The organism is Streptomyces chumphonensis (assembly GCF_014779715.1).
In the GTDB taxonomy this organism is placed as follows: Bacteria; Actinomycetota; Actinomycetes; order Streptomycetales; family Streptomycetaceae; genus Streptomyces; species Streptomyces chumphonensis.
In genome coordinates this window covers 1-56,499 of sequence record NZ_JACXYU010000021.1, presented here as the reverse complement: position 1 = coordinate 56,499, position 56,499 = coordinate 1, and the positions used below count along the sequence as shown (strand labels likewise).

Below are 56,499 nucleotides of genomic sequence, written 5' to 3'. Positions count from 1 at the left end.
AGGTGAAGGCGCGGGAGGCGCGTACGCCGTAGCCGGACAGCAACCAGTACCCCCGCAGCAGGAGGCGTTCGCCCTTCGTGGTGCCGGTTGTGTCGTGACGGCGCATCTCGCATTCGCCGTAGTAGAAGTCGGCGGCGCCGGGTTCGTTCTTGCCGTCTTCGAACGCTTTGCGCAGCTGCCGGTACAGGGCGGCGACGTCTTCCGGATCGGGGGTACGGGCGGGGTCGGTGGGGTGCGGTCCACCATGCCATCCATGCGGACTGGGGCCAGTGGTGTGGGCGCGCCAGTGGTGTTCCTCGGCGAGGACACGCCGACGGGTGAAGCGGATGGGCCGCACGCCGCGGCGGTGCCACCCGGTGGGGGTGTTGGCGAAGGTGGTGCGGCCTTCCAGGCGGATCTGGTCGAGGTGGAAGGCCCCGGAGAACCGGCAGTCGGTCAGGTCGGTGTCGGTCAGGACCAGGTGCGCGGCGTCCACGCCCTGCACTGAGACGACCTGCACCCGGCCCGAGACACTCGGCGTCTGGCCAGAGCACACCAGTAGGTCCTCACGCACCGCGCTGTTGCCGTAGGTGAAGGGGGTGCGGTGGGTGGTGACCGCGACGGGGGCGGTCAGGACCGCGTGGCTGAGGTCCACGGCCGCGTACCGCACTCGCACGGTCGCCGTCGACTCCCACCTCGTTCGCTCACACACCACCTCCGCTGCGGCCAACTCCAACGTCACCGGCAGCACAAACACCGCCCCCGACAACTCCACCGTTCCCGCCACCAACGGCCCCAACGCCGACACACCCTCAAACCGCGCTCCGGTATACCCGGCACAGCCGGAGAAGCGCGCCCCGCCGAAATCGACGCTGTCGGAGAACCGAGCACCGCCAAACCAGGCGGTACTAGAGAACTGCGCCCCGACAAACCAGGCCGTACCAGAGAACTGCGCCCCGCTAAACCCGACGCGGTCGTAGAACCGCGCCTCGTCGAACCTGGTGAAGCTGGAGAAATGAGCACCGGCGAACGCGACTTCGCTGGAGAACTGCGCCCCGTCGAACCGGGCACGGCTGGAGAAATGAGCACCGACGAACCGGGCGGGGCCGGAGAACTTCGCCCCGCCGAACAGGGCTGGGCCGGAGAACTGCGCCCCGCCGAACTCGGCGGCGCCGATGTGGGGGGTGTTGGTGGTGGGGTCGCGGAGGGCGTTGAGGAGGGCTTGCAGTAGATCGTCGGTGAAGGGGGTGCCGCGGTGGTCGATGTCGATGCCGGGGGTCAGGCTGGTCAGGTAGGTGGTGCGGTCGGTGTCGGTGAGGTGGGCCAGGCATGTGGTGTGGCCGGGGACGCGGATACCGGTGCAGCCGTCCGGGTCGGTGGACGGGTCCGCACCGTGTCCGCAGCACGGCCAGGAGGGCGGAAAGGGCGTGCTCATAGTGCAGCGGCTCCGCGGGAGAGTGTCGAGCAGATACGAACAAGGACGTGCTGTCGGCCGGTGCCGGTTCAGACAAGGACCGTGGCGGAGACTCTGTCCGCCGAAGCCTCTGCCACTGCCGGGTGCGGCAGCTCGGCCGCGGGGCAGACAGCAACAGGAGGCCCCTGGAAAGCGGTGCCGCCGCGCTCCTGCTCCCGATGGGCTATGGCGTCTGCTGCGTGACCTCGTCCCGGTTGAACCGAAGCCAAAGGTCAGTGCCCACTTTCCAAACGTGCCGTACGTGCCTGCACAACCCGCAGATATCTGCAAGGCACGGGCGTTACGGGCTACTTGCCAGAACGTGCCAGACGCCTTCCGGCACGCCCAGATAACTACCGCCGCCGCGATGAGGATGATGACCTGTCAGGGCAACGCTGTCGGGGACGAACAGTTCGAACCCACCAACCAGTGGGCTCGAACCCTAAGGTGAAGGAGCGGTCCCCGGCCGGGACGGTTCCGCCGGGACGGTCGTAGGGTCAGCGCTTGGTGAGGTCTCGGAGGTCCCAGCCCGCGTCGATCATCGCCTCTGCGTACGGCTTGCCACGGTCGCGATGGGCGGCGAGCACCAGCAGGTGGGTGGGGCGCGACGCTCCGACGAAGATGATCTGCACAGCGGCCTGTACACTCTTCAGCTCCCGCTGGGGGTCGCCGCCCTCGGCGACCATGCGAAGCGCCTCGGTCACGTCGAACTTTCTACCGTTCTTCTCAAGGCATTCCAGAATCAGTGTCGCCGCATGGGTCTCGCCCTTGGCGCTCTGAATGGTCCCGGGTACGGCTCGCACCGCTGGCACTGCGGCGGGGCGCGTGGGGGCGCCGCCCGCTGCCGTGACCGCCTCAACCACGGGAGTGAACTCCAGGCCGACGACCTCCAGCGGCCCGTCGGCGAGCAGCTTCATCTCGATGGTCAACTGCTCGGTGAGCATGCCCCAGCCCGCCTCGTCGAGGGCGTCCCCATGGACGAGGAGTTCGCGCAGCAGGATGCGTACCCTGCCGCCTGGGCTTGCCGCAGACCGTTCCAGGCGCCCGAGCGCGGGCAGTCCCTCGCCGGTCAGGGGTATGAAGGACGAGCGGATGGCGTTCCACAACTCGGTGGTCGCTTGGTGGCTGTCCGCACCGGATCTCCATTGAGTCCCTGCCGCGCGGGCCGCGTCGATCAGGGCCCGCCGGGCCGTCGGGCGGCCGGCCGGGGTGTAGCCGGGCACGTAGCAGGAGATCGACTGCGGGTAGGCCGCAGAGCTTCCCCGGTCTTGCCGCGCGCCCAGCACGCGCGGCGGGCGCGTGAGGAGGATGTCCTCTGGGACGGTCGCGGCGGCCATGCGCTCGAAGGTCGGCACGACGTCGGTCACTGTGGTCTCGTCGAACAGCAGTACCGCCACCTGCCCGTCGGGGCCCCTTCCCTGGACCTGCTGGGGGCGACGGACAGCCAGACGGCTGGCCACTGCCGCGATCTGCGGTCCGAAGCGGCGACTGACCGGCAGCTCTGCGGCGCTGGCCAGCGGGAACGCCGAGGCGGTCCGGCTCACAACGCTGACGTCACTGTAGATGTCCTGGTTGGTGTCGCCTACCCGTTGCACGACGGTGGGTGAGAAGGCGAAGACGAGGTCCAGCAGTTCGTGCTGGGTGATGCTGGTGTCCTGCGTCTCGTCGAGGAGGACGAATGGGAAGCGCGCGGAGACGGCCGGGACGATGCCGGGGTGCTTGGCGAGGTACTGCTGGGCTATGGCGTACATGTCCTGGTATCGGAAGATGCCGCGGCGGGCCAGCGTCCTTTTGAGGTTGGACAGTTGCTTGCCGCTGGTCGTATCGGCTCGAAAGGGGAGTTCCCGGGTCGGGCCCGTGACCAGGAGTTCGCCGTTCTTGTGGCTGAACGTCGCCTGGGTGACGATGCCGGTGCCGGCGCGCTGGTGTTCTACGCGGCTGCGCAGGGTGGAGTAGCGGGGGTGCCGCAGGAGCCGGAGTGCTGCGGTTTCGAAGGCCGCGTCGTCGACGGACCGGACGTCGACACCTCTGGCTCGCACGGCCGGCAGCGCGAGGAAGGTATGCACGAAGGACTGGATGGTGCCGATGAAGTGCGGGTAGCGCAGCAGGCTCCGCCCGGCGGTGAGGGAGGCGACCCGGTCGGCGATCTCGTTCTTGGCCGTGTTGGTGTGGGACAGCACGCACACTCCGCAGGTCGCAGAGGTCCATGCGTCGGCCATCAGCGCGAGCTTGAGCCCGATCAAGGTGGTCTTGCCCGACCCCGGGGCAGCCTGGAGGTCCTGTGTGGTCTGGCTCTGCAGGAAGTCCCACTGTTCGGCATCGAGCGGGTCGAGTCCGAGGAGCTTCACCATCGCCTCCACCTTGTGTGTGGCGAAGGCATCGTCCCGGTAGGCGCTGGTCACCGGGTCACCTCGCCGCACAGGTACGTGAAGGCGTCGATCAGGTAGGGCGGGACGTCATGGTTCGTCAGCGAGGTGGAGGCGAGGAGTTGCGCGGCGAACTGAGCGGTGATCGACTTGCTGGCCCTGTTGAGCTTGAGTGGTTCGTAGATCTTCAGGGCAGCCTGTTCCAGAGTGAGGTTCTGGCGTTCCCACTCGTCGATGTCCTTGTCAGCGCGGGCGATGACCTGCACGGTCTTGGCGGGGTCCGGCCAGGACTGTTCGGCGACGGATGCGAGCTTGACCGCGCGGTGCATCAGCCTGGCCATGGTCCAGGAGGTGACGGCGAGGTCGTACTCCAGCGTCCACCAGTTCGACACGAAGGTCTTCACCGGCCCGTCGTCGTCGCTGGCAAGGTCCGCGACGTGCGCGGCGATCTGCTGCTCCGTCATCTCGTCCCAGCACTTCAATTTGCCGCTCATCTTCTCGGGGGTGCCGGCGGGGACGAGGTCGCGGTCGCGGATGCAGGCGACGGGAACGGGTATCTGCTCGCCGGAGCGCTGGAAGACGCGGCTGTACCGGAACAGGCCGACGTGGCCGACGTTGACCACGCTGACGCCGTGCTCGTTGAAGGGTATGCCCAGGGCGGCGGCGAGAGCGGGCAGGAAGATCGCTTCGGCGTCGCCCTCGACCATAGCCAGGCCGCGGGCGAAGAACATGTTGGCCTTGGTGACGTCCAGGAACCGGGTCAGGAACGCGTAGTCCTCGCCGGTCAGGCGCGTCATATTGCGCCGTAGCGGGAAGGTGCGGCCCCGGGCGACGAGGGTCAGGCATTCAACGGGCGTCGACGAGGCGAGGTTGGGACTGTGGGTGGTGAGGATGACCTGGACCGGGGCCGTGCCGCGCTCCTGCGGCCCTTGGGCCTTGTCGCGGAGCAGCTCCATGATCCGGGTCTGGAGCTGGGGATGGAGGTGCGCCTCGGGCTCTTCGATCAGCAGTAGGGGCGCCAGTTCGCTCTTGCCCAGCAGGAGGAGCTCCGCGGCCATGAACAAGGCGTTGTTGTAGCCGAGCCCGCGCCGGGTCCACTCGTCGGACTCAGAGAAGAGATTCAGCTCAAGCCGTTCGAGCGCGCGGGCCAGCGTCGCGTCGGTGGCGACGCCGATCTCGGCGCGCAGGACGTCGTCGCCGATGGCGAACTGCTGCAGGTAGGCCGAGTTGATGTCCTGGCTCACGGCGGAGACGGCACTGTTGCATCGGATGTCGTGCTCGGCGCGGCGCAGGATCCCCTTCAGAGTGGACGGAGGGTCGCCGCCCTCGGGGTCATAGTCATCGACGTCCTGGTCCTTCATCGCCGGATAACTCGCGAGGATCTGCGACAGCCGTGATCCGCGGCCCGAGCGTAGTTCCGCCTCCGCATCGCGCAGGGGGCGCAGATAGGTGGCGCGCAGGAGTTCGCGTGCGGCGCCGTCCAGGGCGGGGCCGTTGCCGTCCGGACCGGTCCGGGTGGTGACCGAGACCCGGTTTCGCACCGGGTCCATCCGCTGGGCCTTGAACGTCACGCAGAGCCAGGCGGCGCCGTCACGGTCGTGGGTGAGGAGTTCCAGGAAGACCGCCTGCTCCTCGGTCGACAGCCCGGTGAACCCGCACACAATGGTGAAGGTCTCCGCCCGCCCGTCCTTCGCCAGGTGAAAGTCGTCCCGGGAGACCCGGTAGTAGTCCGTCGCCGCGGTCTGCAGGCAGAGCCGGATCGCGTCGATGATCGCCGTCTTGCCGCTGTCGTTCTCGCCGACGAGCACGTTCGTCCCGGCCGTGAACGCCAGATCCAGCGACTCGTCCACCTCGTCTTCGCTCTGGGCCGCGGCTCCGAAGACCCGGAAGTTCTCGACCCGAAGATGCGCCAAGTACACAGATTCCCCCGCCGACGGAGCTGCGGCGCCCTCTCCTTTGAGAAGGAGTCCCCGGGCTGCGCGGCCCATGATCGATATTTCCGGAATCCTATGCTCTCTGCGGGCGCTGTTCAGGGAGATCCGGCAGATTGGGCAGGTTGCGAGGAACAAGGCTCTGGGCTCCTCGCCGGCCCGTACGCCCGTGGTCCCGCAGACCGGTGTAGTGCTCTTGACGGATCCGGCTGACCAGGGCGGTCGAGGGCGTCAGCGGCTGAGCTCACGCAGCGCGGCGGGCTGCCCTTCCGGCACTCCCGCGACGTCCGATTCCACCGGGTGTGGTCAGACGCTGATGATGGTCACTGCTGTGACCATCGCGACGGCCTGGGAGACGTAGTAGATGACGATGGCTCCGGCGATGACGATCTCGCGGCGGTCCTTCTCACCGCGGGCGGTCGAGCCGTGGCCGTAGGGGTCGGTGCCCAGGGTCGAGCGGATCTCGCGGTCGAACGTGGTGCGGCGGGCCGCGGGCATCGCTCGGCGGGCGGCGTCGGCGTCGGGGGCGAACTGGATGCGGTAGGCCACGGCGTCAGGCCGCCCCGGCCTGGTCGCTGCCGTCGTCGTCCAGGGGCACACCGTCGGTGAAGGTCCCCGTCTCCAGCTGGCGGAAGGCGTCCTCGGTGGCGGCCGCGGCGCCGGGGTGGGTGCGCAGCGCCCAGCGGCCGAGGACCTGCTGCAGTTGCGCGGCGGGGACCTGGCCGATTTCGGCGTCGAACTCGGCCCGCGACTCTTGGGGCAGGCTGGCGCGGATGCCGTCGATGGTGGCCGGTAGCTCCACCTCCTGGCCGTGGACGTAGGTCCTCCACGTCGCCTGCGTGATCTCTCCCATGTTGAGGTCTCCCTTCCTCCCCGAACCGTACGCCGTCCCAGGCCGCCGGTGTTGACGTTTCATGGCAGACGGTGCGGATATCGCCGACCCAAACCCGGCGGGGCCGGGTGGGTGCCGGGCTCCCGATCCAGGACGGAGGGGACTGTGCCGCTGGCAGCAGAAGTGACCGCGTCCGGCTCCGCGCGTGCGATGAGGGACTCGTCCGACCCGGCGGCCGAGAGGCCCATCGGCCCCGCCGGAAGTCGGGCGTTTGGGCCGGAGAGAGCGTGTGCGTCCCATGGGGGACGAAGTCGTCCTCGACCTGGTTGGGGCCTGAGCGCCGATGTCGCGGAGGTGAGTGCGCTGAGGAGGCTGAGCCGGCCGTGCGGTGACGCCTGGTTCGCCGCCAGCCGGTCCGCGAGCGTCGTGTTCGGGCAACGTTTCACTGATGCGGTGCGCGCCGACGGTGGTAGCCGACTGGGTCATGTCGAGATCGGTCGCCGGGCTGAGGACTGCAGCGGTGCTGCCCGGCGGCCGGGGTTGCGCTACTCCCTCAGCCTCTGCCCTGAGTCCGCTCCGGGCGCGGCGGGTTCGGCGCGAGGCGGTCGCCCTGCTCGTTCGTGAGGTGCTGGGCTGGTGACCTGCGCCGGGGCTTGTTCGAGCGCTTCAGGCCAGCTGGTGCGCCGGGGGTCTGGGTGTGGGGGAAGTGTGCTGATTGCGCATACCAAGATCATGTGGTGCGTGTGGGCGGTTTTGGTGAAATGCAGCCGGATTGCCCACGAAGGGCCTACGAAACTGTCCGTTCGACCCTGGATGTCCCATATAGGAACGCATTTGTCCGGCTCGTGTTCGGCAATGTGTATCAATAAGCTCACGGAGCGCGAACCCTCGTCCCTGGCAGGTTGCGGGTTCGCGCTCCGTTTTCGAGATACGACCTGGAGGTCGCTTTGTCTGCATCCCCCAGCCGTTCACGGCTCAAACATCTCTTGCGTCGAGCCCTTGGCCGAGACAGTAACAAGACGGTCTCGTCGCCGAACATGCCCAACTGCGAGCGGGCAACAGTGGGCAACAGTGGCGATGTTGCCATGCCTGCCCCCGCGATGACGTTTCCGCCCGTCGTCGTCATCACCGGCACCGACGGCCTCGCCGAACTCGCCGCGGTCCTCGCACCCGCCGCCGTCTGGGTCTTTACCGTCTGGACCACCCGCCGAAGGCGCCGCCGTAAGGCCTGAACCGGTCAGGCACCGGCCCTTCGGTGCCTTCCCCCGGACGCTGATCCATCACGGTCCGTTCCCTACGGAACGGACTAATCCAGCACACCTTTCGTCACGATTCCCGGGCCACGAAACCCGTTTCGTCGCCCGGGAATCCCTCCCAACATGAGGAAGACTCATGATGAGGAACACCATTTCGCCACGGCGCTGCCTGTACTCCCCCTGCGGGAAGAAGCTGACACCCAGCGACACCGGCCGCCCGGGCGAGTACTGCAGCACCAAGTGCCGGCAAGCCGCCCACCGCGAACGCATCAAGGGCTCCCACCCCGACACCCAGCGCTACGACACCCAGCTGCGTGAAGGACTCGCGCACCTCACCAAAGCCTCCGAGAACCTCGGCCGCACCCTCAACGACCCCACCGCCGCGGCCGAGGAACCGCTGCGCCAGTTCACCGAGATCGTCAGGACCCTCGAGCAGCTCACCCCCGCCATGGTCGGCCGCACCCGCACGGCCAGGGCCTCATGGGAGACCATCGCCCCCCTGCTGGGCATGAGCAAGGACACCGCCCGCAGGAAGTACTCCTCCGACGCCGTAGACCGCGCCCTCAACCGCCCCCTGGGCAAGCAGCAACCCGGCTCCCACAGCGTGCGAGCTGCCTCTGCCCGCGCCCGCCGCGCCCCGGCACCTCCCACGCCCCAGCAGCAGCCCCTCACCGAGGACACCGGTGATCCCCCAGCGGCCGCCGCCCCCAGACCGGTGACCTCTGAGACCCCATCGCTGCACCAGCGCGACCTCGCGAGCGTCCTCAGCAGCCTCCAGCGCGCCTCCGGGCACAGCCTGCGCGCGCTCAGCCTGCGCACCGGCCTCTCCCCCAGCTACCTCTCCCGCCTGATGAACGGCGAACGCTTCCCCACCTGGCACAACGCCGCCGCCATCGCCCGCGCCTGCGGCGCCGACCCCGCCATCCTCGAACTCGTCTGGCGCCAAGCCCGCACCCACCGCACCGACACCGAACAGCAGAGCACCGACAACGCCTCGTCACTGGCCAGCGCGCTGCGCTACCTCCACCAACGCGCCGGCAGCCCCCCACCAGCCGTCCTCGCCCTCAAGAGCGGCGAAGGCAGCATGCGGATCTGCCAGAACACCATCGAAGAACTCCTCGCCGGCACCACCCCCGGCCGCTGGGAAGAAGTCCAACGCCTGATCCAGCTCCTGGACGGCGAGGACAGCTACTTCCGCCCCCGATGGGAGGAACACACCCACACCAGCGAGACCGACCCGTCCCCGCCCCCACGCCGCCCCGCCGCCCCGGGGACAGGAGGAAGGCTCGATGATCTCCTGACGGCTTTCGCCCACAGCTTCAGCGCCACCTCCGTTCAAGGAAGGAGAAAATCCCCACCATCCGCGGCCAGCGGCTGGGGGCTCCAGTGATCGGTGAGCCCACGGGAACGCTCCGTGGGCTCATCTCAACCCCCTCCCCCTACAAGGCTCGGTGCTGAAGACACGCGCCACGGGCTCGGGGCCTTGCCGTTGTGTCTCTGCCGGTGTGCCGCCCGAGTGAACCTTCGCCGATCTCGTCCCCGGCGGGCTGCTGGTTCGCTACGAAGCTCTGGTGATCAACTTTGCTCGCGGCCTGATCGCCGCATCCCTCACCGGCGCCCTCGCCGCCACTGCGCCGCCGGCCACCGCCGACCCCACCCCCGACCCGCTTCAGTCGGTGCCGCTGCGGCAGGCCATCGACGAACTGCCCGTCGCCCCGGAGGACCGGACCGGCTACCAGCGCAGCAGATTCCGCCACTGGACCGACGAAGACGGCGACTCCTGCTCCACCCGCGCCGAGGTCCTCATCGCCGAAGCCGTCCACGCCCCGCAGGTCGGGCCCGGCTGCGCTCTGACCGGAGGGCGCTGGCTCTCCTACTACGACGATGTCCACGTCGACAGCGCCCGCAAGCTCGACGTCGACCACATGGTCCCGTTGGCCGAGGCATGGGACTCCGGCGCCTCACAGTGGACGGCCGAACGCCGCGAGCAGTACGCCAACGACCTCGACTTCGAGCGCTCGCTCGTCGCCGTGACCGCGAGGTCCAACCGCTCCAAAGCCGATCGTGACCCCGCCCAGTGGTGGGTGCCCTCCCCGCAGGCGTCATGCACCTACCTGGCCGACTGGGTCGCCACCAAGACCCGCTGGAGGCTCTCTGTCGACCAGGCCGAGCTGGCCGCGCTCAACGAACGAGCCGCGACCTGCCCCGACGTGGTCCTGACCGTACCGATCGCCAACTGACACCGGTAGCGGGGCGTGCCACGAGGACGCCCCGCTACCTGCCCGGCGGGCGGGGAGGTTGCGGGGCCGCTGACATCCTCCATCTGGACTACCTCAACGACAATGGCTGCCTCGCCGCCCGCGCGGAGGGCGCCGAGGAGGCAGTGCCTCAGTGCGGCTGAGCGAACGCTACGCCGACCATCTAGCCGAGTTTCGTAACGAGGTCAGTCGGCAGATCGCCCATCAGGTGCACCGGAACTACGTGTTCCCCGCGCGAGCGGAGGTGGATCGCTCGTTCAGCGGTGCTGGGAGCGGCTGGTGGGCGGCAGGTCGTAGAAGGAGGCTGTGCTGAGGTCGACCTCGACGTGGAGGGTACCGGTGCGGCCTTGGCGATGGAGGGGGACGTGCAGTTCAGCGTGCTGGCGGACCGGGGCGGGCAGGCCCCAGCGGGGGAAGTACACCTCCGGGTAGACCCGGGGGTCGGGTGAGTGTGTGAAGTAGGGCTCCCTGCCTTTGGGGTGGATGTAGTAGGCGTCGCGGTGCAAGAGCACAACGGTCTCCGCGTGAGGGGCGAGCGCCTCGAGGTGCTGCATGTCGCGAAGTCGGGGCCGGTGGTCGGTTCGCAGTTCCGGGGCGCGTGTGAGCTGCTCAACGATGATCACGGCGGCGTTGAGCGACCGGGCGAGGCCGGTGAGTTCCTCCACGATGAGGGTGCACTCTCGGGTGCGGGAGACGCTGCGCGCGCCTCGCATGAGTCCCAGGTTGTCCACGATGAGGAGGTCGAGACTTCCAGCCTGGGAGGTCGCCTGTGCGCAGGTCTCCTGGATTTCGGCGACCGTAGGAGCGGAGCGGTCCCCGCCGAAGAGCAGGGGCGCGCCGTTGAGTTCGTCGGCGAGGGTCCGAATTCGGGCTCTCTGGTCGGGGGTCAGGTTCCGTCGTCGCAGGTGTTCGCTCAGGATGCCGGTCTCGGCGGCCGCGATCCGCATCATGTGTTCGTGTCGAGACATCTCCAGTGAGGCGATCAAGGCCGGCCGTCGCTCTCGAAAGGAGCAGTGCCGGGCGATGTGGAGGGCGAGCATGGACTTGCCCATGCCGGTGCGGGAGGCGAGCACGGTCAGTCGGCCAGGCTTCAGGCCGCCTTGCAGCAGGTCGTCCAGGGTGCTGAGCCCGGTGGGCACTCGTGGCTTCGAGCGGGTCAGGTGGAGAGCGGAGCGGTAGGTCCTGCCGTTCCGGGCGAGGCGGCGGGCGTCGGCTTTGCGGGCGTGGTTGGCCACCACGAGGGTCCTGTTCCGGTGCGTCGGTTCCGTGGCCCGCCGCACCACTTCTTGCTCAGGAGCATGTCGGGGGGATGGGGCGTGTGATGCGCGGGCACCTGGGGCTCATCGCTCCTGTGGGGCCACGGACCGTTCGGGAGCTCACCGGGCCGCACGTCCGCGGCCATCGAGGCTGAGCTTACCGGTTGCGGCAGTCACAGGGAGTGCATGTGTGCCCTGTGCCGCAGGGGAGGTCGTCAGTGGTCTTCGGCTGGGTGGGCTGTCTGCCACTTCCGCTGCGCGTTCTGTCGTCGCTTCGCCCGCGCTTCGCACTGGTAGCACCGCCAGTCGGGGGCGACATCCTTGATCACGGTGCCGTTCCGGCAGCCGTCGGTGGCGCACTCCTGTCGTGCGGGGCCACCGGGGCGCTCGGCGGGTTGCGGGGCCGGGTGGTCGTAGCCGGTGGGGCGGTGGGCGAGGATGAGGTCGGCGTGGCACACCGTGTGGAAGCGGACGAGCTCGTTGGGGCCTGCGTCGGGGGTGGCGTCGTAGGTGGTGTGGTGGGTGCAGCGCTGGCGGGACCAGCGGGCGCTGTCGGTGTAGCCGACCTCGTCCAGCGACCACACCCACATCAGGCCGCCAGTGTTGTTGAGGACGATCTGAACGGTCCGGCTCCCGTGCTCGGGAATCTCCACCTGGGCCCAGTGGCCCTCGTCGATCTCGAAGACGCTGTTGAGGCAGCGCTCGCCGGTGCTGGAGGCGAGGGCGATGCACTGCAGGTCCTCGATGAGACCGGGGGTGATCCACAGGGTGCCGCAGTAGGCGAGGATGTGCCGGATGCCTCCGGGACGGGCAGCGTTGGGAGGGTCGGGGGACTGAACCTCGGATTCGTGGCGTGGAGCAGGGGCCGGAACGAAGCCAGCCCTGATCAGCCTCTGCTGTGCTACGCCGAGCGCGGCGTGGATCTCCAGCATGATGGAGTCGTCGAGGTTCTCGTGCTCGACAGCGGGGCACACCGCGGAGTGCTTGATCCGGCAGCGGCCCAGGTCGTGGGTGTGGGCTCCCAGGTAGGCGACACCGCCGTCAACATGCCACTGGTAGCGGGCGGGGACCCGTCGGGCGGGGAACCACTGAGGCACGAGGGGAACGCGTCCTCCGTCGAAAGCGTCGCGCCACTCGACTGGGTTCCCGCACCAGCGGCACCGGTCACGGGTGTCGCGTACGAGGGTCCGGGAGGCATTGCCCGGACTGATCCGCATAGACATCGCGCCTCTCACGTGAGCCGGAAGCGGAGCAGGAGAATCAAGCTAGGGAGGATTTATGCAGCTTGGGAGAGTTTCTCCTTTTCGACCCTCGAACGGGTGACAAGGGTTCACTGGGCGGGCTGCACGGAGGCGTTCTCCTTCACCGTTCGGCAGCTCAGACACAGACCGCCAGCGAGCGACCGCCCCCACACGGAGTGCCGTCCAGTCCGGGGCACCGATCCTCAAGGGCAGTGACCGGGGCCTTGGACGGGCGTGTGGTCAGGGAACGCAGCTCGGCAAGGCGCGTGCTGAGCAGCTCGTGTGCGGCTCGGTCCCGGGCGTAGGCAGCTGCCTGGTCGGCCTCGGCCTGGGCGACGGCCAGGGACGGGTGGCGGCCGTTGAGGCAGGTGTCGGCGGCCCTGCGAGCCTCAGCTTCGGGAGCAGTGCTGTTCATCAACGTACGCACCGCCTCGCGGCAGGCGGCGGACTCGGCCGTCACATGGGCGGTGGTGGGCAGCATGAGGGTGGCCCTATCGGGGCGGGCCAGGGCTACGCATTCGGCGATGGTGGCCCGGACCTGCGCCTCGGCCTGCTTGTCCACCTGGGCGGGCTGGTGGGCGTCGCGGATGTCGGCGTGGGCGGCGACCGCGACCTCCCCCGGCCCGCCGACGCCCCCGCCCGCGCCCGCCTCTGCCATTGGCACCGCCACAGCCCACGGAGCCGCCTCGCCGCCGCACGCGTCGGCGGTGGTGGCCGTTCGGCCGACGGCGCTAAACCGCGCTGCGGGCCACGGCACGCCGGGCACGAACGCCGCTTCCACCCGGAGCCGGCCGGCCGGTATCCCCGATGATGGGACCGCCCCGCGGGGCGACGGATCAAGCGAGGCGGAGAGGTGCGCACATGGCGGTGCAGACCGGAACGCAGCAGGAGGAGCGCGTCGCGGGGCGGGTGTGGACGGTGCGCCTGGACCCTGACGGCCGGCCGTCGGCTGGCGCGGTGAAACTCTCCTGCTCCCGCCCGGCCTGCCCTGATCAGCGCATTCCCGCCGGCGCCGCCGCAGGCCGCAAGGCCGCGGTCGCCCATGTCAACCAGCACTTGGCCCACATCCGCGCCAGCGGCGGGCCGCGCGGGACGGCGTGGTGCGCCTGCCGCGCCGCCGACTGCGCGTGGCACACCCGAGACCCAGACACGTTCACCAAGCGCCCCGGCGGGGCGCGGCCGCCGACGGGCACGGGCATGCGGTGCGGCGGCCAGGTCGTTCTGGCGGTGTACGCGGACCGCGCGGGCAGGCTGTGGCGGATCGCGGAGATGTGCGCGCGCTGCGCGGCCGCCACTCCGGACTGCCGGGTCCTGGACACCGCCTTGCCCCCAGCCCGCGCCACCCCCGCCGTGCAGGGAAAGCCGACCGAACCGCAAGAACCCGCAGGCTGCATGGCGGGAGGCGGTGTGGCGGCGGTGTTCTCCGACCCCACCCCCGGTGCCGGCGCTTCGCTGTCCCCGGCGACCGGGCCGGCGCCGGTGCCCCGTTCCCGCGCCGCCTCACCGCCAGGGGCGCCCCGGCGGACGAAGCGGTGGGGGAAGATCGCGCAGCGGATCGTCCCCCACGATCTCGAACCCGACGCCCTGCGCAGGGAGCTCATCGAGCTCGGTGACGCGTTCCGCGCCTACCAGCAGCGCACCGAACCCGACCTCCTCCGCCTCGCAGACCTCCACGAGCGCAAGGCCCGCGCCTTCCGCCTGTGGGCCGACGTCACCGGCACCGGCGCCCTGCGCCACGAAGCCGACCGCGCCCACAAGGCCGCGCACGCCGCCCGGGCCCAGCACGAGCACCGCGGCCGCGCTGCCGCCGATGACCTTCAGGACGCGGACGGTCCCGCGGTGGAGCGGCTACTGACCCGCCAGCAGGCCCTGCACGCCCGCTCCGTACTGGACTACGTCACCACCCACGCCCCGCACCCGGAAGCCGAGGTACGCCTGGCCGTCCTCATGCTCACCCTGAGGGCCGCGCGCGCCGGAACCGGGAACATCACCGGGCAGGACCTCACCGGCTGGCTCGCAGCCGAAGCCGAACCGGTGCTCGAGCGGCTGATCACGGCGGGCTGGCTGCGTGTGCCCGGCACCGTGGCCGAGGTGATGGCCTCCCGGTCCGAGGACCCCACCGGCTTCACCGTCCCCACGCTGCTGCCCGAGCGGCCCCGGCCGTTCGCGTTCGGCAAGAACAACCGCTCCAGGATCTCCGGCTGGGCCCAGAAAGTCGTCGGCGACCGCAAGCTCCGCAAGAAGAAGGCCGACGCCCACACCCGGCTCCTGGCCCTGTACACCGCCGCCCACACCCGCCCCGACGGACGCCTCGGACTCGCCGAGGACGGCGGACTCCCCCTCGACCAGGCCACCGCGTTCTGCACCCTGCCTGCCGACGAGGTCGCCGAGCACGCCGAAATCCTCATCGCCGCCGACTGGCTCACCGAGGCCGACATCGCCGGAAACAGGCTGCGCGGACAGCTCACCGAGCGCGTCCTACCGCTGGGAGGGCTGCTGTAACCCGGCGGGGCACCGCTGCGGCGTCGATCCCGGCCGGGCCGGTCCAGGGTTGGCCGGTTCGTGCTGTCCCGTTCGAGTTTCACCCACTCGTAGTACAGCCAGACATCCCGTAACTACATTCCGTAGAGATGAGGATCGGTCTTGGCGCGGAAGAACAGCAACGGTGACGACTTCGCCCACTCTCTGGGCATGCTGCATAACACGCTGACGGACATGCGCGGTGAGCTGCGAACCTCGCTCAGGGAGGAGTTCGAGGGCACACGCAGCGCCGGCGAGCGGGCCGTGCGGAAGGCCGGCGAGGACGTCACGGCGGAACTGGGGCGGATGCGTACCGACGTGCGCAACACCCAGAAGGCAGCACTGACCAGGGAAGACCTCGCTGACGTACAGCGCACGCTGGATCTGCTGCGCGATGACGTGCAGCGGCTTCACCAGGCCATCGGCCAGTCGCGCACCGAGGAGCCGGAGGCACCCGAGCCGAGGCCGGCTGCCGGTGAGCCCACAGAGGCGGCCTCCGAGCCCTGGCCGCCACAGGTGACCGCTCTGGTCAGCGAAGCGGCTTCCGGCCCCTCGGAGGGTCAGGAGAGCCCAGCCGAGGCCGGTCCGGCGGGTGAGGTGATGCCGCAGGCCAGTCTCCCGCTCGCAAGCCAGATCGCCGAACTCCTCATGGAGAAGGTGACCGAGACCGTGGTGGCCGCACTGCGCGAAGAACTCCAGCCACTTCACGCCGGGCTGGCCGAACAGACGAAGCAGCAGGCCGCGCAGCAGGAGAGGGTCATTGCCGGGGCCCGGGAGCAGATCGCGGCCTGGAGCGAGGATGCCGCCGCGCAGGCCGAGGCCTGCCGGCAGGAGACGCGGGAAGGCCTGGCCGGACTGCGGGAGGAGATCGCCGCCCTGCGTCAGCCAGCCGAAGTGGACCACGACCAGGAGGAGACCGGAACGCAGCACGACCAGGCCGCGGCACGGGAGGAGCAGCGGGACCTGGGCGCGCACCGGGAACTGCTGCGCCGGGCCGCCCAGGTCTCCCACGCGGTGCTGGTATGCCACCGGGACACCTGGGAGTTTCTCACCGGCCGGGCGGCGCGTCACGACCACTTCCGGATGCCCGCCCAGATCAGCGACCACGGCCAGGACCGCATCGCCGCCGCAGTGTCGGGGCGATCCCTGATCGCCGTACTGATCAGCCTGTTCAACGCCCGCCACACTGCCGGGGAAGGTGACGGCGACTGGGCGCTGGCCGCCACCACCTACGACCGCATCGCCACCGAGCTCGCCGACCTCACCACCGAGGGCGGACCTGTCACCATCACCCTGGACGACCGCACCCCCACCACCGGCGCCCCCGCCCAGGAACAGGAGGCCACCCCGGCCTCCATCCCGGCCGGCGAGCCGGACGGCACCAGCGGGAACCCGAACGCAGGCGAGCAGCCCCAAGAGGAGGAAGCGGCAGAAGGCGGAGACCCCGGCCCGCAGACATAGCCCGCTGCTCATCGCGGGGAGGGGGCATCTGCACCCTCCCCGCGATGAGCAGCGGGGTCAGATCCGCCAGGATCGCAGGCGGTCGCCGGTGTCGTAGACGTCGGCCCGTGCGGCATCGATGTCGCGGGCGAGGTCGATGAGCGCACCGTAGGGAGGGTCGATGCCCTGGCCGGAGGCATCCATGTAGGCCACCGCGACGGCCGCGCCGAACAGGGCGTTGCGGGCCGGCAGCGGGCGCAGCCGGACCAGGGTGACCATCAGGGCCGCCGCCCGCCAGGCCGCGCCGGTGAGGGTGCCGATGCGGGGGGGGCGGGGCACGCGGTGCCGGGCGACGGCGGCAACCAGCGCGGAGAAGGCGTGGAGCACTTGGCCTGGTCGGGACGTTCGCGGGCGTGTGGGTAGGCATCCACTACGGGCGCCGCAGCACGAAGGCCGCGGATCAGGGCCCCAAGGTCACGGTCAAGGTGACTAACATGGTCCCCGCTTACGATCTGCCGGACGGAAGCCGGACGCTGGGGGACCACTTCGTCGAGGTGGAGGCCGCGAACACCGGGGGACGGCCCGCCACGATCACCGGATGGGGAGTGAGGCTTCCCGGTGACCGGCGGATGGTCCTGACCAGGCCGGTGAACTGGTCCACGTCTCTCCTCCATCAGCTCGCTCCTGGCGGCCCGCCCGCTCGCTTCGTCGTCCCGGCAGACGAGCTGCGGCGTCTGCACCGCACCGCCGGCATCCCGTACCAGGAGTTGTGCCCCTACATCACCCTCGCTGACGGCACGGAACTGCTTGGGAACCAGAGCGTGCCGTTCGCCTGACCGCCGTCGCGCCGTCAGCTGTTCCAGGCCCTGAGGGCTTGGGTGAGGTCGCGGTGCTGCGCGGCGCCGGCGGCGTCGTGGTGCGCTCTACCCAGGGCGACGACGGGGTCGGTGATCTGGTGGGTGATCCGGTAGACGAGGACGTCGACGGCGAGGTCGAGCCACTCCTGGGTGGCGTCGGCGGGCGGGGCCGGGCCGAGCACGGTCACGAACCAGACGGGCAGCACCGCGCGGTCGGCCAGTACGCGGGCCAGGCGGGTGCGCAGGGTCAGGGCGAGCTTGCGGCTGGCTTTCTTGCCGTCGGCGATGGCCGGCGCGGCCTCGCGGCGTCGGCGGTCGTCGGCCTGCAGGGCGAGGCGGGCGGTGTTCGCCTCGGCCGCCAAGGCGCCGAGGTTGGCACGGGCACTGTCCTCGGCAGTGAGCGCGGTGGTGAAGTCGCTGGCGGCCTTCTTGTGTGCCCGCTCCGTGTGGGTGGCGGTGGCCAGGGTCTTGGCGGCGGCGATGGCGCGCTGCTGGGCGTCGCGGCGCCGCTGCTCGGTCTCGCGGTGGCGGTTGATGGCGCCCTGGTGGACCTGGCGGGCGGCGTCGGTGAGAAGGCCGGCGGCGGCTTCGGCGCCGCGCTGGGCGGCGGCGGCCAGCTCCTTCCAGGCCGCGTCGATGGTGTCCAGGTCGGCGGTGGGCGCGCCCTCGGCGGGCTGGGCGAGGTTCTCCAGCAGCCGGACGCGGGCGGTCAGCTTCTTCAGAGCGCGCTCGGTGTCGCTGGTGTGGTCGTCGAGTTCGCTCTCGAGGCGTTCGGCCGTGGCCTCCAGGTCCTCGATGCTGTCCTTCAGGCTCCGCAGGGTGTAGTCGAGGTCGTCGGTGTCGCCGACCTTCGTTTGCAGGTCCTCGACGTCGCGGGCGAGGTCCTCGAGCTGGGAGCGCACGCTGGACACCGCGGCGTTCACGCGGCTCTCCAGGCCCCGCAGGGCGTTCGGGTCGGCGGCCGGGTAGGTCATCGCTTGTTGCCTGCCTTGTCGTCCATCGTGAGCCCGCCGACGACCAGCCAGCCGACGGCGGCCGCGAGGATCCACCACGCGGAGACTAGGCCGGTGACGATCGCGACGACCAGCGCGCACACCGGGTGCAGGGCGATCGCCGCCGCGCGCAGCTCCCTGTGGCCGTCGGCCGGTACGCGTATCCGGCTGCCGGCCAGCGCGGCCGCAGTGTGCGGGATGATCAGCAGTAGCCACCACGCCGACGGCGACCAGGCGGCCGGGACGGCGGTCACCACGGCCAGGGCGGCGCCGAGGGCGGCCTGGCTGCGCCAGGACCAGCGCACGATCCGCTCGCTGAGGTGCCGGCCGGGCTCGGCGAGCTTGGCCGGCAGCCCGCTGTGTGCGGCGACCAGCTGCCGGGTGGAGCGCACCAGCTGGTCGTACACGCGGTTGAACTCCAGCTCTCCTTGCTCCAGATCCTCGATCTCCTCGCAGTAGCCGGCGATCTGCTGTTGCAGCTCGCCGTACTCGCTGCGGATCTGCTCCACGCTGCCCATAAGCCCCGCCCCGGTCGCGATCAGAAGGTGACGTGTCTTCTCTCCCCGCCCCGGCCGGGTGCTGCACCTGCGGCCCGGGGCGGAAGAACGCTTCACGCCACCGTAGATTGCCCCAGGCCAACTCCGGTTCCTGTCAAGGTATTTCGCGTCCGGAACCCGCAGGAACGGGTCACAGGAGGTCCAGTTCGCAGTAGCCGACGTCGGGCAGCTCCACCTCCAGGCCGTCCGCGCGCCATCCGCGGTCGCGGCAGTAGGCGAACCCGAGGCCGCTGGCCCGGTGCGTCCTGTTCGACCAGGGCCGGTTCAGCCGATCACGGACCGTGCGAAGGCGACAGCGCTCGCGAAGGCGCCCCCGGCAGCCAGTACCCCGACAGCCCAAGCGTTCCCTGCCAGCACGGTCAGCACACCAGCGGCCACGGCGACCTGCGTGCCCAGCATCAGGATGACCGCGGCCCGCACCGTCATCAGCGGCTCCTGCGATCGGTCGGACGGCGCACTCACGACAGCTCCTGGAGGTTCTCGCGCCTGCGCCACTCCTTGCCGAGCCGGCGCAGTTTGCGTCGGGCCCGCTCTCGTTGCGCCTCATCCTGCTCAACCAGATTCGATGCTTTGAGCCACGTCATGGGAGGGTTCTCCGACCAGACACGGGCCAAGGCCTGTTCCTGCTCGTTGAGCCGGCCTGCCACGTAGCGCACCGGAGCCGTCTCGAACCGCTGGGCCCAGGGAACGAGGCGGGGGATCACCAGATCCTCCGGCCCGGGCCTGGTGTCCGGCTGCTCCCAGCCCTCCGGGATGTAACCGATCGAGGCACCGCGGATCTGGTGATCGCGTTCGAAGTCGCAGCCCTGGCGGGCGTACCGGACCAGGACCTTGCGCACCGACTGATCATCGGTGAGATCGGCCTCCTGCTCCCACGTGCCCTCGAACATCGCCACAGCCAGGGCCTGACAGTGGTCCTCAAGCACCGGCCACAGACGCAGACAGCGGCGCAGGAAGTCCTTCATCGGCTCCGTGTCGCCCTTGCTATACGCGGCGAAGGCGTAGCGAGCCTCGGCAAGAACGGACGGCCTCAGCCGCGTCGCCCAGTCGGCGACAGTCTGGACTCCGGTGAAGAGATCGGCCATATGGCCACCGATGAAGTCCGCCATCGACGGCAGGGTGCGCAGAATCTCCTGCATCATCCGCGGCACTTCCGCCCCAATGGCGAAGCATGGTGGAAGCGTCTCTGTCATCTTCGCCAGACTGGGCAGCGGGTCAAGCAGAGCCGGGATGCCTTCGAGTAGCGGCGCCAGGCCGAAGTGGGACTGACGAACGTATTCACCGAGACCGATCAGCGGCTGGAAGGCGTCGGCCAGTGATGTCTGACCGGCTGCTCCCACCACGCTCGCCAGGCGACTGACCTGCGGCTCGTATACGGAAAGAACCGACCTGGCCGAGTGGAGTCCGTCCAGCCGTCCCAGCGTGTTCGTGACGGAGGGCAGTACGGAGTTCACGGTCTCTGACAGCGAGAGCATCTGGGGCTGTACGTCGGCCAGCGCCGACAGTGCGGCATTGCGCGCCCCCAGCCCGTCCGGCAGCGACTGGCCGACGATCTCTTCGATGTTGGGTAGCCGAGGAGCTGCCAGCCCGATGCCGGCGAGAGCTGGGGCGAGGCCGAAGTTCGCCTGCGCGGTGAACTCGCTGAGCATCGTGCTGAGACCGACCAGCGGTTGGAAGGAGTCGCTGACGCCAGACCAGAAGGCCGCCGTGTCCACGACGTCAGCCAGGCCGCCCGCGTGCAGGTCGGCGTCGTCAAGCAGTGAGACGGCGCCATGTTCCAGATTGGACCCATCCATGGCCAGGCTGGCCCGGCCCGGTCCATCGGCGCTGCGGGTCCGGCGTCGCCCAGTTTGTCGCGCGTCGGAGTTCTCGGGCGAGCCGCATCCTTCCGCTGAGGGAACGAGCGGCGCTCCTGGTGCCTCGGACGGTGCTGCAGCGATCCGCTGAGCGGCATCCTCGGGTGCCGAGTCCGGCGTTGAAGCCGCAGGCATCTCGGGCCTCCTTTGTTGCTTGGGTTAAGTCTGTTCACCTACCTGCGGCGGGAGAGAGCTGATCCGGCACTCATTCTCCCGACATGTGTTGTGATTCACGCCACATGGCGCTGTCTGGCGGCGCCCCCTTCCGTCAGCCCAGCATTCGCCGCTTGAAGGGGCTGTCCGATCATCGGCCTGACGCCGCATCACTCCACGTGGCAGGGTCGCCTGTGATCACGAACAGTCGAGATGTGGGGGCTTCCGTGGACAAGCGGATGTGGAACGGTCTGGTTGGCGTCGCGCAGGAGACGTGCACCGCCTCGCTGGGTGAGGGGGCGTGCCGCGCCCGTTGATGATGCCGCTGGCGCGCAGCGAGCTGGTCGGGCTGGTCTGGGTCCGCCCACTCAAGGTCGGCGAGGACGCGCTCGCCGGAATCGCCGAACCCGCGAACATCGCCGCGGTGGCCGGCGCGGACGAAGGCTGGGGTTCGGTCGCCCCCGGCTGGAAGCCGGCCCCCGCGCCGCAGCCCGGCGGCGAACTGGTGCCGCCGTTCCAGGCTGCGGTGAACTTCTCCTTCACCCCCATCGAGCTGGATCGCCCCGACCCGTTCGGCGTCACCGTCGTGCTGATGGAAGAGGACGGCTACCGCATCAGTTTGACCGAAGCGTTCGCCCACTGAGCCTGAGCAGACGAGAGGAACCAAGCCGTGGCCCGCAGCCTTGACGACGATGCGCCCCACCGCATCAGCGACGCGGACGACCATCTGAGTGCCGAACAACGGCAGGCCGAAGCCGACGAACACGCCTCGCTGCGCGAACTTCGGCACGACGTGAGGCAGACGGAGCGGTACCTGGCGCGGCGAAGGAGGAGAATCCGCACGGTAGGCGTCGCCCTGGCCGTGGCCGGCGGTGCGATCCTGACGGGCCTGATCTGGACAGCGCTGACCTGGAGCTCTCCCTCCCAGTTCCTCCGGGTGGACATCACCTGCGGAATGCTGGCGCTGGTCTTCGGCGCGGCCGCCTGGATCGCCGCGCCTGCCCGAGGACAGCTGAGCCTGGCCCAGCTGGAGGACAAGCTCGCGACCAACCGCGAGGCCCTCCGGTTCCTCAGCGCGCTCACCCACCCGACGCTGAAAGAACGGCGCAGCCTCTACCGCGAGGACGTGGCCGGGGTGATCGAGCAGCACCGGACGGACAGCCGCAAGTACCGGTTCATCCACAACACGCTGCAGAACCTCATCATGACCGGGGCTGCCTCCACCACCACCGTCGCCGCCCTGGACACCCGCAACCAGTTCACCTGGCAAAACATCACGATCGTCGCCATCGGCTTCACCGTCACGCTGGCAGCAGCCTTCACCGGCTACTACAAGTACCGCGAGCGCAGCTACTTCCTGCTCCAGACCGCCGACGCCATCGAGGAGGAGACCAACGCCTTCACCCTTGGCGTCGGCCCTTACAGCGACTTCGACGCCGATCAGGAGCAACAGGCACTGAAGCTGTTCACCCAGCGGGTCGAAGAGCACCGCAACGAACAGCGCCGCCGCCAGCAGCAACTGGACCAGCCCGCCGACCATGCCGCGCCCACTGGCCAACCGCCAGCGGCCTGACGGAAGGCGGCTACCGGTCATGGGTATGGAGACCTTCACCGAGGCTTGCGGGGAGCGGCGCCCAACAGAGGCATAGCGTCCCGCTCTCACCCGCGCGCGATCACGTGCCCGGTCCCCTACGCGGCCTTCGACCTGATCGCCCTACCGGGCGCTGATACGCGGGGGTGGCCGCTGGATGCCGGTGGCATGCGCTGGCGATGACGACCGGGTTCGGCGATCCCACGCTCTGGGGCCCATCGCGACGTCGGCGGGCGGGGTGCTGCCTGCCCACGTGCAGAGAACAACCACCCGGAACGACCCGACGGGGGTCCGCCAGCAAGCTGACGGACCCCCGTGCAAGGTTGAGGCTAGACGCCGCAGTACCACGTCTGGGTCGGAGTGGTGAGCTTAGAGGCCCCGTCGGCGTAGCCGATGATGTCCACGTCGACGACTGACCGGAAGTAGTTCTTCTCGATCATGTTCTTACACGTATACGGAGCGGCTGTCCTGCGGCCCTTTCCTCCGCCCGGCCGGATATCTTTGGGCTTCACGTTCAAAGTCCTCCAGCTAGAACCCTCTTTGACCTGCAGCCAGACAGTCACCTTGGCCAAGGTCGCCGGGCCGCTGGTCTTCGTCCACCAGCCGTGTGCGTTGATGTCGCCGGGGGCGTGCTTCGACCAATGAACGTTATCCCCCCGGGTAACGAACACGTTGACGGCGCTGGCGTCCGACTCCGTCTGGTAGGTCTCTGTGGGGCCGATAGGCTTATCTGCGTGAGCCGGTATCGCCGACGCGGCAGCCAGCAGAATGGCTAACCCAGTCACTACGGCTCCATTACGTATATGCATGGAGTACCCCCTCCTTGAGAGCAATCTAGCTCTGGTCAAGTCAGCAGGCCGGGCCTCTACTCCTTGGGGCCCGGCGCACTGCAAGGCGACCGAAGAGTTCATCTATCTCCAGGCGCCGATTCCGCACACTGGCATGCATCTGCGTTCGCTGTCACACGATTTGCGCTACCGGATCTGAATCAAGACAGCGAGAAAATGTCTCACATGGCCCACAGCAGTAACGTTAAACCTGCACAAATCAGTCACAATCGGGTGTCTGAATAACACCGCCACGCTATCGCAACGTGACTGGTTTCCTTCGCTGCAGCAACCGTCATCCGCCTCGCTCACGGGCACTACGATGATGGAGACTCGATTCGGCATGCCGTAAGAAGAAGGTGACAGCCCTATGGAGACGGGATCAACTCATCTCAATGTGAACGGACAAGAATTCGTGGCAAGAGCGCGCCCGGACGAGCCTGGCGTCTACGATTTTGAGTGGGTAAATGGGCCTTACGGATTCAGCAGTGCAACTTCCGACTGTTCAGTCATGGACCACAAAGCGCTGGAAGACTCCGTCAGGGAATTTCTCAACTCTTTCGAGTCGGATGTCTAGCTGACCGCGGGAAACACCGTCGAGGTGAGCTGCGCCAGCTTCCTCAACCTGCGATTCATGGCCCAGCGCAGGTAACCGAGGCCCCGGCAGCCATGGCGGCGCCCTCGGGTTCAAGGGGGCATCGCAACACCACCTGGTTTGAGGTGGTGAGTAGATCACGCGAGGCGCTCGGCTGGGGTATCCCAGTCGAGCGCCTCGCGTGGGCGGCCGTTGTCGAGCGGGGCCCGGTGCAGTGGGACCGACTGCGGAAAGTTGATTGGCGTTCGCCGCGCGTGCCGACGAGGTTCGCCAGCAGTTCCACGGCGGGGGCGTTCGCCCCCCGCTGCTCGGTGGTTCGGCTGACGTGCGGTCAGTCCGGCGCGGGCGGCGTGGGACAGTGCAGCGCGAGACGCTGGATCCGAAACCACGTAGGGACGGCACTATGGGCATGAGAGCGGGAGCGTGACGGTCCCCGGACTCACCTCACCTCGGCGCCGCTGCCTTCTTCGCCGCCAGCGTCCGCTCGCGATGGGGGGGATGTTCGCCTCCGCGCTTGACCCGTCGCTGTACCGAAGGACGCAGCGTTGCCCCGGCGGGCGACACGGTGCGGCGGTGCGGTCCCGGGCGCACAGCGGGACAACTTCATGGATCGCCTCCCACTGCGCCCCTGCTGCGCCGTACGGTCGCTTCTACGGATGGCGACCCGGCAGTCACGCCCGGTCAGACAGGGAGGGGACACAAGGATGGTCAACGCCCGTACGTACCCGCTGTGGCGAGATCTCGCGATGAGCGAAGACCTCCCGAAGGAAGCACTCAAGACGGTGATCGACGCCCTGTGCGCCCCGGCGACGAGACAGGGTGGCTTCGACGATCAGGCCGACCGATGGCGGGAGGAAGCGCTCAAGGCCGCGCTGCCTGCGCTGCTGACCAGGACCTCTGGGAAGCGGCTGCGCGGACAGCTCCTGGTGCACGTCGACGAGAAGACGCTGGCTACCCTGGCGGCCGACGGCGCCGTGACTGCAGCCGACGTACCCGCCATCCTGCGGCACCGCCGGGTCTGGGCCGGGCTGATCGCCGCGCTGGCACGGCACCCCGGCCAGGTCGAGGCGGCCATCGCGCTCCTGCCCCGCCTCCCCGGCCACGAGGTCGAGCAGGTCGTCCGGGACTGGGATCTGGACCGCTACACCCGCGGCACGGGCGCCGCACCGGCCCCGCCCGTGCCGCCGGAACTGTTCGACGCCGTCCTGGAAGCCTGCCTCACCCCGCTCGCCGCGTACCTGCTTCACCCCGAGCCCAAAGAGGGCTGGGAAGGCCCGGGGTCCGCGTTCTCGAAGGACTGGTCGCTGGAGCTGGGCGGCCGCGCCGGCTGGGCGATGCTGGCCCGCTGCCCTGAGCGGTGGCCGCAGCTCACCGCTCACCCCGTCTTCGGGGCGGCTGTCCAGCACCTGCTGCTGGACCAGGCCGAGAGGCAGGCCCTCCAGGACGCCCGCCTCCGCGCCGCCGACCCCGACGGCGCGGACGTGCCCGCCGCCCCGGCACCCGCGCTCAGTGAGGAGGTGCTGCTCGCCTGCCTTCCGGCCTTGTGCCTGTCCGAGCTGGCCGACCTGCCCAACCCGCAGGTGACCGCCCGCCGGACCCTGCACCACCTCGCCAGCCGCGTCCGCAGCAACCCGCGACTGGCCGCCCTCGCCGCCGACCAACTGCACACGGCCGCCGACGCTCTCGTCACCCGCGGCCAGCTGCTCACCTGTTCCGACGAGCCGGGGAGCGACCACGAGTTCGACGGCCCCGTCCTGCGCCTCGCCGAGGACTTGGCGCTCCTGAGCGCCAACCCCGACCACCTCGCCGGGGCATGTGCCCAGCTCGCCCGGCTGGATCAGCCGGCCGTCGTTTCCCCCACGCCGAGCCGGGCCCTGGTCCGCGTCCTCGACAACGTCGATCCGGACCACGACCGCCCGGCCCGGCTCCTGGAACGCCACTACGAGCACCGCCGGGTCCAGGCCCTGTCCACCCTCGCGGCCAACCCCCACACCCCTCGCACCGCCGTCTCGGACGTGCTGAAGGGGCTGCACCCCGCCGAGCTCGCCTGGATCGCGGAGAAGGCCGAGGGGCCCGACTGGTTCCTGGCCGCGGCGGCCGCCGTCCCGGTCCCCGAAGACGAGGATGACGGTGTGGTGCGGCTGGTGGACGACGACGAACTAGGCAAGCACCCCGACCCGGCGGCCGTTCTGCAGTCCTGGCTCGACTCCCCCGCCACCGGTGACGTCCTCTCCCGCTCCGAGGTCTACCGCGCCATCGTGAAGTCCCGCTACCGAACGTTGGAGCACCTGCGCCAGATCCCCGCCGAAGAGATCCTCGCCCACCACGAACCCGAAATCGCCCTGCAGACCTTGCTGGAACACTGCGGCCGCAGCACCGTTCGGTGGGAGGCACTCGCTGCCGCCGTGAACTTCGACTACGACGACACGGAGATCACCTTCGGCCAGCTCCTCAACTCCCTGGAGAGCACACCCGCCCGGGCACGCACGTCCTGAGCGAGCTGGTTCAGGCTTCTGGCTCCCGCCCGAGACTTCCACCGTCCACACCACGGCCAAGGACAGGGCAGCCGACGTCACCTCGTCGAAGCCCGAGGTGACCGGCGAGCGAGTTCGGCGCTCGGGAGAATCGGCGTGCGCCTGGCGAGCGAAGCCGGTCTGGAGGCGGCCGAAGGGCGGGCCGCTCACCGGCTACACCGCCCTGCTGCGGGCCGCGGCTCGGTCGGCGGCGGTGACTGCGGCGATATGGCAGCGGCGGCAGCGTGGGACGCTGAGCAGTGCGATGCGCCCACAGCCGTCCGCGCACAGGTCCTCCTCGCAGGGCTCGTGGACACCAGCGCGAGCGTCGGACTGGAGCGCGCGGAGCTTGGCGAGGCGGTCGCGGAGCAGGGTCTGGGCTGCGCGGTCGCGGGCTTCGGCGCCAGCTTGGTCGGCCGCCGCCCGGGCGGCGGCCAGGGACGGATGCCGGCCGCGCAGACAGGCGCCGGCGGCCATCCGGGCCTCTGCGTCCGCGGCGCTGCTGCGGGCCAGCTTCGCCAGCGCGTCGCGCCGGTACTCGGCTGCTGCCCGTTCGGCCTCCCACCGGGCGGCCTGCGGCAGCATCAGGGTGACGCCGTCGGTGCGCGCCTCGTTGACGGCGCGGGAGACTCTGTCGCGGAGCTGGGTCTCGGCATGTGAGGCGACGGCCGCCCGGTCGGCCGGGTCGTCCAGGTCCGCCCAGACCGCCACCGCGACCGCGGTGGTCTCGGCGATCAGCTGCTCGGTGCGGCGCTGCTCGCCGCAGTCGTCGCACAGCCCGGCGGACTGCGGGGCCCGGCAGTCCGCGCACGGCTGCGCTTGCCGCTGCTGCTCGGCGGTGGCCGCGTCGGCCAGGGCCTGCTCGCGCCGCTTTGCGACGGCGGCCTGCCGCGCGGCGACCTGGGCGCGGGCTTGTTCGTGGTGCCGGGCTGCTGTTTCGGCTTGGAGGGCGGTGTGCGCACGCAGCCGCTGCTCGAGGATCACGCGACGGTCCTCGGGGCCAGTGGCGGGCTGTTCGGCCGTGACCTGTGCGGCGAGCTGCTGGCGAACCGCGCGCCGGTCTCCGATCCGTACCTCGCAGGCCGCGCAGGGGGTGCCGGTGTCCATCAGCAGTCCCTCATCGCACCGCACGTCGGGGCACTCACCTCGCCGGGGCAGGCCGCGGGCGAGCAGCCAGCCCACCGGGTCGGTGACCTCGTCGGCTCCTCCAGCAGCTACGAGGCGGCCTTCCAGGCGCTGGGTCAGCACGGTCTGCGCCAGCTCCTGACCGACGACGCCGGCGATCGCGGTCAGTTCCTGCCGCACGCCCCGGAGCACACGGGCCTGGGCGCCGCCGCGCTTGAGTCGATCCCACAACGGCCAGGCGAGCCCACCCAGCACTGCGACGGCATCGGGCGGGATCTGGCGGGCGCGGGCCTTCCGCCACGCGGCCACGCCGGACTGCTTGCGCTGTTGGGGGAGGGGATGAATCGGCTGTTCCCCGCGAAGCGGGCCCGCCTTGCCCCCCACGGCCGTCGGCCGATCGTCAGCGTCATCTGCCGGAACCCGGTCCTCGCGTGCGCACGCGTCCTCCCGGCAACGCTCCCCGGCCACCCCCTCGGCTACGCCGGAACAGCACAGATCACCCGCACTCTCTTCTACAGCCTTGGCCACAGGTGTGTGGTCAGCGTGAAGGGATGCAAAAGCACCGGCCCTCGGATCCGCCGACTTGTAGGGGCTGACCAGCGAAGAGGCACCGGGGAGACAGATCTGGTCCCCCCATGCAGACCCTCCCCCCATCACAGGAGCCTCCCGAGCACCGCCACCAGGCTGTGCTGGAGCTCGCCCGGCCGCCCGCGCCGCCTTCCGCATCCGATGCCGTGCCTCCGCCACGGCCGGCACCACCAGTCGCTCCCGCACGCCGGGCACCACCGCCATCACCTCGCACGACCGCAGCCGGTTCAGGGCCTGCTCCCCCGCCGCGCTGCCGCGGCCCAGCAGCCGCCCCAACGTCGCCGCCGGACGACCCCGTTCGTCGACCGCGCCGCCGCACAGCCGCACCGAGCCGTCCGTACGACCATGCAGTACCGCCAGCAGCAGCGCCAGCCGGTCCGTCGCCGCACCATGCCCGGTCCGCCACGCCAGCAGCCCGGCCGGGGTCTCCGATCCGTCCCGGTGCCGCCACCCCGGCCCGAACAGCGCTTCGCACAGACGCAGCAGCGTCGCCAGCTCCGACCGCTCCAACCGCAGCGGATCATCCTGGCCACCCTCGAACCGAGCCCGGCGCAACGCCTCAACCGTCCAGCAGATCCCTGCCGTCCGGCCACGCTCCGCCCCCGGCGCCGGCTCCGCCTCCACGTCCTCGCTCAACACCACGCCCTGCTGCAGCCGCGGACGCACCTCGTGGCGGATCGTCGTCGCCTGCAGCCCCAGCCACCGGCCGAACTCCGTAGCGGACAGCGACGCGGTCATCGTCGACCGGTTCGTCTTCGCCGCCGCGACCACCACCGCCAGCAGCACCGAATCCGGCGCGCCGTACAGCGCCGGGTCCGCCAGCAGCAGCTCCACCGCCGTCCGCAGCCGCAGCCGCATCCGGTCCGACAGCAGCAGCGGATCAGACGCCGCCCACACCGGCACGCCTTCCACCAGCGGGACCGACCGCCGCCGCGTCTTCGTCACCGCCTTCACCGGACATCCCCGGTGAAGGCGGTGGGGGCTGAGGACCCCTTAGACGGGGTGGCGCTCGTTACCAAAACGTTATCGATGCATACTTCGCCAATTGCGCAAATGACGTGTGCGCTTCCCGTCACACGGGACGCCGCTACGGGGCGAACACGGGTGAAACGGACATGTCCAGGCTGGCGAGGGAACACCAGGTCGTGCACTATGGGGATACCAACTTCCATATGTGAGCCGGACCGCCCAGCAACGTGGGGCAGCCGACGAACGGACTGGAAGCCACCACGCCCCTCCGTGAGGAGCAGGCAGCAAGCCGATGGCCAGGGAGATCTCTCCTTCCTTTCGGTTGGCGATCAAGGAGCCCCTACCAGGGCCCCGGGATTGCCGGTGGGCAATACGTCGGCCGTTGTCAGCGGCCGGGGTGTTGCGTCGGCCGCTGACAGCGGCCGGGGTGTTGCTGATGGCCCTTGTCAGGGGCCGGCCCGCTTGTCAGGCGGGGTATTGCTAGGTGAAGAAGTGGCTCGATGAGCCGACGCTCAGAACCGGCCGTCAACCGGAACTGAGCAGCCGACCTGGGTGTCAACCCGGTCGGCGCGAAGGGCCGCGCGAGGCCGAGGCGGATCGTCAGTTCGCCGAATGGTGCGCGCGGCCGGTGGCGTTACGTCACCCCGACCCCCTTGAATCCGAGGCTGGCGTCGGCGTGTCCTCATCCAGCTCGGCGGCTTGGGGGAAGCGCTCCGCGAGCCGCTTGAGCAAGTGCATGTAGATCACGCGATGGGGCCGCCGGGGGTGGGTCTGACCCAGCTCCCAGCGGGCTACAGCCAGGCGTTTCACGCCCACGGCGTCCGCGACTTCCTTCTGGGTAAGCCCCGCAGCGAGGCGCAGCTGCTGGCGCACGTGCGGCGCTGGCAGGACGTCATCGAGGAGAGCGTTGACCCGCTGCATGGGATCCGCGTCGGACATGCCCCAACCTCTCATGATCACTGAATTCCCGAAAGATACACCACGGGATAGCTCTTGGCTAGCGCGCACCGCTACGCCGAGAGGGCGGTGGGTGTCAAGCCTCAGCATGGCTTCAGGACTGAGGCGTAGTAGGACGCGAGCACAGCTTCCGCCCCAGAGCCCTGCGCCGTCGTGACGCGTTGGAACTGAGCCGACCTCAAGTCGCCGGCGACCCGGACCCGAGGGTGCTGTTTGCCGGGAGGGCAGTAGCCGTCCTCGCTCGAGGCGAGGCCGTCCAAACCCGCTGGCGTGTTGCCGAGATTGTTCAACACTGTCTTGGCGACGTAGGACTTGCGCTCACCCTGCCGGTCCGTGACCTGCAAGCTCCACTCGTCTCCGTAGACCATCGGCGACAGGACGATGTGAGAGACGGGCACGATCCGCACGCGCTCGTCCCTCGCGACCTCGGCGATCTTGTAGTCATCCGCCGGGGGACAAAGGACATGAAGCGTCGTTGAGGAGTGAGGGTGGGTGCGTAGCCATGTTCCGAGGGGGCGGTCCCCTCCGAGAACATAGGTCCGGCCTGCTAGGTCTGCAGGCTTGGTGCGCCACAGCGGAGGCATGGACGAACGTGGAGGAGCGCTGATCCAGTCAGTATCGGGCGGAGCCAGGGCAGCCACGCCGGTGGCGACCACGATCAGCTGTGCACTCAGTGCGCGTCCGTCCTCGAGTGTGAGCTCCGCCCGGTCGTCGTAGCCGGTGACGCTGGCCGCACGGCCCTGCATGACGGAGCATCGGCCAACCTGCTGTAGGCGGTCCAAGTCGGCGGCAAGGGCTTCAGCAAGTTGAGGGCCGGTCGACCAGTTGCCAGGAACATTCTCCAGCGCCCCGATGACATGCAGCTTGCCGCCTACTGAGTCAGCCTCCACGATGACCGTTCGAAGGTTCAGGCTGGCCGCCATCACCGCGGCCGCCACGCCTGTCGGGCCAGCGCCGACTACCAGCACATCTGTCTCGTGCGGTGTGTTCATGCGTGGCCTCCCTGCGTTCCGCTGATCCGGGACAAGACAACCTCGCTCGTGACCAGTTGCTCAGCGCCGATGTTCCGGGCGGCGAGCAGGAGCGCGGCGTCGTGGTAGCGGGCGCCGCCGGTGGAGGCACAAGCGTCGGTGACGATCCAGGGCCGGTATCCGGCCTGATAGGCGGCGACAGCAGAGTCGTATACGCACGCATCCGTGTCGATGCCGCACAGCACCAGATCGGTCCAGCCCGCCTCGTGGATGGTCCGGGCGCCCTCGGGGGTGAACACGGATGCCTGGGGCTTGTCGATGATCGCGGCAGCGGTGGCAGCGAAGGGAGCCAGGTCAGCAACGAGGGCTTGTTCCTCAGGAGTACGCAATCGCGTCCACCCCGTGATCGTCTCGTACGGCGATCCCGGCTCGTTGTGGAACCGTGACAGCACCACGGGAGCACCGGCTGCTTGCCAGCCCTGCACCAGCCGAACAACCGCAGGGATGATTCCGCGGCTGTGCTGGTTGACAAAGCCCTGCTGCACATCAATGACCAGCAGCGATGTCGTTCGAGGGTCCACCCACTCCGCCTTCCACATGGCCGTCACGGATTGTTGTCTCGGAGAGCGTCCTGGGCGGCGCGCAGCCGATCAGGAAGTTCGCTGGTGGCCAGGATGGCCTCGCGCATCACCCGGTGTTGGGCGGTCTCAGTGGGGCGTGCGGTAGTGAGCCGGAAGTATGCGCTGCGCAGAAAGCGCCAGCCGTAGGCCGTCGGCATCACCGGGTCCTGGCCGTCTTCGATCATGTGCAGGATGTGCGACGAGAGGGCCCAGAGGGCCTGTACGTCGAGCTCAAGGGCCACAATCTGGCTCGTGGTCAGAGCCCGCTCGTCCGACTGCGGGTGATAGGCGACACCAGACCAGCCGACGACGCCGCGGGAGACTCCACCGTCGAATGTCACGGCCTCGGGGTGCGCCCAGCCGTCACGAAACTTGGCTTCCTCGACCCTTGGCCCGAGCGGCACCACATTTGCTGGGTTCTGCCGGTTGACCAGCACTGAGGGCGTAGCGAGTAGCTGGAGAGCCGTGTCCAGGCCGGCGCTGGACCAGGAATGTGTGCGGAGCTCGTAGGCCGACAGCACGTACTGAGGAATGAGCGACTGGGCAGACTGGTCCTTGTCGCCGCTGTGGCGGGCCAGCAGGTGGGCCATCCTCTCTCCTACCCAGTCCGGTTCCTTTAGGTATGTGCGGTAACGCCACAACGCCAACTCGGTCAGCGACTCGAGGCGGTGGTGCTCTTCTAGATGCACCACCGCGACGCCGCAGGCGTATATGTGCACCGTCGACGACTGCGCGGAGTGGTGGTCAGCAGGCAGGATTCGCTGTTCCAAGCCGCCTGGCCCTGGCTCGCTTGGCGAACCCGAAGAGTAGAGGGGCGCACTGCACTCACCGAGGTACACCGGCAAGAACTTGTGGGAGACGACTGTGCACGGTGCCGGCCGCGCTGCCGACTCCGCGTTGACGGGAGCTGATGCTCCACGCAGTGCGGCCAGACGGAGACTGAAAGCCTCCTGCTCAGCGGGGGTGCACTGGTGGAGCGCCGTGTCCAGGATCTGCGCCATCTGGGGACGACAGATGCTCGTCTTGTTCCGCTGCCAGTTCGAGACGGTCCGGGGGCTGATGCCGAGGCGACCGGCGAACTCGCGCACAGACGCTCGCATCACCGACCGCAAAAGCAGCGCCTCCTCACCTGTCCACCTGTCCACAGCGATCACTACACACCCCTTTGGCGGTCACCTTCCAGGCATCAACGGCCCAATTGCCACGCTGTTGCTACACCACTTCCACGGTCGGACATCTCGCTCAAGGTCTCTGGTGCGGATGCTGGTTCTTGTTGATCCGCACCCGCAATCCCGGCCGGAGGAACCATGGCGATCCCGGGCACACCCCAGTGCCGTGCTCGCACCCAGTTCTGCGTGCGGTCAGGCATCGAACTCGTAGTCCAGGACGTACGAGGCGGAGTCGAGGGTCATCTCGTTGACCTCAACAACTCGCTGGTGGGCGTTGTAAGCCGTCCGGCACATCTTCAGGACAGGGCGTTCAGGGGACATGCCCAACGTGGCCGCTTCCTCAGCAGTGGGCAGCCGCCCGCGGATCTCCTCCCGGAAGCGAACCGGGCCATGTCCCAAGTCAGCGAGGCGAGCGTAGGTTCCCCCCGGTCCGGTGTCGGCCTGGGTGATCGCCGACCCTTCCACCAAGGCGTAGGGCAGGTACGAGGTGGCGAGCATGACTGGCCGGCCATCCAGGACGAAGCGCCGGGACCTGGCGCAGGCGGTCTCACCAGCGTCCAGGGCAAGTATCTCGGCAATGTGCGCCGGCGGAACGACCTCTTGCACAGAGACCTGGTCGACCGTCAGGGGGCGGTCTTCGTCAGCCGACCAGATCGACTTCCCGGCGCCCCACTGGTCCTGTGCCAGACGCTGAATACCGCGTCGCCGGATGGGACGGAAAGCCTGAACGAACACCCCCGCGCCCTTCCGGGACTCCGCGAGCCCTTCGTTGGTGAGCGCGCGCAGCGCCCGCCGAGCCGTCATCACGGCGACGCCATACTGCGGCGCAAGAGCGTTCTCCCCCGGCAGTCGATCACCGGGCCGGTAGTCCCCACGCTCGATCGCAGCCTTCAGCTCGTCAGCGATCTGGAGGTATCTGGGCTGCGCAGAGCCCTTTCCGCCTGCCATGTGTCTCCTAACTTCGCTAGCGATCCTAAGGGCTTCGATGCTCAGCGTCAGCTACGACTCGTGGCTTACACAGCGAGGAGACATCTCTATCGAAGTGCTTGACATCGATAGAGAGATCGCGCACCATCGCATTGCAGCTTCGATATCGAAGTTGCTCAGGTAGTCGTCCGCCTCTCGGGGCGGCCGGGGTAGTCCTCGGGTCACCGCAGGACGTGAGAGCACCATCGAACTCCTCCGGAGCCTGACGGCCGCGACGACTGTGTGCACGTCGCAGCGCTGTGCGCTGTCTGTCCTGCGGGACGCCGGCCTTGTGCCGTGCGGCCCGGAGGGCGGAGAAAGCATCGCGACCCCGTGTCCCCGCCGCTCCAGTCCTTGAGGAGTTCAAATGTCTGCTTCGACCCTTGAGCGCACCGCCCGTCCCCGCCAGAGCCGGACGCGCTCTCGCACCGTCAACGCCCGTCCGGCGCTGGCCCTCTCCACCCTCAAGCCCCAGCAGTACGACATGCGCCCCGTCTGCGCATCGCTGGTCTGCCCCGACTGCGAGACGTGGGTGCCGATCACCGGCCTCGGGACGAAGAAGCCCAAGCTCGTTCCGCACGACACCAGCCGCGCGTTCGAGTCGGCAGCCGTCCGCTGCCGACTGGGCAGCAACCGCCTCATCACGGTCGACGTCACGGTCCGGGCGTGGCAGGAGCGCCTGGAGGGCGGTCACGCGGAGACCGTCCACCGCCGCCGCACCACCGTGCGGCGCAAGCCCAAGGTCGCGGTCGCCCCGGCTGTCAGCCAGATCGCCGCGCGGAAGCAGACCCCCACGGTCGACCAGCCTGGCAACGGCCGGCGCGAGTGGCAGCCGCGCAAGGCGCAGTGGGCGGCGACCGAGTCCGCGGTCCGTGACGCTGACACCCGCCGCGCGAAGCTACCCGCTGGGGCTACTCCGTTGGGTGCGCCGTCGGTGCCGCTCACCACGCTGCACCCCGAGCGTCGCGCGAGCTGACCCGCTTCAGACGATCGACCACGGCCCCGGCCGCCCCGCATCAGAGAGGGGCGGCCGGGGCCGTGGCTGCTCGTAGGCAGCCAACCCAACAAGACGCGAGGCCCCAGGGATTGCGCCCCTGGAGCCTCGCTTTACAGGCCCTGAACTGGAGGAACCTGTGATCACCACGATCTCACGGCCGGCGCTCGGTGAGGAGCCCGAGCCCCAGCACGACCGCCCCGCCGATGTCCCGCCCGCGCTGCCGCCGCTGCCGCAGCGCGAGCCCGGCCGCACCCTGCACGCCACCGGCAGCCTGGTGGAGGACCTGGAGCACGAGGACGACCAGCGCGGCTACGAGCCCGAGCCCGACGCCCGCCACCGCGCCCTCGGCCAGGAGTTGCTGCGCCGGGTCCGCGCGGGTGACCGCATCGCCGCGGCCGCCGGCCGCACCGCCCCCCGCACGGTCGCGCAGAAGCGTGAGCGTCTGGCGGCCGTCGGCGGTGCGCGGTGAGGCGCCGCGCGGTGAGCCGCCGCCGTCTGGCCCGGGCGCTGGGACGTCTGGGCTGGCAGTGCTGGATCTGCGGCGCACACGTCGACGACTCGACCACGGCTTGCCCCATCCAGCACTGACCCAGCACCACTTCGCGGGCCCCGGTCACCCCGCCGCCCCACCGGGCGGGACGGGATCACCGGGGCCCGCCCCTCTTCGCCCGGCACCACCCTCACCACGCCCACCCCGTCGAAAGGGAACGCCCGTGTCCGCGACCGTGACGCCGCTCGCCGTCCTGTCCGCCGTCCACAGCCCGCACGAGGCAGCGCTGCTCGCCTACATCAACGACCGCCTCCCGGCCACCGAGTGGCGCCGCGCCGACCAGCTGGCCCGGCAGGTGTGGGAGCACGCCCTGGCCCACGCCGACATGTCCACCCCGGCCTGGGACGAGACGGCCGGGCTGCCGGTGTGGCTCACGGCGGCCGCCCGCACCGTCATCCGCCGCCACACCGCGATCGGCGCCGAACCGCCCGCGACGATCGCGTGGTCGGCGCTGGAGCAGATGCTGGGCCGCCCCGACACCTGGCCCGCCCACTGGCACCACCTGCTGGCGACCGCCGGGCAGGCCGCGCTCCTCGCCCAGGCCGCCGACGACCTCGCCGCCACCGACGGCGAACCGGCCCCTGGCCCCCTGCCCGTGGCACTTCGCACCGCCGCCTGATGCCCCGGCGCCCCTCCGACGACCTGTACGTCCGCTATATGCGGGCCTACCAGGCCTCCGCTCGCCACACCGCCGACTGCACGGCCTGCCAGACCGACGAGCTCTGTGCGGCCGGGGCGCCTCTGCACGAGCGCTTCGCCCGGCTGCAGGACGCCTACCGGACCCGCCAGGCCCAGCGGAACCGCTGACTCGACCACTCCATGGAGAACCTGATGCCCAGTTCACACCTCATCCCCACGCCTCACTCCCCCACCACCACGTCCGCGGCCGCCCAGGACTGGCGTCACCGCGCCGCGTGCCGCGAGGAGGACCCCGAGCTGTTCTTCCCCGTCGGCAACACCGGCCCCGCGCTGCTGCAGATCGAGGAGGCCAAGAGGGTCTGCCGCAGCTGCCCCGTTCAGGAGCAGTGCCTGCTGTGCGCCCTGGAGACCCGTCAGGACTACGGCGTCTGGGGCGGTGCCAGTGAGGACGAGCGTCGCGCGATGAAGCGCCGTGCCGCCCGGCAGCGCGTTCGCAAGGCCACCACCCGGACGGCTTGATCCGGCCCTCTGCCTCCGTCCGCACTCAGCCACCCCCTTCCCGTGGGGGTGTGCCGGGTGCGGACGGGGACAGGGGGCCGGATCGGCCGGCCGCCGCATCGAGGGAGGGACCACATGATCCGCTGCATCACTGGCGCCACCTGGCGCCGCTACCAGATCCGTGAAGCCGAGATCGCCCAGAGCACCGCTGAGCTGGCGCAGGCGCGACAGGAGGCATCGGAGGCCGAGGTCGACGTCGCGCTCATCCGCGAGGACCTGTTCGACCTCCAGGCCGCGCATGAGGAGACCGAGGCCGCGCTGGCCGAGGCCCGGCAGGAGCGGGGCACGCTGCGCCGCGCGCTGGCCGACGTCACCGCTGTTCTGCTGGCGGCCGAGGACGCCGAGGCCGCGCGGCGGCGGGCCGCCCGGCTCCTGATGCGCTACAGCGAGTCCGCCGACCTGGTGCTCCTCGCGCAGGAGCCGCAGGTGCACCTCTACCTGCACCGGGGCGTCGTCCGCTCCGCTCACCCCACCGCCGAGGCCGCGCGGTTGGCCGCCGAGGCCGAGGGCGCGCACCCCGACGGCTGGTTCAACGCGGCCGACGACACCGAGGCCCGGGAGGCCGCGCCGCCGATCTTCAGCCTCGGCAGCCTGCCGCTGGAGGGCGCTGCGTGGCCCGACCGCAGCCGGGTGTTCCTGCATCTGCTGGACGGCCGGCCCCTGGCCGCGTTCGGCACCGAGCCCGCTGCCCGCGCAGCGCTCTGCGCCACCTGCACGGCCTCCCGGGTGGCCCCGGAGGTCCGGGAGATGGAGGTAGGGGCTGCGGCCCCCTCGACGGTTTCGTTCTGACCGTCCGCTGCCGGCTTCTTCTCTTCCTCCGCAGTGGCGCTCTTCCAGTGGCCGTATGCCGCGTTCCACCGCCGCGCCCGCTCTTTCCAGCGGCGCGGCGATCCGTTCCAAGCCTGCTACAAACCCCGCTCCTCATGGCCTTTTGGAGGCCCCCGTGACGACCACCGAACCCCCTTCCACGGCTCTTCGGCCGGACTCCGTTCCAAGCCCGCCGGAGACGGTTCCGGTTCCGGGTCCGTCGGCTCCATCACCGCCGCCGACCGTTCCGCCGCGGTCCCCGGGCTCCGGATCGCGCCCGCGACGCGCCCCGTTGACGACGGCGCAGCGGATCGCCGCGGCCGGTGTCGCGCTCGCCGCGCTCACGCTCGCGCTCACCGGCCTGTACTTGTCGTTCAACAACGTCGCGACGTTCGCTCACGAACGGCTTCGGTTTCACAGCGTGGACGACGGCCGTATGTTCATCGGCGGGGTTGACCTGGGCATTCTCACGCTGATCGCGGTCGATCTGCTGCTGGCGTGGCTGCGCCGCCCGGTGATGTGGATCAGGTACCCGGTGTGGCTCCTCACCGGGGCCACCATGGCCCTGAACAGCGCTTCCGCCGCCCCGGAGGGGAAGTGGCAGCTGCTGGACTACGTCGCTGTCGGTGCGCACGGCGTTGTCCCGGTGCTGTTCATCGTGGTGGTCGAGATCGGCCGCTACGTCATCGACCAGGTGGTGCGGCCCGATCAGGTGCGCACCTCGATCCCGCTGGTGCGCTGGCTGCTCGCCCCGTGGCCGACCGCGAAGATCTACCGGCAGATGCGGCTGCGGAGCCTGAGCTACGACGAGATGGTTCAGCGTGAGGCTGACCTGCGCGGATACATGCTGTGGCTCACTCGGATCTGTGAGGCGGAGGACCGGGAGCCCACGGCGGACGAGCTGCTGCCCCAGACGCTCGCCCCGCACGGCTACACCGTGGCTCAGGCCCTGGAGTTGCCCGTCAAGCAGGCCCGGGAGGCCGATGCGCGCGCGGCTGAGCTGGCCGCGCGGGAGCGGGAGGCGAAGGTCGCCCGGTGCGAGGAGGAAGCGGCCGCGAAGGTCCGCGAGGCCGAGGCGCAGAAGCGCATCCGGATCGCCAACATCCAGGCGCAGGCGGAGGTCGAGGAGGCCGAGCGTGCGGCTGAGGACCAGCGGACGGCCGCTGAGCGAGCCGCCGCGCACCTGGCTGACCTGGAGGAAACCGCGGAGATGCGCGAAGCGCAGGGTCGGGCCGCCCGCGCCGAGGCCGAGCGGCTGGAGTCGGAGGCCGAATCCGAGCGCCACCAGGCCGAAGCCGCGCGGTTGAGGGAGCAGCGCCTGGTGAGCGAGGCCCGCGCCGAGGCGGCCGAGCGGCAGAAGGCCGAGGACGCGGCGGCCGCCGCCCGGGCTGCCGTGGAGGCGGAGGAGAACCGGTCGCGGGCTGCGCAGTTGCGGGAGGCGGCCGTCGCCGCTGAGCAGCGTGCGGTCGAGCTGGAGGACTGGGCCAAGCTCACCCCGGCTGAGCGTGCGGTGAGGCGGGTTATGCGCATGGTCGCCAGCGAGGCGGGTGGTGAGCCGGAGCGGCTGCCGCTGTCGCGGATCGCGCAGGAGTTCAATGTCTCGGTCAGCACCGCCGGGAACTACCGGTCCGAGGCCGCGGGCCGGCTCCGCGCCGGTCAGGACGGCTACGGCCGCCCCGAGCTGCACCCCGTTGCCTGAGACCTCCCGTGCCGCCGCAGGGCGGCTTGTCCGGGCTCCCACTGCCGCACCCGAACCCGTCGTCGTGCCGGGGTCGGGTGCGGCCACGGCCGCCCGGCTACTCCCCCACCCCACCCCCTTGGAGGAATTCCATGGATGCCAACAAGCTGTTCACGGAGGCCGGTCTGCGGTCCTTCGTCGACAAACGGCGTGACCAGCACCTGGCCGACGCGCAGCAGTACGGGCAGCTTGCCGGACTGTTCGCGGCCCGGCTGCGGCAGAGCCCCATCGAGGGCGACTGGCCGATGGAGGCCCGGCTGCGGGCCTACCGGGTGGTGCGCCACCTGCGGAAGCTGGAGAAGGACTCGAGGCACGCCGCGTCCGACGCGGAGGCCCTGCACGCCGCCTACACGCACCAGGTGCTGGAGCTGCCCGCCCGTCGCGAGCGGGCGGCTCTGAAGCGGGCGAAGGCCAAGGACAGCCGGGCGCGGCGCCGGGCGCTGCGGCGGTCGAAGGTCGCCGCCGGGCTGGAGCAGCCCCAGCCGACCAACCGCGGCTACAGCTTCCGGCTCGCCGGTGGGGGCGAGCAGATGCCGCACGTGACCGACATCTTCGCCAAGCAGCGCAAGGAGGGTTGATGGCGCGGAAGCGGACGCGGGCGCAGAACCAGGCTCAGCACTGGGAGCAGCGGCAGGTGCTGGCGAGGGAAGACGGCCCGCAGGCGGTCGCGAGCGTGTGGTTCGACGCCGCGCGGATGGTCGCCAAGCAGCGGGCCTTGGGCGGCGAGATGGAGGTCTGGGAGGAGCTGGCGAAGGCCCTGAGGGACTTCTACCAGCGTTACTCGCAGTGACTCTTCTTCATCATCACCACCCGCGAGAGAGCCCCTGGAGCGGGGGCCAACACGTGCGCACGCCCACGCTCGCGCGTGCGCGCGTGAGAATCCCCGATCCGATCACACTCTGTCAACTCCTGGAAATGGACTGTCTGGAGGTCTGATGGCCGACGAACCCCCCAACGACCGGGATGATGGCCCGGTCCCGATCAGCTTCACGGCCCCGCTCAATGCGGGGCCGACCGCGCGCCCGCCGGCGGCCCCGCCCGCACCGCCGCCCGAATCGGCCCCGGCATCACCGGAGCCGGAGCCGGAGCCGGAGCGGGAGCGGGAGCCGACGCCGGAGGATGCGGGGCGGCCGCTGCTGCGGGCGGTCCCCGGCCCCCAATCCGAACGGGATTCGGAGCCGGTCGAGATCGAGGAGCACCCCTGGGCCAGCCCGATGCAGGCCCTGGCGGCCCTCCCGGACCCGGCCCTGGCCGACTCCCCCGTCACCGCTGACGACGACGGCCGCGACCAGGACCTGGGCGGCGACGGCAGCGGCGAGCAACTGCTGCCGCCCGCCGCCGAGAACGGTGAGCAGCGCGAGCGCGGCGGAGCTGGCGCGCTGGCGATGGCTGCCGGACTGGCGGTCTCGGTCGCCGCGCTGCGCGGCCTGGAGCGCGAGCGCGACAGCAAGCGCAAGGACGAACGAGGCGGCCGGGCCGGACCCGGCGCGGGCGGGCCCGGAGCGCAGCGGCGCAGCGGTGGAATCTCCGGCGCCGGTGGTGGAACCGGCGGCGGGACGGGCAGCTCCGGCGGCCTCAGCGCCCGCCGAACGGATACCTCCCGCACCGGCCAGGGAACCGGATCGGGCGGGGGCGGAGCGCTCGGCGGCGGTCGTGGAGGCGACCGGCGCGGGCCTGGAACGCGTGGCGGCGGTAGTGACGACCGGCCCGGCCCCCTGCGGTCGACGCACCAGTCGGCCGGCGTGGGAACGCTGGGGAACCGCACCGGCAACCGCGGCGGTGGAGGCTACGGCACCGGCGGTTGGGGCAGTGGTGGAGCACCGCACCGTGGAGGTGGAACCTCCGGCGGCGGCCGTGGACGTACCGGGCCGGGGAAGTCCCTGGGCCGGGACGGCACCGGCCGCGCCGTGGCGCATCCGGAGCACCGCCGCTCCGACGTCACCCCGCTGGTTCACCGCGACCGGCGCCCCGGCGGAACCGGCGGTACCGGCGGTGGAACGGACCGGAAGACGGCACCGACCAAGAGCCGCGGCCGCTCGGGCCGGACCACCCTGGCCCAGGCGCTCGGTGAGGACGCCACCCGCAGGACCGAGCCGCGCCTGACGCGCCGCCGGGCCGGGATGCGCCCGCCGATCTGGCGGCGCGAGGACCACCACAAGAAGAAGGAGAAGGAAGGGGGCAAGCCCACGGCAGGCGGCGCCGCGCCTGCGCCCGGAACCGGCGGCACCTCCTCAGCCGGGCCCGGTGCGCGGCCGCCGCTGACCCCGGGGGCCAGCACCAGCCACAAGACCCGGGCAGGCAGGACGAAGACGAAGCCCGGCGCCCCTGACCCGCAGAGCAAGAGCAAGAGCAAGAGGCGGAGCAAGGGGAAGGGGCGGCGCGGCAGGACGGGAAACAACTCCTCTTGGTGGCGGCCCCGGGGCTGGTCGAAGGCCCGGGAACGGGTCCGCTCCCGGGCTCGTCCCGCCGCAGGCGGTGAACCCTTCGACGACGACGGCGGCAACTTCTGGACCGGCACCAGCACCGGCACCGGTTCGTCGGGCCCGCGCCAGACGCCGTGGGAGTCGGCCGCCGAAGCGACACACGATCACGACACCACGGTGTGGCGGGCCGACAAGCCGCCCCCGCCCGGCCACACCCAGGAGCAGATCACCACCGGCGTGCGGATGCTCGGCCCGGCCCCGACCCCGCACCACCCCCGGCCCGTCACCACCGCCCCCCACGCCACGCACACCAGCACGAAGGAGACAGACGTGCCCAACCCGCGTACCAGGACAGGCGCGCTCGCCGTGTCGCCGTCGGGCGCCTACCAGCCCGCTGTCGGCAGCAGCGGCCACGACACCGACGTCAAGCTCGGCGACGCGCTGCGCCACCTGAAGAAGCTGACCAAGGCCAGCTGGGCCGCCTACCGGCAGTTCGAGTGGGCCGCGGACGGGGCGCTGAAGCTGCGGGCGGCGATGCTCGACCTCGCCGAGCTCCTGGCGCAGCGGAACAACGTGATCGGCCGCAGGACCCGCGCGGCACTGGCGCGGCTGGCGGAGTCGATGGACCGCCTCGCCCGTGCCGCCACCCGCGCCAAGGACGCGACGCTGGCCTCCGCCGAGATGACCGAGGCCCTGGCCCGCGACATGGAGGCCGCCTACCGGCCGATGCAGCAGATCACCGCCGACAAGGGCCTGGCCACCCCGTCGGCCCGAACCCACAACCAGCCCTGAAGAAAGGACAACCGGTATGGCAGAGGCAGAGAACGACAGCACCGGCGCGGAGCTGGAACTGGCCGACCGCAGCGCGGACCGGGACGACCTGAGCTTCCTGACCCTGGCCGCGCGGTTCACGCGCCTGGCCGCCGGAGCACTCCGGTTGTCCGAGGCCGTAGCCGCCGGCCAGCGCCGGGCCGCCCGCAACGCCGAGGCCAGCCACCAGCTGGCGGACTTGATGGCCCAGGCCGAGGTCGATCCCCGGCACGTCGCCGCGATGCGGGAGATCGCCAGCCAGCAGCAGGTCACCGCCGAGGCGACCGGCGACATGGCCGGTGCCGCCACCGACCTCGCCAGCGACGCCGACGCGGCCGACAGCGCCCACCGCGCCGAGTACCAGGACCTCTACGACGAGGGCCAGGCCATGGCGGCCAAGGGCATCACGCAGCCGAAGCCCGGCTGGTTCGCCACCTAACCCCCCTACACCCTCCACGCCCCGGGCCGGTCTCCGACCCGGGGCCCCTACCCCTGTGAACAGGAAGGACCGGTCACCGTGGCCACGACCACCCTCACCCCGACCACCACCGTGCAGCCCGCCACGACCGGCCGGTCCCGCCGTCGGCGCGCCCGCATCGAGCGGATCGCCTACATCGTCGCGGCTCCGGGCCTGGCCATCGGCCCGCAGCTGGACGCGGCCTGGCCCGCGCACCTGACCGCCGCCGCCACCGGGACCCTCACCCTGGCCTGGCTCTACCACAAGGCCCGCCCCGCCGAACGGCAGCGGCTGCGCCGGGAGAAGGAGCGCCTGGAGCTGGCCACCGACCACCGCCTGGAGCTGCTGCGCGCCTGCTACCGCGCCACCCCGGCACTGACCGGATCGGCCCTCTACCTGGGGCTGCTGGCCGCCGGTGCCGCCGGCATCGGCGTCGAGCCGCTGGTGCAGTACGGCGCCCCCAGCCTCTGGGCCGCGGTGATGGCCGCCGCGCTCCCCCGAACCCGCGCGCCGCGCCGCAAGCGCCGCTCCCCCGCCGAGATGCTCGCCGAACTCGAGCACGCCGCAGGCCTTCCCCACAGCACCGACGGCCAGGACCAGGAGCAGGACACGGGTCAGGAGCGGCGGCTGCCCGCTCCACGGACCTATGCCGAACTCGTGGCCTGGCACTGGGAGACCTCCGAGGCCGCCAAGGGCTGCCACCTCGGACACGTCCAGCAGCTCGCACCCGGTCGGCCCGACTTCCGTGCCGTGCTGGTCGCCCCGCGCGGCAAGGCCGTCCCGCAGCTGACCCCGGCCGCGCTCGCAGCGGTGTGGGACCTGCCCGAGGGCACCGTCAGCATCGAGCCGATGCCCGGCCACGGCCCCGGCCACAAGCTCATCACCGCCCGCCCCACCCTCGATCTCGACTCCCAGATCTCCGGCGACAGCACGAGCGGCGGGCGCATCGACCCGGACCTGGCCGCGCTGTGGCGCTCCCGGCTGGCCAAGCCCGGCGGCCCGCTGGACGGCGTGCACCTGCTGGAGACCAAGATCGAGGCGAACCGGATCGCGCTCCGCGTGAGGGCCGCCGACGATCAGGTGCTGCGCCTTCCCCACCAGGGGATCGCCCGCGCGCTGGACATCGACGACATGGAGCTGGTGGTCTGCCAGACCAACCGGATGGGCGACGGCATCATCTCCGTCTACGAGACCCACCCGCTGCTGACCATCCGCGAAGCCACGGCCCGCGATCTCACCATGAACGAGCGCGGTGAAATCGCCTTCGGCCTCCAGCACGACGGCCGGCCCGCCCGCATCAACCTGTACAAGCCGGGTCTGGGTGCGACGAACGACCTGTTCGTCGGCGCCCCCGGCGCGGGCAAGTCGGTGGCGCTGAACACCCTGCTGATCGCCGAGCGGATCAACGGCGTCGTCTCGATCGTGGCCGACGCGCAGGACGGGATGAGCCTGCCGGAGGCCAACGGCCGCGTCGCGCACTTCGGTTCCGGCATCCCAGCGGTCGCCGCAGCCTTGGCCGCCGCCTACGCCGTCGCGAAGTACCGGCAGAAGATCTCCAGCGCGAACGGCTGGGGCTCGTTCACCATCAACGACCCCTGGCGCCTGGTCGTCATCACCCTGGACGAGCTCAACCTCATCCTCGCCGAGGAAGCCGAAGCCGACATCCCGCCCGCCTTCAAGACCTGGGTACTCGGCCTGATCAGCAAGTTCCAGATCACCGGCCGGAAGATGGGCGTCGGCATCCGCTTCGCCGCACAAGGCATCCACTCCGCCGACCTCGGAGACAAGGTCAAGCTCCGCGCCAACGCCAAGACCGGAGCCGTGTGGCTGGGCCGCACCACCAGCGGCACCACCTCCCACATGGCCACCGAAGGCATCCTCCCGCCGGGCGTCGACCTCGTGCCGATCCCGGAGACCTTCGGCGGCGACGACATCGAGGCCGCCTTCCGCGGCGAGGAGACACCGCCCGGCCCGACCACCGCCGGCATGGCCAACCTCATCCGCCAGGGCCGACTGACCCGCATGCGGGTCTGGCGCGCCGCCAAGGACGCCAACAAGCAGTACACCGGACTGATCGACCTCTACGAGTCCGCACCCATCCCCTACCTGACCCCCGAAGAACAGGCTGTGTTCGACGCTGAGCACGCCCGCGCCCTCGCCCACGCCGAGAAGCTCCTCGCCGGAGACGACCAGGACGACGACACCGGCGACATCGACGACGGCCTGGACGAACTCCTCGGCACCGCCAGCACGGCGGCCGAACCGCCCACCGTGCAGAACCGCATCCTCAACCTGCTGACCGAGCACGGCTCCATGAAGCTCCGCGACATCCAAGAGCACCTGGACGACGTCCAGCCCGCCACAGTCAGCAACACCGCCAGCCAGCTCTGCCGCACCGGTCAACTCCACCGCGCAGGCCGCGGCATCTACACCCTCCCCCAGTAGCCGGCAACACCCTCCCGCCCCTGGCGCCCTCCCAGCCCACCCGGCCGGGAGGGCGCCTCATTCAGCAGCCAGGAGAACCACGGTGAACACCGCCGCGAACAACCCCCGCATCGACACCGGCCAGCCCCGCACCGAGATCGAGGCCGCGGCCGAGGCCGCACAGCTGATCGCCGCCGCCTACTCCCCCGCCCCCCACACCCCACTCGCCACGGCCTACCGGGACACCACCCCGGTCCCCGTCTACGGCCCGACCCCGCCCGTGCACCAGCCCGACCGGCGCGTCGTACCCGAATGGGCTGCCGGCATCGCCGTCGCAGGCGTCGGCCTGGGCTGCTTCGCCGCCCTGACCGGAGCAGGCATCTACGCCGCCACCGCCGGAATCGCCAAGCTCACGATCTGGGGCGTCGCTGCTATCGCCGTGCCCTTCGTCGGCATCAGCGCCGTCGCCATCGCGATCGGCACGGCCATCCGGTGCGTCCGCGCCGCCGCCCCGCCCGTCACCCACCACCACTACCAGGGCGCCGTTACCCAGCACCACCAGAACATCACCACCCGCGGCGCGATCGCCCGCACCCGCATCAACCAGTAGCGGTCACTCCTGGCCTTCGTACTCCGTCAACCGCAAGCGGCCATCCCCGCCGACGTAGGCGTCCCAGATCTCCCCACCGATGACCACGCCGTCGATCAGCACCTCGACGTCCTCCTCGACGTCGATGTACACCCGCCCCTTCTCATCCGTACCCGCCGGCCAGATCACCCCGTCGCCGGTCACTTCCTCGAAGTAGAAGTCCGGCCGCCGCCGAAACCACGCCATCGCCACCCCCTTCTCTCTACCGACCATTCTTCCCACCGACACTCCGACACGCACCCACATCAGCCAGACCCCCGGACCCAGCCGGTGCCCAGCGAAGCGGGACCACACCGCCACCCCATGACAGCCGCATCACGGGGCCATCGGTGGGATGAGGCCGGTTGCGACGAGGATGTGGAGGCATGCGGCCGTGATGCCGGAGAGCAGACCCAGCGCCGCCAGATGCTCCAGAATCCGGCGCGCCCTCACCCGCTCCGCCCCACCCACATCACCCAGCACGTCTCCGCCACCGCATGTTCGGCCGCGCGACCGGCACCGTCCACCACGACACCCGCTGACCCTCGGGGCACCCGCCTTTCCACAGACACAGCAGACACCCAACAAGGAGCAGTCATGGGCTTTTTCAGTCGCGAGATCGACAAGGTCAGCACGGAGGAGGAGCGCAACCGCGCCGCCCAGGAGGCGGCGGCCGCCCAGGCGCGCGAGGCCCGCCAGGAGGCCGTGTACGAGGCGGCCAGCCGGGACGCCAAGGCGCGTGCGCAGGCCCGCCGGGCAGCCCAAGCGGAAAAGCGCTCCCGGATCAAGACCGTCGGCCAGATCCGCCGCGTCGGCCGTGGACGCTACGTCACCACCGGCTGGGAGATCGACGTCCCCGACGGCAGCGGACGCGGACGCGTCACGGAGACCGAGGCCACCCACACCGGCACCCTGGGCGGCTTCACCCCGGCCGAGCTGTGCCGCATCGCGCACGGCCCCCGCTGCCGCCGCTGCTGACCCCGCTCCGGGCCACCCGCCCGGCCCCCGAACCACCGCCCCGTCACCCACCCCGGGTGCCGGGGCAATTCCGTGCCCGGGGACCGGACAGGCCGCCCGGCCCGCACCACCCCACCCACGAGAGGACCCGACCCGATGGCATCCGCGATCATCGCCGCCCTGGCCGCCCTGATGGGCGCCAGCCTGTCCACGCTCCTCCAGCAGCGCGGCGCCCGCCGCGAGCGCCAGGCCGCCGACGCCGAGGCGCACCGCCAGGCGCTCATCACCGCCGTGGCCGCCCTGGTGACCGCACTGGCCGCGCACCGCCGCGCCATGTGGGTGCGCGAGGACGCCCGCCTCACCGGCGCCGGCCCCGAGAAGCTCGCCGCCGCCCGTGCGGAGAGCCACGCCACCCGCGCCGCCGTCACCGGCCCCCACACCCGCCTGGTCATGCTCGCCCCACCCCCGCTGGCCCAGGCCGCCGACGACGCCACCGAGGCCGCCTACGCCCTGCGCCACGCCCCCGACACCGAGACCCTGACCGCCCGGCGGGAAGCGGCCCGCGCGGCCGGTGACGCCCTGGTGTACGCCGCTCGCGCCCACCTCGCGGCCCGCTGATGCGCGCCGCCGACCTCGACCGGCCGTGGACCGCCGACCCCAAGCGCACGCGCAGCACGTACACGGCGTGGGAGAAACGGGTGGACCACACCCGGGCCTTGACCGGCTGGGCGTCCTGCCGGGCGCAGTACTCTCGCCGCAACTCCGCCCTCCAGGCGGCCAACGAGCTCGCCGCCGACGCCGCCGAGCAGGCCGCTACCGCCGCTGGCGCCTACCCGCACGTCGTCACGCTGATCCAGCTGCGTGCCCGCTGCCTGGTCGCCGGTCAGCTCATGTTCGACCGGATCCGCATCAGCGAGTACGAGCAGTCGACCCGCGGCCTGCTGCTCGGGGCCGGACTGGAGACCCCCCGCCCCCGTACCGGCCTGAAGGCTTTCCGTTCCGCCCCGGCCACCCGGGCCGGGGCCCCGCTCCGAGTCCAGGAGACACACCTGATGAGCACCACCGACGAGACGATCCGCTACACCGCCGACCTGGGCCTGCTCGCCGACCGGCACGTCCTGCTGATTGAGCGGGGCTGGGACCCGTTCAAGAACCGGTGGGCGCTGACGGGCGTTCATTAGGCAAGTGCGTTGTCGGGCAACGAGGTGTCGGCTTGCTTGGAACACGTCTCGGGAGTGGTGAGCTCGCATGTTGAGGTGTCGTGTATTCCAGCTCAGAGCGCCCCGATCGGTCGCTTTGGGTCATGCGGGCGGTGTCCAGGGCCCGGCCCGGAGTGGGTACGTTCGTTTGATGGCGCGTTCGAAGCGCCTCGGGAGGGGAGAGTGCCGGTGGACGTCGTCGCGATTATGGAAGCACTGGCTGAACAGGGCGTAACGGTGCTGTTCAAGGCCGACGCTGAGCGGATGGCAGAGAGGGGCAACCCTTGGACCTTCGTCGCCAGTGGAGGGCCGTTGCGCGAGGACGTCCTTGTGCGAACCGATGCCGCGTCTGTGGAGCAATGCCTCGCAGTGTGCTTGCCCCGCCTGCGTGAGCTGGGCTTTTCGTTCCCTGAGTGAGAGAGCGGGTGTGACCGAACCGCCGCCCTGGATGTAAGTGACGGCTGCTTACATGAGCCCATGGACACCGTGCCCACGACCGCCGCCCTCCTCCCGAACCCCGCCGAGCTCCGCGCGCACCTGCGCGCGCTGGCCGTGCTGGACCAGGCAATCTGCCGCGACCCGCGGTTCTCCCGCTACTCCTTCTCCAGCACCTGGGGGCCTGGGACGGAGGCGGCCCTGATGGACAACGGCTCGGGTGACGACTTCTCCGTCCTCTTCACCCCGGCCGGTGTGCTCGTCCGCGGCTTCGACCACGAGTCGGAGATGAGCCCGTACGGCACGGATGACGAACAGGTCTGGCCCGGTGTCATCGACGAGGTGCCCGCCGCGCTGCGCCCGCTCCTGGACGACCCGGCCTTCGTCGACGAGGGCCTCGGCGCCCCGCGGGTCACCGCCTGCCTGTGGTGGGAGACCGGCGGCAGCGCCTGGCGCACCGGATCGGGCATCGAGTTCCCCTCGGGCAACCCGGACCCGGACGGCTCCGGGCACCTCTTCCGCCTCCTCACCGACCGCTCCCCCGAGGCCGTCCAGGCGCACTTCGAGGAGGACTACGGGCGGCCCGTCCCCCTCGACACCGTCCGCCACGTCCTCGCAGGCCACCCCCTGACCCCCGAAGCCGCTCGCGGCCTCAACCCGGCCGCCCTCTCCGACGAGGCCCTGCTCCGCCGGATCGCCGCCCACCCCGAGGTCGAGGCGTACCTCGCTGGCGACGGCGAGTTCGACCTCACGCGGACCGACCCCATCGAGTCGATCGCCCTTCCAGCCGGTCTCCCGGTGGAGCCCGTGGCCAGCTGCAACGCGGGAGGCACCCACTACCTCTGCGGCCCGGCCGGCTCCGACCGCGTCCGCCCCGTCCTCTACACCGACTCCGGGGGCCAGGCCTCCCTCATCGCGGAGTCCCTCGCCGAGGCCCTGACCCTGACCATCGTCCTCCCCTCCTGGCACGATGCCCTGGCCGGCTTCCGTCCCCCCGCACTCAACGCCGACTACCTTGAGGACAACCCGGACCACCCCGAGGTCCGCGACCGCCTCCTCGCCGCCCTCCGCCTCCCCCCGGCCACCGAGCCCGAGGTCCTGGCCCGCCTCCTCACCACGGCCGCCCGCACCGTCCCGGACGGCTTCCTCCCTTCGGTCGAGGGCGAGGAGGACGCGGCCTTCGAACCGATGCTCCGTCTGCCGACCGAGTAGGACAGCCCCGCCGCGCGCCGCCTTCCGGACCCGACGTACCGCTACGGCGAAGCCACCATGGGCTTGTGGTGGAGGGTGTTGGCCGGGCATACCACCTTGGCTGCGACGACCCCGCTGTACCGATGTTCCCCGAGGCCGAAACACGTGCCAGCCCTCCCGGAGCGGACCTCATCCGGACCGGTTCCGCCGACGTGCGGCGGGAAGACGGGTGACGGTCCCTGACTGTTCATGTTGCTCCCGGGCGTGCGCGAGCTCCAAGTCGAGCTCGGCGACGATCCGGCGCAACGCGGCGCTGACGGCTTGCTCGTTTGCGAGCTCTTTCGTGACGGCAGCCAGCTTCTCTTTCACCTTGCCGTACCGGTCGGCGAGTTCTTGCATGGCGGCCGGGGTGGCGTTCTGAGCTTTGACGCGGGCTTGGAACTCCTCGATGAGGTCTCTGTGGTCGCCGTAGGCGACGTCTCGTCTCAGGTTGGACTCGCGCAGCAGCTCGGTGGCCGTGAGCCTCCCGGTTTCCGACCGCAGTGGGGTGCCGGCAAGGAGACGGTTTGTGGCACTCCGCAACGCTGCCCGCTCGGCTTCCCGGTCTCGAACGCGTCGATTCGTCATGCGCTGCCCCTTCCGTCTTCCGTCGCACTGTCGCGGTGGCGCTCGATGATGGTCGGGTGCTGAGCGGCCTGGGCGGCAGCCCGGTCCCGACGCGGCTGGGGCGCCAATGGGTCCGCGGCGTCTGCTTGCAGCTGGACGAGTTCCTGTTGCAGCTCGGTGATGTCGCGGTCGGTGTACGCGAGATTCGCGCACGTTGATCGGCAGTCGGCTTGGCGGATCGGTCGCCCAACACCGAGCGGGTGTACGCGGGCCGGGTCGCGCTGTACCCGACGTACTACGTACAGAGCGGCATGGTCTGGAACCGCCCCGGCTTCTTCGAGCTGGGGCGGTTCGCCCAGTGGCTGATCACCGAGCCGCTGCCGCCGAAGGGCGCCCGGTCGACCGCTGTGCGGTTCCGGTCGAAAAGGACCGCAAACGCCGTGCTGACCACGGTGTTCGAGTTCCTGCGATTCGGATCCGTGCACGGCTGGGTGCCGCAGGAGGTGGTCGCCCAGCTCTCCGAGCCGAAGTACCTGTCCTTCCTCCCCGCCCGGCTATGCGGCGGGCGAACGGGACGAGTTCCGCACCTTTCAGGCCCGGACGATCAATTTCACGGCGGGCGACGAGGGCATCGAGTGGCTGCAGGATGTCCAGATCGAGCAGCTGCTTGAACTCCTGTCGCGGGCCCGGGACAGGTCCCTGGTGGCCATGCTGCGCTGCACCGGCATGCGGATCGGCGAAGGGCTGGGCCTGCGCCGCGAGGACATGCACTTCCTCACCCGGTCCACCACGGCCAACTGCCGGATCGTCGGTTGAGCCGGCGGCGGACGTGAACGTGAGGGCACGTGGACGTCGAGCAGGCGGTCAGGCAGCAGATCGATATCCCTCAGTGCGGCGACCTGTTCGGGCGGTACTCTCCCGCTATGTCAGAATTTCTCCACGATGAAGCCACTGCTCAGCGCGCCCGCGAGGTTATTCGCAAGCTGATCGCAGTGCGCGATGAAATCGCCGCGAGCCAGAGCGGCATCGCCTTCGAGGGAGCCCACCAGGCCGTCGCGCCGCACGCCTGGAGCTGGTGGATGTTCATCACCGACTCGGCCCGCATCGTGCTCGACGAGGCTGAGAAGGGATACGGCTTCGTTGTTGCGCCGGTCATGCGGAATCTGATGAACCACGCCACGGCTCTGCAGTGGCTCGTCGAGGGCGGCGAGTCCGCGCTCAAGGCGGTGGACGCTTACAGCGACGAGCAGTTGATCAAACTGATCGACAACGTCAGGCGCGTCGGTTGGGAGGGAGCGGACGGCCCGTTCGAGCAGACGGTCCGCGACGCGATCGCCGCCCGCGATGCTAACCCCGACCTCGCCGTCACCAAGCTGTACAACGAGATCAAGAACGCCGAGACGCTGCTGACCGCCTACGGCATGCCCGAGGGCTACGTGCCGTACCGGCACCTGTCGTCGTACACGCACACCAGCCGCGAAACTGCTCGGCTGTACCTGGCTGCGGATGGCCAGGGTGGACCGGCCCTGCGCGATACGCCTAGAGACAGCGGCCTCAATGATGTGCTGTGGGCCTCGGTCTGCCTTATCCAGGCCGGTCGCGTCATGGATGAAATCCTTGCCCGGCACCCCTTCACCCAGGTCCTCGACGAAGTCAGCGCCCACTTGGGCGTACCGCAGAAACTCCTCCCGCAGCGCCGCAAGCAGAAGTAGGCAGTTGGGCCTCGGTCAGTAGTCGGCGGCGGTGTCGACCGTGCTGCCGAGCGGCTGTCCGTTGCGATAGGGGAGCAGCTGCTCCAGGAAGCACTGCGCCTGACGCTGTCCCGCCCCCTGCGCGCGCCACGTGTCGTGCGGCAGCACGATGACGTTGCCGCGGTCCCACAGCGGCGACCATCCCGCCAGCGGCTCCGCCTCGAAGGTGTCGAGGAACCGCGCCCAGCCACTTTCCGGAGTGGAGAACCTTGGCGAGCGCGGCCTCGTCGAGGACCCCGCAGCGGGCCACGTTGACCAGCCACGCCCCGGGTTTGAGGTCGTTCAGCTCCGCGGCGCCGACAAGGCCACGCGTTTTCGTCGGTGAGCGGGAAGCCCAGGATCAGCCAGTCCGTCGACGGCAGCAACCGTCCGCCAGTCGCTCCCCGAGCTGCGGGAGACGTGGTGGACGCGCACACCTATACCCCGCAGCATCGCCCCCGCGTAGGAGCCGATCTCGCCGTTGCCGACGACGACGGCCTGCGACCCGGCCACAAGGCGAGGCCTGCCGGCGCCGGGCGCCCACTCGCGCGGATCGCTCGCGCGGACGTACGCGTGCGCACCCTTCGCCGCGATGAGCACGGCGGCGACGATCCACTCGGCGACCGCCTCGGTGTACGCCGACGTGCGGGTCACCATCACGCCGCGCGCGGCGAGCTCGGCCAGCGGCAGGTCGTTGCCCCCAGCCGTGTCGGTGTGCAGCCAAGGCAGGTACGGCATTCCGGGCAGGGCCTCGGCGATGGCGCAACCGGTCATGCCGTGCCGCCGCCAGATCGCCTTCGCGTTCTGCGCGCCCAGTGGGACAGTCTCGACGCTGTCCAGGCAACCAAGGACGGTGGCGCCGCGCTCGTCGGTCGCGACGATCAGCGGACCTTGTCGCACCATGCGGCGAGCTCCTCGACGTCGGCGGCCTGGTGGCCGAGCAGGATGCGGGGGCGCGAGCCGAGCGCGATCAGTGTCCGCACAATGCCCGCCTCCACCTCGGCCAGCAACTCGACCAGATCGGCACCGCCGATCTCGCTGCCCGGGTCCACGAACTCAGCCGTTCCAAAGCTGAGTTGGAAGCCTTGATCAGATCCAAGACCACCGAGGCCGATGGCCCCGCCCGCCGCGTGACCGAGCTCGAAGACCAGCTCACCGCAGCACGCGCCAGCCTCCGCCAGATGATCCGCGACCACAGCAAAGGGGCGTCACCAGCATGACTCACATACCCGAGGGACCCTGACCTGCCGATACGTGACCCACCTCTAGATAAGCGCGGCAGGCTGCTCCTGCACGCGAGCCAGCAGACCGACCGGCCCGCCCTGCGCGTGCCGCTGATCGCCCGCACGATCCGCGGCCGCGAGCTGCCGACCGGCGCTGTGATCGGCGTCGCCCGGCTGACCGGCTGCCACCAGGACCCCGACGGCTCCCCGCCCTGCACCGAATGGGCACAGCCCGGGGCGTGACATCTGGAGGTCAGCGACGTCCAGACCATCGCCCTGCCGATCCCGGCGCGCGGGCAACTCGGGGCCTGGCGGCCCGCCGAGGACCTGGTCGACCAGGTCCTCCAGCAGCTGCCGAATCGGCGGCCATAACCGCCCGGCCCGCTGCCCAGTGATCCACCCAACCGGGAGACCAACGTGACCAAGGCCAAGACCGATTCGTTCCGCTATACCGCTGACGTGGTGGCCCTGACGCCTGACGGCAGCGTTCAGCTGGTCGAGCGCGGTTGGCCGCCGCACCAGGGAAGCTGGACCCTTCCCGGCTGGCACGTCGACCCCGGCGAGACGAGCCTCGCGGCCGCGGCCCGAGAACTCCCGGAGGAAACCGGCGTCCACGTCACAACCGCTGACAGCCTGCGCCCGATCGGTTTCTGGGACGGCCCGACCGCGGCCCGCGCGGCCGGGCCGTCACCGTTGCGTACACGGCCGTCATCCCCGCCGAAACCCACATCATTGCCAGGGACGACGCCAGCACCGTCCGCTGGTGGCCCCTGGCCAACCTGCCTGAGCTGGCGTTCGACCACGCCGCCATCCTCCACGCGGCCAAGCCTCCGTCCCTGAGACACCACCACGACACAGGAGGCGTAGCCCCGACCTTCCCGGACGGGGCTACGCTCCTGTGGTTCCACCGCATTCGGGCCTGGAGGCTTTGTACCGACCGACGAGTTCATCAACTCTCTAGAGGTCAGCTGGGCAGAACGGGCCCCGCCCCGCTACGCGCTGCCAACCTGCGCGAGCTGCGACATAGGTAGCGAGATGCCGGTTCCGCAGGACTCCCTACACCTAAGCGTGAACAATGGGCACCGTTGATGGACTGCACGGCAAGGCGGGCACCCGAAGGAAGCGCGCGGTTCACAAGACGCATGAAACCCCCAGCCGTCGGGCGATGCGGGGCGCGAGGCAGGCGAAGAGGGTGGGGAGCAGCGGTGAGGACAGGGCGCGCGGACATCAAAGCATCCCGGACGGGCCCGACAACGGCCGATCGAGGTGGGGTCGCCAACAGTGGCGTCATGCACATCGAGCAACTGGTCATCAGCAAGGAAGCTTGGCCATCCGAAGAAGTCTCCTCCGAAGACGCCGAAGCCGCGGTCGCGGCATATGCGGAGCGAGTCCGGGAGTCCTACGCGCGGCTGGACCTGGAAGTCCTCACCCCGCTGTCGGATCCAGGAGAGCACCCAGCCGTCGAGCTCCGGGAAGTGTTCGTCGCCCCAGGGGCAAGGGCGGACCCGCCACCGGTGTCACTGCCGCGGGAACTGATGAAGCGCCTCGCCGACCACGGCGAGATACCGGAAGGTGACCTCCCGCCCGGAGTAGAGGCCGGGCACGCAGAGCAGATCCGACAAGGGGCCCAGCAGCCCGTGGAGCCGGTCCTGGACGTCCTGCAGGACGCGCGCCGCCAGCGCGTGGTTATCCTCGGCGACCCCGGCGCCGGGAAATCAACACTGGCCAGGTTCCTCGCGCTGTCTCTGGCCTGCGGAGGCGGACACACTCCCGAAAGCCTCGTAGGACACCTGCCAGTAGTGGTCGAGCTGCGCCGCTACGCAGAAGAACGCTGGCGGGAAGCCACATTCGAGGACTACCTCGAGCACCTTCACAGCACCGAAGGGATGTGCGTCCCCCGTCAGATCCTCACGCCGCTCTTAGAATCGGGCCGCGCGCTGGTGGTCTTCGACGGCATGGACGAGCTGTTCGATCCCGCCGTACGCGAGTCAGTTGCCAGGCGCATCGCCGCGTTCGCCTCCCGCTACCCGAATACCCGCGTCGTGGTCACATCTCGGGTGATCGGATACCGACGGGCGGTCCTGGCCGGCGCAGGATTTGCGCACTACATGCTCCAAGACCTCGACACTGAGCAGATCGAGGAGTTCACTGGCCGCTGGTACGCCAACTCCTGCCCACAAGACCCGCAGAAAGCAGCGACCCTACAAAGGAGAGTCACCGACGCCGTCGCGCACTCACGAGCGGTCGCAGAACTCGCCGGCAACCCGCTGCTCCTGACCATCCTGGCAATCATTGGCCGCCGCCAGACCCTCCCCCGTGACCGGCAAGGTGTGTACGAACACGCCGTCACGGTCCTGGTCGCCCGGTGGGACCAGGAAACCAAGCACCTCGCCCCCCACGTCAGCTCAGAAGTCCGTGAAGTGCTCGACGTCCTCGAAGCCAGCGAACTACTAGAGCTCCTGCGGCTGCTGGCGCGCCGGATGCAAGACGGCACCGGCGGCATCGCCGGCAACCACATCCACACCCGTGAACTGGAAGAGGTCCTCCACACATTCCTCAGCCAGTACGAGCTGCCACCACTACGAGTACGGGCCGCCACTCAGGCACTGGTGGAACAGTTGCGCGAACGCAACTTCATCCTCAGCCACTACGGCGGGGGGATCTACGGGTTCGTGCACCGCACCTTCCTGGAGTACCTGGCCGCCGCCGACATCGCCCACCGCTACAAAGAGGACCGGGAGTGGACCCCGCAGACCCTCGTCCACGACATCTACGGGCAACACGCAACCGATCCAGCCTGGCGCGAAGTGCTACTCCTCGTCACCGGACAGCTGTCCCCCGGCGACGCCGCCCGCGCCATCGACCACCTGCTCATGCTGAACCGCACATGCCCCGATGATGGACTTCTGTCGCTCGCTGTGCGTGCCCTAGCCGAAGTTCGCAAGATCGGTACTCTCACCGATCAGAGTGAGAGCATCGTCCACGCCTTGACCGGCCGACTGACCACGTCACCATACGTTTCACCTGCACTGAGCGAGGCAGTCCCGGCGCTAGCCACCTTCAGTGATCACTGGACCGGAAGGGCCCACCTGCTGCGCTGGTACCACCTTCATGGTCAGTTCCTGCAGACCTATGACTGGCTGGACTCTGCGAGAAACGTGGGAGCCTGTATCGCCCCCGTGTTCCGTTCCCGCGAGTCCCTCGCAGTGCTTGCCAGCCACGCTCCAATGTATCGGCCACGTGTCTTCGCTGTGGAGGCATTGGCCGCTCGCTGGTCGGATGATGTGAT

The 56,499-nt window shown here is 70.2% G+C and carries 56 protein-coding genes and 2 pseudogenes (1 of these 58 only partly in view); 33 read left to right on the top strand and 25 right to left on the bottom strand.

The window, feature by feature from the left end; all coding sequences use genetic code 11:
- From IF129_RS25360 to IF129_RS25340, 5 genes are all read right to left on the bottom strand, one after another.
- Positions 1–1,414: the 5' portion of a pentapeptide repeat-containing protein gene (locus tag IF129_RS25360; protein ID WP_191212172.1), read on the bottom strand. Its footprint begins 338 nt before the window's first position; the window shows 1,414 of its 1,752 coding nt (coding positions 1–1,414); the start codon lies at positions 1,412–1,414; its stop codon lies beyond the left edge, outside the window.
- A 515-nt stretch (positions 1,415–1,929) separates the two neighbouring features.
- The gene (locus IF129_RS25355) at positions 1,930–3,834 is read right to left on the bottom strand and encodes a UvrD-helicase domain-containing protein (RefSeq protein WP_191212171.1); all 1,905 of its coding nucleotides are present in this window, start codon (positions 3,832–3,834) and stop codon (positions 1,930–1,932) included.
- Entirely contained in the window at positions 3,831–5,711 is a 1,881-nt protein-coding gene (locus IF129_RS25350; protein ID WP_191212170.1) for an ATP-dependent nuclease, read from the bottom strand. Before IF129_RS25350 ends, IF129_RS25355 begins: the two co-directional genes overlap by 4 nt.
- A gap of 324 nt (positions 5,712–6,035) precedes the next feature.
- Positions 6,036–6,278 (bottom strand): hypothetical protein, encoded by a 243-nt coding sequence (locus tag IF129_RS25345; protein WP_191212169.1) that lies wholly within the window; start codon positions 6,276–6,278, stop codon positions 6,036–6,038.
- 4 nt (positions 6,279–6,282) lie between these two features.
- The gene (locus tag IF129_RS25340) at positions 6,283–6,582 is read right to left on the bottom strand and encodes a hypothetical protein (RefSeq protein WP_191212168.1); all 300 of its coding nucleotides are present in this window, start codon (positions 6,580–6,582) and stop codon (positions 6,283–6,285) included.
- A 1,079-nt stretch (positions 6,583–7,661) separates the two neighbouring features.
- Here IF129_RS25340 and IF129_RS26835 point away from each other — a divergent pair.
- From IF129_RS26835 to IF129_RS25330, 3 genes are all read left to right on the top strand, one after another.
- Positions 7,662–7,793 (top strand): hypothetical protein, encoded by a 132-nt coding sequence (locus IF129_RS26835; protein ID WP_263576280.1) that lies wholly within the window; start codon positions 7,662–7,664, stop codon positions 7,791–7,793.
- Positions 7,794–7,956: 163 nt separating this feature from the next.
- Complete coding sequence (locus tag IF129_RS25335) at positions 7,957–9,207, top strand: helix-turn-helix domain-containing protein (protein ID WP_191212167.1); 1,251 nt, start codon at positions 7,957–7,959, stop codon at positions 9,205–9,207.
- Positions 9,208–9,385: 178 nt separating this feature from the next.
- Positions 9,386–10,057, top strand: a complete 672-nt coding sequence (locus IF129_RS25330) for an HNH endonuclease family protein (RefSeq protein ID WP_191212192.1) — start codon at positions 9,386–9,388, stop codon at positions 10,055–10,057.
- 275 nt (positions 10,058–10,332) lie between these two features.
- On the opposite strand, the gene IF129_RS25325 is transcribed toward IF129_RS25330, so the two are convergent.
- From IF129_RS25325 to IF129_RS25315, 3 genes are all read right to left on the bottom strand, one after another.
- Positions 10,333–11,310, bottom strand: coding sequence for a DnaB-like helicase C-terminal domain-containing protein (locus IF129_RS25325; protein ID WP_191212166.1), 978 nt, complete (start codon positions 11,308–11,310; stop codon positions 10,333–10,335).
- Positions 11,311–11,546: 236 nt separating this feature from the next.
- Positions 11,547–12,548, bottom strand: coding sequence for a DUF6083 domain-containing protein (locus tag IF129_RS25320; RefSeq protein ID WP_224755571.1), 1,002 nt, complete (start codon positions 12,546–12,548; stop codon positions 11,547–11,549).
- A gap of 160 nt (positions 12,549–12,708) precedes the next feature.
- On the bottom strand, positions 12,709–13,236 hold the full coding sequence (locus IF129_RS25315; protein ID WP_191212164.1) for a hypothetical protein: 528 nt from the start codon (positions 13,234–13,236) through the stop codon (positions 12,709–12,711).
- Positions 13,237–13,433: 197 nt separating this feature from the next.
- Here IF129_RS25315 and IF129_RS25310 point away from each other — a divergent pair, with 197 nt between their 5' ends.
- Entirely contained in the window at positions 13,434–15,074 is a 1,641-nt protein-coding gene (locus IF129_RS25310) for a hypothetical protein (protein WP_191212163.1), read from the top strand.
- Between the two features lie 189 nt (positions 15,075–15,263).
- A complete protein-coding gene (locus IF129_RS25305; RefSeq protein ID WP_191212162.1) occupies positions 15,264–16,553 on the top strand; it encodes a hypothetical protein in 1,290 nt (429 codons plus the stop codon).
- A gap of 57 nt (positions 16,554–16,610) precedes the next feature.
- On the opposite strand, the pseudogene IF129_RS25300 reads toward IF129_RS25305, so the two are convergent.
- Positions 16,611–16,916: pseudogene (locus tag IF129_RS25300) on the bottom strand (toxin Doc); the annotation flags it as partial.
- A gap of 110 nt (positions 16,917–17,026) precedes the next feature.
- Between IF129_RS25300 and IF129_RS25295 the strand changes: the two are divergent.
- Entirely contained in the window at positions 17,027–17,368 is a 342-nt protein-coding gene (locus IF129_RS25295; protein WP_191212160.1) for a hypothetical protein, read from the top strand.
- A gap of 14 nt (positions 17,369–17,382) precedes the next feature.
- On the opposite strand, the gene IF129_RS25290 is transcribed toward IF129_RS25295, so the two are convergent.
- The 4 genes from IF129_RS25290 to IF129_RS25275 all read right to left on the bottom strand — a co-directional run bounded on the left by IF129_RS25290 (position 17,383) and on the right by IF129_RS25275 (position 20,929).
- Positions 17,383–18,363: a coiled-coil domain-containing protein gene (locus IF129_RS25290; protein ID WP_191212159.1), complete on the bottom strand. Its 981-nt coding sequence runs from the start codon at positions 18,361–18,363 to the stop codon at positions 17,383–17,385.
- Positions 18,360–18,899, bottom strand: coding sequence for a hypothetical protein (locus IF129_RS25285; protein WP_191212158.1), 540 nt, complete (start codon positions 18,897–18,899; stop codon positions 18,360–18,362). Before IF129_RS25285 ends, IF129_RS25290 begins: the two co-directional genes overlap by 4 nt.
- Positions 18,900–19,202: 303 nt before the next feature.
- Positions 19,203–19,400 carry a hypothetical protein gene (locus IF129_RS25280; RefSeq protein WP_191212157.1) on the bottom strand — a complete coding sequence of 66 codons (198 nt, stop codon included), beginning with the start codon at positions 19,398–19,400 and terminating at the stop codon, positions 19,203–19,205.
- Positions 19,397–20,929 carry a hypothetical protein gene (locus IF129_RS25275; protein ID WP_191212156.1) on the bottom strand — a complete coding sequence of 511 codons (1,533 nt, stop codon included), beginning with the start codon at positions 20,927–20,929 and terminating at the stop codon, positions 19,397–19,399. The genes IF129_RS25280 and IF129_RS25275 overlap by 4 nt, the downstream gene beginning before the upstream one ends.
- A gap of 319 nt (positions 20,930–21,248) precedes the next feature.
- On the opposite strand from IF129_RS25275, the gene IF129_RS25270 reads away from it, so the two are divergent.
- Positions 21,249–21,590: a hypothetical protein gene (locus IF129_RS25270; RefSeq protein ID WP_381480779.1), complete on the top strand. Its 342-nt coding sequence runs from the start codon at positions 21,249–21,251 to the stop codon at positions 21,588–21,590.
- A gap of 27 nt (positions 21,591–21,617) precedes the next feature.
- A complete protein-coding gene (locus IF129_RS25265) occupies positions 21,618–22,520 on the top strand; it encodes a DUF4231 domain-containing protein (RefSeq protein WP_318153938.1) in 903 nt (300 codons plus the stop codon).
- Between the two features lie 347 nt (positions 22,521–22,867).
- Here IF129_RS25265 and IF129_RS25260 read toward each other — a convergent pair whose 3' ends face one another.
- Complete coding sequence (locus tag IF129_RS25260; protein ID WP_191212155.1) at positions 22,868–23,347, bottom strand: hypothetical protein; 480 nt, start codon at positions 23,345–23,347, stop codon at positions 22,868–22,870.
- Between the two features lie 1,359 nt (positions 23,348–24,706).
- On the opposite strand from IF129_RS25260, the gene IF129_RS25255 reads away from it, so the two are divergent.
- Positions 24,707–26,455: a hypothetical protein gene (locus IF129_RS25255; RefSeq protein ID WP_224755570.1), complete on the top strand. Its 1,749-nt coding sequence runs from the start codon at positions 24,707–24,709 to the stop codon at positions 26,453–26,455.
- A gap of 192 nt (positions 26,456–26,647) precedes the next feature.
- Here IF129_RS25255 and IF129_RS25250 read toward each other — a convergent pair whose 3' ends face one another.
- The 6 genes from IF129_RS25250 to IF129_RS25225 all read right to left on the bottom strand — a co-directional run bounded on the left by IF129_RS25250 (position 26,648) and on the right by IF129_RS25225 (position 33,820).
- Positions 26,648–29,131, bottom strand: coding sequence for a hypothetical protein (locus tag IF129_RS25250; protein ID WP_191212153.1), 2,484 nt, complete (start codon positions 29,129–29,131; stop codon positions 26,648–26,650).
- Between the two features lie 663 nt (positions 29,132–29,794).
- Complete coding sequence (locus IF129_RS25245; RefSeq protein WP_191212152.1) at positions 29,795–30,094, bottom strand: helix-turn-helix transcriptional regulator; 300 nt, start codon at positions 30,092–30,094, stop codon at positions 29,795–29,797.
- A 101-nt stretch (positions 30,095–30,195) separates the two neighbouring features.
- Positions 30,196–31,104, bottom strand: coding sequence for an NAD(P)/FAD-dependent oxidoreductase (locus IF129_RS25240; RefSeq protein WP_191212151.1), 909 nt, complete (start codon positions 31,102–31,104; stop codon positions 30,196–30,198).
- Positions 31,101–31,691: an isochorismatase family cysteine hydrolase gene (locus IF129_RS25235; RefSeq protein ID WP_191212150.1), complete on the bottom strand. Its 591-nt coding sequence runs from the start codon at positions 31,689–31,691 to the stop codon at positions 31,101–31,103. The genes IF129_RS25240 and IF129_RS25235 overlap by 4 nt, the downstream gene beginning before the upstream one ends.
- The gene (locus IF129_RS26600) at positions 31,688–32,293 is read right to left on the bottom strand and encodes a hypothetical protein (protein WP_224755569.1); all 606 of its coding nucleotides are present in this window, start codon (positions 32,291–32,293) and stop codon (positions 31,688–31,690) included. Before IF129_RS26600 ends, IF129_RS25235 begins: the two co-directional genes overlap by 4 nt.
- Before the next feature lie 771 nt (positions 32,294–33,064).
- The gene (locus tag IF129_RS25225; protein WP_191212148.1) at positions 33,065–33,820 is read right to left on the bottom strand and encodes a GntR family transcriptional regulator; all 756 of its coding nucleotides are present in this window, start codon (positions 33,818–33,820) and stop codon (positions 33,065–33,067) included.
- 385 nt (positions 33,821–34,205) lie between these two features.
- Here IF129_RS25225 and IF129_RS25220 point away from each other — a divergent pair, with 385 nt between their 5' ends.
- The 13 genes from IF129_RS25220 to IF129_RS25160 all read left to right on the top strand — a co-directional run bounded on the left by IF129_RS25220 (position 34,206) and on the right by IF129_RS25160 (position 45,851).
- Positions 34,206–34,814, top strand: coding sequence for a hypothetical protein (locus tag IF129_RS25220; RefSeq protein ID WP_191212147.1), 609 nt, complete (start codon positions 34,206–34,208; stop codon positions 34,812–34,814).
- 157 nt (positions 34,815–34,971) lie between these two features.
- Entirely contained in the window at positions 34,972–35,304 is a 333-nt protein-coding gene (locus tag IF129_RS25215; protein WP_191212146.1) for a hypothetical protein, read from the top strand.
- 244 nt (positions 35,305–35,548) lie between these two features.
- Positions 35,549–36,004: a hypothetical protein gene (locus tag IF129_RS25210; RefSeq protein WP_191212145.1), complete on the top strand. Its 456-nt coding sequence runs from the start codon at positions 35,549–35,551 to the stop codon at positions 36,002–36,004.
- Positions 36,004–36,192 carry a hypothetical protein gene (locus IF129_RS25205; RefSeq protein WP_191212144.1) on the top strand — a complete coding sequence of 63 codons (189 nt, stop codon included), beginning with the start codon at positions 36,004–36,006 and terminating at the stop codon, positions 36,190–36,192. Before IF129_RS25210 ends, IF129_RS25205 begins: the two co-directional genes overlap by 1 nt.
- A gap of 24 nt (positions 36,193–36,216) precedes the next feature.
- Complete coding sequence (locus IF129_RS25200; RefSeq protein ID WP_191212143.1) at positions 36,217–36,543, top strand: WhiB family transcriptional regulator; 327 nt, start codon at positions 36,217–36,219, stop codon at positions 36,541–36,543.
- A gap of 114 nt (positions 36,544–36,657) precedes the next feature.
- Entirely contained in the window at positions 36,658–37,371 is a 714-nt protein-coding gene (locus IF129_RS25195) for a hypothetical protein (protein WP_191212142.1), read from the top strand.
- 310 nt (positions 37,372–37,681) lie between these two features.
- Positions 37,682–39,088: a DUF2637 domain-containing protein gene (locus IF129_RS25190; protein WP_224755568.1), complete on the top strand. Its 1,407-nt coding sequence runs from the start codon at positions 37,682–37,684 to the stop codon at positions 39,086–39,088.
- Between the two features lie 131 nt (positions 39,089–39,219).
- Positions 39,220–39,705: a hypothetical protein gene (locus tag IF129_RS25185; RefSeq protein WP_191212141.1), complete on the top strand. Its 486-nt coding sequence runs from the start codon at positions 39,220–39,222 to the stop codon at positions 39,703–39,705.
- Positions 39,705–39,917, top strand: coding sequence for a hypothetical protein (locus IF129_RS25180; RefSeq protein WP_191212140.1), 213 nt, complete (start codon positions 39,705–39,707; stop codon positions 39,915–39,917). The genes IF129_RS25185 and IF129_RS25180 overlap by 1 nt, the downstream gene beginning before the upstream one ends.
- Positions 39,918–40,062: 145 nt before the next feature.
- Entirely contained in the window at positions 40,063–42,342 is a 2,280-nt protein-coding gene (locus IF129_RS25175; protein ID WP_191212139.1) for a hypothetical protein, read from the top strand.
- A gap of 16 nt (positions 42,343–42,358) precedes the next feature.
- Entirely contained in the window at positions 42,359–42,799 is a 441-nt protein-coding gene (locus tag IF129_RS25170) for a conjugal transfer protein TraB (protein WP_191212138.1), read from the top strand.
- 78 nt (positions 42,800–42,877) lie between these two features.
- Positions 42,878–45,262, top strand: a complete 2,385-nt coding sequence (locus IF129_RS25165) for a hypothetical protein (protein ID WP_191212137.1) — start codon at positions 42,878–42,880, stop codon at positions 45,260–45,262.
- An 82-nt stretch (positions 45,263–45,344) separates the two neighbouring features.
- Positions 45,345–45,851 (top strand): hypothetical protein, encoded by a 507-nt coding sequence (locus IF129_RS25160; protein ID WP_224755567.1) that lies wholly within the window; start codon positions 45,345–45,347, stop codon positions 45,849–45,851.
- Positions 45,852–45,854: 3 nt separating this feature from the next.
- Here IF129_RS25160 and IF129_RS25155 read toward each other — a convergent pair whose 3' ends face one another.
- The gene (locus IF129_RS25155; protein WP_191212136.1) at positions 45,855–46,076 is read right to left on the bottom strand and encodes a hypothetical protein; all 222 of its coding nucleotides are present in this window, start codon (positions 46,074–46,076) and stop codon (positions 45,855–45,857) included.
- A gap of 390 nt (positions 46,077–46,466) precedes the next feature.
- Between IF129_RS25155 and IF129_RS25150 the strand changes: the two genes are divergently transcribed.
- The 5 genes from IF129_RS25150 (at position 46,467) to IF129_RS25130 (ending at position 49,672) form a co-directional block, all read left to right on the top strand.
- On the top strand, positions 46,467–46,847 hold the full coding sequence (locus IF129_RS25150) for a hypothetical protein (protein ID WP_191212135.1): 381 nt from the start codon (positions 46,467–46,469) through the stop codon (positions 46,845–46,847).
- 135 nt (positions 46,848–46,982) lie between these two features.
- Entirely contained in the window at positions 46,983–47,444 is a 462-nt protein-coding gene (locus IF129_RS25145; protein ID WP_191212134.1) for a protein kilB, read from the top strand.
- Positions 47,444–48,007 carry a hypothetical protein gene (locus tag IF129_RS27130; protein WP_191212133.1) on the top strand — a complete coding sequence of 188 codons (564 nt, stop codon included), beginning with the start codon at positions 47,444–47,446 and terminating at the stop codon, positions 48,005–48,007. Before IF129_RS25145 ends, IF129_RS27130 begins: the two co-directional genes overlap by 1 nt.
- A gap of 207 nt (positions 48,008–48,214) precedes the next feature.
- Positions 48,215–48,442, top strand: a complete 228-nt coding sequence (locus IF129_RS25135) for a hypothetical protein (RefSeq protein ID WP_191212132.1) — start codon at positions 48,215–48,217, stop codon at positions 48,440–48,442.
- 60 nt (positions 48,443–48,502) lie between these two features.
- The gene (locus IF129_RS25130) at positions 48,503–49,672 is read left to right on the top strand and encodes a hypothetical protein (RefSeq protein WP_191212131.1); all 1,170 of its coding nucleotides are present in this window, start codon (positions 48,503–48,505) and stop codon (positions 49,670–49,672) included.
- Positions 49,673–49,840: 168 nt separating this feature from the next.
- On the opposite strand, the gene IF129_RS25125 is transcribed toward IF129_RS25130, so the two are convergent.
- Complete coding sequence (locus IF129_RS25125; RefSeq protein WP_191212130.1) at positions 49,841–50,278, bottom strand: hypothetical protein; 438 nt, start codon at positions 50,276–50,278, stop codon at positions 49,841–49,843.
- A 35-nt stretch (positions 50,279–50,313) separates the two neighbouring features.
- Here IF129_RS25125 and IF129_RS25120 point away from each other — a divergent pair, with 35 nt between their 5' ends.
- From IF129_RS25120 to IF129_RS25105, 3 genes are all read left to right on the top strand, one after another.
- On the top strand, positions 50,314–50,475 hold the full coding sequence (locus IF129_RS25120) for a hypothetical protein (RefSeq protein WP_191212129.1): 162 nt from the start codon (positions 50,314–50,316) through the stop codon (positions 50,473–50,475).
- Between the two features lie 12 nt (positions 50,476–50,487).
- Entirely contained in the window at positions 50,488–50,928 is a 441-nt protein-coding gene (locus IF129_RS25115) for a hypothetical protein (RefSeq protein WP_191212128.1), read from the top strand.
- A gap of 174 nt (positions 50,929–51,102) precedes the next feature.
- A complete protein-coding gene (locus IF129_RS25105; RefSeq protein ID WP_318153937.1) occupies positions 51,103–51,969 on the top strand; it encodes a hypothetical protein in 867 nt (288 codons plus the stop codon).
- A 15-nt stretch (positions 51,970–51,984) separates the two neighbouring features.
- Here the strand turns inward: IF129_RS25105 and IF129_RS26830 are convergent, their stop codons facing one another.
- From IF129_RS26830 to IF129_RS25095, 3 genes are all read right to left on the bottom strand, one after another.
- Positions 51,985–52,116, bottom strand: a complete 132-nt coding sequence (locus IF129_RS26830; protein ID WP_263576279.1) for a hypothetical protein — start codon at positions 52,114–52,116, stop codon at positions 51,985–51,987.
- A gap of 174 nt (positions 52,117–52,290) precedes the next feature.
- Positions 52,291–52,890, bottom strand: coding sequence for a Rossmann-fold NAD(P)-binding domain-containing protein (locus IF129_RS26585; protein WP_224755566.1), 600 nt, complete (start codon positions 52,888–52,890; stop codon positions 52,291–52,293).
- Positions 52,869–53,183, bottom strand: a complete 315-nt coding sequence (locus IF129_RS25095) for a hypothetical protein (protein ID WP_191212127.1) — start codon at positions 53,181–53,183, stop codon at positions 52,869–52,871. Before IF129_RS25095 ends, IF129_RS26585 begins: the two co-directional genes overlap by 22 nt.
- 78 nt (positions 53,184–53,261) lie before the next feature.
- Here IF129_RS25095 and IF129_RS25090 point away from each other — a divergent pair.
- The 3 genes and pseudogenes from IF129_RS25090 to IF129_RS25080 form a co-directional block, all read left to right on the top strand.
- Positions 53,262–53,582 (top strand): annotated as a pseudogene (locus IF129_RS25090) (hypothetical protein); the annotation flags it as partial.
- Positions 53,583–53,627: 45 nt separating this feature from the next.
- Entirely contained in the window at positions 53,628–54,050 is a 423-nt protein-coding gene (locus IF129_RS25085; protein WP_318153936.1) for an NUDIX hydrolase, read from the top strand.
- 449 nt (positions 54,051–54,499) lie between these two features.
- The coding region (locus IF129_RS25080) for an NACHT domain-containing protein (RefSeq protein ID WP_224755565.1) at positions 54,500–56,499 on the top strand (2,000 nt) is incomplete at its 3' end.

Bases quoted from the DNA above. Each gene is read 5' to 3' on its own strand.
- IF129_RS25340 (WP_191212168.1), bottom strand. From the start codon at position 6,582: ATGGGAGAGATCACGCAGGCGACGTGGAGGACCTACGTCCACGGCCAG.
- IF129_RS26835 (WP_263576280.1), top strand. From the start codon at position 7,662: ATGACGTTTCCGCCCGTCGTCGTCATCACCGGCACCGACGGCCTCGCC.
- IF129_RS25335 (WP_191212167.1), top strand. From the start codon at position 7,957: ATGAGGAACACCATTTCGCCACGGCGCTGCCTGTACTCCCCCTGCGGG.
- IF129_RS25320 (WP_224755571.1), bottom strand. From the start codon at position 12,548: ATGCGGATCAGTCCGGGCAATGCCTCCCGGACCCTCGTACGCGACACC.
- IF129_RS25310 (WP_191212163.1), top strand. From the start codon at position 13,434: ATGGCGGTGCAGACCGGAACGCAGCAGGAGGAGCGCGTCGCGGGGCGG.
- IF129_RS25305 (WP_191212162.1), top strand. From the start codon at position 15,264: ATGCTGCATAACACGCTGACGGACATGCGCGGTGAGCTGCGAACCTCG.
- IF129_RS25295 (WP_191212160.1), top strand. From the start codon at position 17,027: ATGGTCCCCGCTTACGATCTGCCGGACGGAAGCCGGACGCTGGGGGAC.
- IF129_RS25290 (WP_191212159.1), bottom strand. From the start codon at position 18,363: ATGACCTACCCGGCCGCCGACCCGAACGCCCTGCGGGGCCTGGAGAGC.
- IF129_RS25285 (WP_191212158.1), bottom strand. From the start codon at position 18,899: ATGGGCAGCGTGGAGCAGATCCGCAGCGAGTACGGCGAGCTGCAACAG.
- IF129_RS25275 (WP_191212156.1), bottom strand. From the start codon at position 20,929: ATGCCTGCGGCTTCAACGCCGGACTCGGCACCCGAGGATGCCGCTCAG.
- IF129_RS25260 (WP_191212155.1), bottom strand. From the start codon at position 23,347: ATGCATATACGTAATGGAGCCGTAGTGACTGGGTTAGCCATTCTGCTG.
- IF129_RS25255 (WP_224755570.1), top strand. From the start codon at position 24,707: ATGAGCGAAGACCTCCCGAAGGAAGCACTCAAGACGGTGATCGACGCC.
- IF129_RS25245 (WP_191212152.1), bottom strand. From the start codon at position 30,094: ATGTCCGACGCGGATCCCATGCAGCGGGTCAACGCTCTCCTCGATGAC.
- IF129_RS25240 (WP_191212151.1), bottom strand. From the start codon at position 31,104: ATGAACACACCGCACGAGACAGATGTGCTGGTAGTCGGCGCTGGCCCG.
- IF129_RS26600 (WP_224755569.1), bottom strand. From the start codon at position 32,293: ATGGCCCACCTGCTGGCCCGCCACAGCGGCGACAAGGACCAGTCTGCC.
- IF129_RS25225 (WP_191212148.1), bottom strand. From the start codon at position 33,820: ATGGCAGGCGGAAAGGGCTCTGCGCAGCCCAGATACCTCCAGATCGCT.
- IF129_RS25220 (WP_191212147.1), top strand. From the start codon at position 34,206: ATGTCTGCTTCGACCCTTGAGCGCACCGCCCGTCCCCGCCAGAGCCGG.
- IF129_RS25205 (WP_191212144.1), top strand. From the start codon at position 36,004: ATGCCCCGGCGCCCCTCCGACGACCTGTACGTCCGCTATATGCGGGCC.
- IF129_RS25200 (WP_191212143.1), top strand. From the start codon at position 36,217: ATGCCCAGTTCACACCTCATCCCCACGCCTCACTCCCCCACCACCACG.
- IF129_RS25195 (WP_191212142.1), top strand. From the start codon at position 36,658: ATGATCCGCTGCATCACTGGCGCCACCTGGCGCCGCTACCAGATCCGT.
- IF129_RS25185 (WP_191212141.1), top strand. From the start codon at position 39,220: ATGGATGCCAACAAGCTGTTCACGGAGGCCGGTCTGCGGTCCTTCGTC.
- IF129_RS25180 (WP_191212140.1), top strand. From the start codon at position 39,705: ATGGCGCGGAAGCGGACGCGGGCGCAGAACCAGGCTCAGCACTGGGAG.
- IF129_RS25175 (WP_191212139.1), top strand. From the start codon at position 40,063: ATGGCCGACGAACCCCCCAACGACCGGGATGATGGCCCGGTCCCGATC.
- IF129_RS25170 (WP_191212138.1), top strand. From the start codon at position 42,359: ATGGCAGAGGCAGAGAACGACAGCACCGGCGCGGAGCTGGAACTGGCC.
- IF129_RS25155 (WP_191212136.1), bottom strand. From the start codon at position 46,076: ATGGCGTGGTTTCGGCGGCGGCCGGACTTCTACTTCGAGGAAGTGACC.
- IF129_RS25150 (WP_191212135.1), top strand. From the start codon at position 46,467: ATGGGCTTTTTCAGTCGCGAGATCGACAAGGTCAGCACGGAGGAGGAG.
- IF129_RS25145 (WP_191212134.1), top strand. From the start codon at position 46,983: ATGGCATCCGCGATCATCGCCGCCCTGGCCGCCCTGATGGGCGCCAGC.
- IF129_RS27130 (WP_191212133.1), top strand. From the start codon at position 47,444: ATGCGCGCCGCCGACCTCGACCGGCCGTGGACCGCCGACCCCAAGCGC.
- IF129_RS25130 (WP_191212131.1), top strand. From the start codon at position 48,503: ATGGACACCGTGCCCACGACCGCCGCCCTCCTCCCGAACCCCGCCGAG.
- IF129_RS25125 (WP_191212130.1), bottom strand. From the start codon at position 50,278: ATGACGAATCGACGCGTTCGAGACCGGGAAGCCGAGCGGGCAGCGTTG.
- IF129_RS26585 (WP_224755566.1), bottom strand. From the start codon at position 52,890: ATGGTGCGACAAGGTCCGCTGATCGTCGCGACCGACGAGCGCGGCGCC.